The 53,065-nt window shown below is 62.5% G+C and carries 57 protein-coding genes, 1 tRNA gene and 1 pseudogene (2 of these 59 only partly in view); 29 read left to right on the top strand and 30 right to left on the bottom strand.

What is annotated here, in order from left to right; translation table 11 throughout:
- Both rfbD and rfbA read left to right on the top strand, forming a co-directional pair.
- A protein-coding gene (rfbD, locus tag ACTORR_RS06845; RefSeq protein WP_054886621.1) for a dTDP-4-dehydrorhamnose reductase crosses the window boundary here: on the top strand, nt 1–50 show its end. 847 nt of this gene lie to the left of the window's left edge; only the last 50 of its 897 coding nucleotides appear in the window; its start codon lies beyond the left edge, outside the window; it ends in the stop codon at nt 48–50.
- Nucleotides 51–55: 5 nt separating this feature from the next.
- Nucleotides 56–937 carry a glucose-1-phosphate thymidylyltransferase RfbA gene (gene rfbA / locus ACTORR_RS06840; RefSeq protein ID WP_313364215.1) on the top strand — a complete coding sequence of 294 codons (882 nt, stop codon included), beginning with the start codon at nt 56–58 and terminating at the stop codon, nt 935–937.
- Nucleotides 938–1,026: 89 nt separating this feature from the next.
- Here the strand turns inward: rfbA and ACTORR_RS06835 are convergent, their stop codons facing one another.
- Nucleotides 1,027–3,108 carry an acyltransferase family protein gene (locus tag ACTORR_RS06835; RefSeq protein WP_082433655.1) on the bottom strand — a complete coding sequence of 694 codons (2,082 nt, stop codon included), beginning with the start codon at nt 3,106–3,108 and terminating at the stop codon, nt 1,027–1,029.
- 850 nt (nt 3,109–3,958) lie between these two features.
- Between ACTORR_RS06835 and ACTORR_RS06830 the strand changes: the two genes are divergently transcribed.
- The gene (locus ACTORR_RS06830) at nt 3,959–4,300 is read left to right on the top strand and encodes a ComEA family DNA-binding protein (RefSeq protein ID WP_054886623.1); all 342 of its coding nucleotides are present in this window, start codon (nt 3,959–3,961) and stop codon (nt 4,298–4,300) included.
- A 61-nt stretch (nt 4,301–4,361) separates the two neighbouring features.
- Here the strand turns inward: ACTORR_RS06830 and ACTORR_RS06825 are convergent, their stop codons facing one another.
- The gene (locus ACTORR_RS06825; protein ID WP_003252762.1) at nt 4,362–4,529 is read right to left on the bottom strand and encodes a DUF2897 family protein; all 168 of its coding nucleotides are present in this window, start codon (nt 4,527–4,529) and stop codon (nt 4,362–4,364) included.
- Between the two features lie 182 nt (nt 4,530–4,711).
- On the opposite strand from ACTORR_RS06825, the gene pyrF reads away from it, so the two are divergent.
- Nucleotides 4,712–5,413, top strand: coding sequence for an orotidine-5'-phosphate decarboxylase (gene pyrF / locus ACTORR_RS06820; protein ID WP_054886624.1), 702 nt, complete (start codon nt 4,712–4,714; stop codon nt 5,411–5,413).
- Between the two features lie 54 nt (nt 5,414–5,467).
- Here the strand turns inward: pyrF and kdsA are convergent, their stop codons facing one another.
- On the bottom strand, nt 5,468–6,310 hold the full coding sequence (gene kdsA / locus ACTORR_RS06815) for a 3-deoxy-8-phosphooctulonate synthase (RefSeq protein WP_054886636.1): 843 nt from the start codon (nt 6,308–6,310) through the stop codon (nt 5,468–5,470).
- Nucleotides 6,311–6,493: 183 nt separating this feature from the next.
- Entirely contained in the window at nt 6,494–7,495 is a 1,002-nt protein-coding gene (locus ACTORR_RS06810) for an NADP-dependent oxidoreductase (protein WP_054886625.1), read from the bottom strand.
- 172 nt (nt 7,496–7,667) lie between these two features.
- Here ACTORR_RS06810 and ACTORR_RS06805 point away from each other — a divergent pair, with 172 nt between their 5' ends.
- Complete coding sequence (locus ACTORR_RS06805; RefSeq protein WP_313364208.1) at nt 7,668–8,435, top strand: SDR family oxidoreductase; 768 nt, start codon at nt 7,668–7,670, stop codon at nt 8,433–8,435.
- A 90-nt stretch (nt 8,436–8,525) separates the two neighbouring features.
- Nucleotides 8,526–9,353 (top strand): hypothetical protein, encoded by an 828-nt coding sequence (locus ACTORR_RS06800; RefSeq protein ID WP_054886627.1) that lies wholly within the window; start codon nt 8,526–8,528, stop codon nt 9,351–9,353.
- Between the two features lie 9 nt (nt 9,354–9,362).
- On the opposite strand, the gene ACTORR_RS06795 is transcribed toward ACTORR_RS06800, so the two are convergent.
- Nucleotides 9,363–10,523 (bottom strand): MFS transporter, encoded by a 1,161-nt coding sequence (locus tag ACTORR_RS06795; protein WP_054886628.1) that lies wholly within the window; start codon nt 10,521–10,523, stop codon nt 9,363–9,365.
- Nucleotides 10,524–10,640: 117 nt separating this feature from the next.
- Between ACTORR_RS06795 and ACTORR_RS06790 the strand changes: the two genes are divergently transcribed.
- The 3 genes and pseudogenes from ACTORR_RS06790 to ACTORR_RS06780 all read left to right on the top strand — a co-directional run bounded on the left by ACTORR_RS06790 (nt 10,641) and on the right by ACTORR_RS06780 (nt 14,093).
- Nucleotides 10,641–12,038 (top strand): aminotransferase-like domain-containing protein, encoded by a 1,398-nt coding sequence (locus tag ACTORR_RS06790; RefSeq protein WP_054886629.1) that lies wholly within the window; start codon nt 10,641–10,643, stop codon nt 12,036–12,038.
- 117 nt (nt 12,039–12,155) lie between these two features.
- Nucleotides 12,156–13,232 (top strand): annotated as a pseudogene (locus tag ACTORR_RS06785) (HAMP domain-containing protein); the annotation flags it as partial.
- Nucleotides 13,212–14,093 (top strand): methyl-accepting chemotaxis protein, encoded by an 882-nt coding sequence (locus ACTORR_RS06780; protein WP_371858380.1) that lies wholly within the window; start codon nt 13,212–13,214, stop codon nt 14,091–14,093. The pseudogene ACTORR_RS06785 and the gene ACTORR_RS06780, both read left to right, overlap by 21 nt.
- Nucleotides 14,094–14,218: 125 nt before the next feature.
- Here ACTORR_RS06780 and ACTORR_RS06775 read toward each other — a convergent pair whose 3' ends face one another.
- Nucleotides 14,219–15,409 (bottom strand): benzoate/H(+) symporter BenE family transporter, encoded by a 1,191-nt coding sequence (locus ACTORR_RS06775; RefSeq protein WP_054883668.1) that lies wholly within the window; start codon nt 15,407–15,409, stop codon nt 14,219–14,221.
- Nucleotides 15,410–15,556: 147 nt separating this feature from the next.
- On the opposite strand from ACTORR_RS06775, the gene ACTORR_RS06770 reads away from it, so the two are divergent.
- Nucleotides 15,557–16,159, top strand: coding sequence for a glutathione S-transferase family protein (locus tag ACTORR_RS06770; RefSeq protein ID WP_313364210.1), 603 nt, complete (start codon nt 15,557–15,559; stop codon nt 16,157–16,159).
- Nucleotides 16,160–16,309: 150 nt separating this feature from the next.
- On the opposite strand, the gene ACTORR_RS06765 is transcribed toward ACTORR_RS06770, so the two are convergent.
- The 5 genes from ACTORR_RS06765 to ACTORR_RS06745 form a co-directional block, all read right to left on the bottom strand.
- Nucleotides 16,310–16,675, bottom strand: a complete 366-nt coding sequence (locus ACTORR_RS06765) for a glutaredoxin (RefSeq protein WP_060508883.1) — start codon at nt 16,673–16,675, stop codon at nt 16,310–16,312.
- 59 nt (nt 16,676–16,734) lie between these two features.
- The gene (folE, locus tag ACTORR_RS06760) at nt 16,735–17,280 is read right to left on the bottom strand and encodes a GTP cyclohydrolase I FolE (protein WP_054883671.1); all 546 of its coding nucleotides are present in this window, start codon (nt 17,278–17,280) and stop codon (nt 16,735–16,737) included.
- A gap of 70 nt (nt 17,281–17,350) precedes the next feature.
- Nucleotides 17,351–17,911 (bottom strand): Smr/MutS family protein, encoded by a 561-nt coding sequence (locus ACTORR_RS06755; protein WP_027919524.1) that lies wholly within the window; start codon nt 17,909–17,911, stop codon nt 17,351–17,353.
- A gap of 162 nt (nt 17,912–18,073) precedes the next feature.
- A complete protein-coding gene (locus tag ACTORR_RS06750) occupies nt 18,074–18,394 on the bottom strand; it encodes a hypothetical protein (protein WP_313364211.1) in 321 nt (106 codons plus the stop codon).
- Between the two features lie 88 nt (nt 18,395–18,482).
- On the bottom strand, nt 18,483–19,073 hold the full coding sequence (locus ACTORR_RS06745; protein WP_054883673.1) for a cysteine hydrolase family protein: 591 nt from the start codon (nt 19,071–19,073) through the stop codon (nt 18,483–18,485).
- A 181-nt stretch (nt 19,074–19,254) separates the two neighbouring features.
- Between ACTORR_RS06745 and prmB the strand changes: the two genes are divergently transcribed.
- On the top strand, nt 19,255–20,163 hold the full coding sequence (gene prmB, locus ACTORR_RS06740; protein ID WP_054883674.1) for a 50S ribosomal protein L3 N(5)-glutamine methyltransferase: 909 nt from the start codon (nt 19,255–19,257) through the stop codon (nt 20,161–20,163).
- Nucleotides 20,164–20,285: 122 nt separating this feature from the next.
- On the opposite strand, the gene ACTORR_RS06735 is transcribed toward prmB, so the two are convergent.
- The gene (locus tag ACTORR_RS06735; protein ID WP_313364212.1) at nt 20,286–21,074 is read right to left on the bottom strand and encodes a hypothetical protein; all 789 of its coding nucleotides are present in this window, start codon (nt 21,072–21,074) and stop codon (nt 20,286–20,288) included.
- Nucleotides 21,075–21,176: 102 nt separating this feature from the next.
- Nucleotides 21,177–22,139 (bottom strand): alpha/beta hydrolase, encoded by a 963-nt coding sequence (locus tag ACTORR_RS06730; RefSeq protein ID WP_054883676.1) that lies wholly within the window; start codon nt 22,137–22,139, stop codon nt 21,177–21,179.
- A gap of 236 nt (nt 22,140–22,375) precedes the next feature.
- Between ACTORR_RS06730 and aroC the strand changes: the two genes are divergently transcribed.
- From aroC to ACTORR_RS06715, 3 genes are all read left to right on the top strand, one after another.
- The gene (gene aroC / locus ACTORR_RS06725; protein WP_054883677.1) at nt 22,376–23,467 is read left to right on the top strand and encodes a chorismate synthase; all 1,092 of its coding nucleotides are present in this window, start codon (nt 22,376–22,378) and stop codon (nt 23,465–23,467) included.
- Between the two features lie 133 nt (nt 23,468–23,600).
- Nucleotides 23,601–24,758, top strand: coding sequence for an MFS transporter (locus tag ACTORR_RS06720; RefSeq protein WP_054883678.1), 1,158 nt, complete (start codon nt 23,601–23,603; stop codon nt 24,756–24,758).
- The gene (locus ACTORR_RS06715; protein ID WP_054883679.1) at nt 24,755–25,291 is read left to right on the top strand and encodes an oxidase; all 537 of its coding nucleotides are present in this window, start codon (nt 24,755–24,757) and stop codon (nt 25,289–25,291) included. Before ACTORR_RS06720 ends, ACTORR_RS06715 begins: the two co-directional genes overlap by 4 nt.
- A 119-nt stretch (nt 25,292–25,410) precedes the next feature.
- Here ACTORR_RS06715 and ACTORR_RS06710 read toward each other — a convergent pair whose 3' ends face one another.
- Complete coding sequence (locus ACTORR_RS06710; RefSeq protein WP_054883680.1) at nt 25,411–25,683, bottom strand: DUF3509 domain-containing protein; 273 nt, start codon at nt 25,681–25,683, stop codon at nt 25,411–25,413.
- Between the two features lie 268 nt (nt 25,684–25,951).
- Here ACTORR_RS06710 and ACTORR_RS06705 point away from each other — a divergent pair, with 268 nt between their 5' ends.
- Nucleotides 25,952–26,476 carry an ankyrin repeat domain-containing protein gene (locus tag ACTORR_RS06705; protein ID WP_054883681.1) on the top strand — a complete coding sequence of 175 codons (525 nt, stop codon included), beginning with the start codon at nt 25,952–25,954 and terminating at the stop codon, nt 26,474–26,476.
- Between the two features lie 60 nt (nt 26,477–26,536).
- Complete coding sequence (locus ACTORR_RS06700; RefSeq protein ID WP_054883682.1) at nt 26,537–27,067, top strand: hypothetical protein; 531 nt, start codon at nt 26,537–26,539, stop codon at nt 27,065–27,067.
- Nucleotides 27,068–27,190: 123 nt separating this feature from the next.
- Here the strand turns inward: ACTORR_RS06700 and ACTORR_RS06695 are convergent, their stop codons facing one another.
- Nucleotides 27,191–28,129, bottom strand: coding sequence for a ZIP family metal transporter (locus ACTORR_RS06695; RefSeq protein ID WP_054883683.1), 939 nt, complete (start codon nt 28,127–28,129; stop codon nt 27,191–27,193).
- A gap of 123 nt (nt 28,130–28,252) precedes the next feature.
- Between ACTORR_RS06695 and ACTORR_RS06690 the strand changes: the two genes are divergently transcribed.
- From ACTORR_RS06690 to ACTORR_RS06675, 4 genes are all read left to right on the top strand, one after another.
- Nucleotides 28,253–28,444, top strand: coding sequence for a PLDc N-terminal domain-containing protein (locus ACTORR_RS06690; RefSeq protein WP_054883684.1), 192 nt, complete (start codon nt 28,253–28,255; stop codon nt 28,442–28,444).
- A gap of 144 nt (nt 28,445–28,588) precedes the next feature.
- Nucleotides 28,589–30,646 carry an LTA synthase family protein gene (locus tag ACTORR_RS06685; protein ID WP_054883685.1) on the top strand — a complete coding sequence of 686 codons (2,058 nt, stop codon included), beginning with the start codon at nt 28,589–28,591 and terminating at the stop codon, nt 30,644–30,646.
- Between the two features lie 134 nt (nt 30,647–30,780).
- Entirely contained in the window at nt 30,781–31,017 is a 237-nt protein-coding gene (locus ACTORR_RS06680; RefSeq protein WP_054883686.1) for a hypothetical protein, read from the top strand.
- Nucleotides 31,018–31,191: 174 nt separating this feature from the next.
- Complete coding sequence (locus tag ACTORR_RS06675; protein WP_054883687.1) at nt 31,192–31,524, top strand: ribonuclease E inhibitor RraB; 333 nt, start codon at nt 31,192–31,194, stop codon at nt 31,522–31,524.
- Between the two features lie 53 nt (nt 31,525–31,577).
- Here ACTORR_RS06675 and ACTORR_RS06670 read toward each other — a convergent pair whose 3' ends face one another.
- Nucleotides 31,578–32,378: a c-type cytochrome gene (locus ACTORR_RS06670; RefSeq protein ID WP_054883688.1), complete on the bottom strand. Its 801-nt coding sequence runs from the start codon at nt 32,376–32,378 to the stop codon at nt 31,578–31,580.
- 479 nt (nt 32,379–32,857) lie between these two features.
- Here ACTORR_RS06670 and ACTORR_RS06665 point away from each other — a divergent pair, with 479 nt between their 5' ends.
- Complete coding sequence (locus ACTORR_RS06665) at nt 32,858–33,592, top strand: amidotransferase (protein ID WP_054883689.1); 735 nt, start codon at nt 32,858–32,860, stop codon at nt 33,590–33,592.
- Between the two features lie 33 nt (nt 33,593–33,625).
- Here ACTORR_RS06665 and ACTORR_RS06660 read toward each other — a convergent pair whose 3' ends face one another.
- From ACTORR_RS06660 to ACTORR_RS06650, 3 genes are all read right to left on the bottom strand, one after another.
- Complete coding sequence (locus ACTORR_RS06660) at nt 33,626–34,597, bottom strand: magnesium and cobalt transport protein CorA (protein WP_054883690.1); 972 nt, start codon at nt 34,595–34,597, stop codon at nt 33,626–33,628.
- A gap of 96 nt (nt 34,598–34,693) precedes the next feature.
- Entirely contained in the window at nt 34,694–35,413 is a 720-nt protein-coding gene (locus ACTORR_RS06655; protein ID WP_313365445.1) for a lysophospholipid acyltransferase family protein, read from the bottom strand.
- Between the two features lie 178 nt (nt 35,414–35,591).
- The gene (locus ACTORR_RS06650; RefSeq protein WP_441343596.1) at nt 35,592–36,281 is read right to left on the bottom strand and encodes a crotonase/enoyl-CoA hydratase family protein; all 690 of its coding nucleotides are present in this window, start codon (nt 36,279–36,281) and stop codon (nt 35,592–35,594) included.
- A gap of 290 nt (nt 36,282–36,571) precedes the next feature.
- Here ACTORR_RS06650 and ACTORR_RS06645 point away from each other — a divergent pair.
- Nucleotides 36,572–36,661 (top strand) — tRNA-Ser (locus ACTORR_RS06645).
- Between the two features lie 197 nt (nt 36,662–36,858).
- Here the strand turns inward: ACTORR_RS06645 and ACTORR_RS06640 are convergent.
- The 3 genes from ACTORR_RS06640 to ACTORR_RS06630 form a co-directional block, all read right to left on the bottom strand.
- A complete protein-coding gene (locus tag ACTORR_RS06640) occupies nt 36,859–38,997 on the bottom strand; it encodes a TonB-dependent siderophore receptor (RefSeq protein ID WP_441343595.1) in 2,139 nt (712 codons plus the stop codon).
- Nucleotides 38,998–39,177: 180 nt separating this feature from the next.
- Nucleotides 39,178–39,558 carry a hypothetical protein gene (locus ACTORR_RS06635; protein ID WP_054883694.1) on the bottom strand — a complete coding sequence of 127 codons (381 nt, stop codon included), beginning with the start codon at nt 39,556–39,558 and terminating at the stop codon, nt 39,178–39,180.
- 119 nt (nt 39,559–39,677) lie between these two features.
- Nucleotides 39,678–40,859 carry an MFS transporter gene (locus ACTORR_RS06630; RefSeq protein ID WP_313365555.1) on the bottom strand — a complete coding sequence of 394 codons (1,182 nt, stop codon included), beginning with the start codon at nt 40,857–40,859 and terminating at the stop codon, nt 39,678–39,680.
- Between the two features lie 105 nt (nt 40,860–40,964).
- On the opposite strand from ACTORR_RS06630, the gene ACTORR_RS06625 reads away from it, so the two are divergent.
- A complete protein-coding gene (locus ACTORR_RS06625) occupies nt 40,965–41,846 on the top strand; it encodes a LysR family transcriptional regulator (protein ID WP_054883696.1) in 882 nt (293 codons plus the stop codon).
- 55 nt (nt 41,847–41,901) lie between these two features.
- Here the strand turns inward: ACTORR_RS06625 and ACTORR_RS06620 are convergent, their stop codons facing one another.
- Nucleotides 41,902–42,651 carry a 3-oxoacyl-ACP reductase family protein gene (locus ACTORR_RS06620; protein ID WP_054883697.1) on the bottom strand — a complete coding sequence of 250 codons (750 nt, stop codon included), beginning with the start codon at nt 42,649–42,651 and terminating at the stop codon, nt 41,902–41,904.
- A gap of 118 nt (nt 42,652–42,769) precedes the next feature.
- Between ACTORR_RS06620 and ACTORR_RS06615 the strand changes: the two genes are divergently transcribed.
- Nucleotides 42,770–43,702, top strand: a complete 933-nt coding sequence (locus tag ACTORR_RS06615; RefSeq protein WP_262109831.1) for a LysR family transcriptional regulator — start codon at nt 42,770–42,772, stop codon at nt 43,700–43,702.
- A 114-nt stretch (nt 43,703–43,816) separates the two neighbouring features.
- Here the strand turns inward: ACTORR_RS06615 and ACTORR_RS06610 are convergent, their stop codons facing one another.
- Together ACTORR_RS06610 and ACTORR_RS06605 are read right to left on the bottom strand one after the other, a co-directional pair.
- The gene (locus ACTORR_RS06610) at nt 43,817–44,287 is read right to left on the bottom strand and encodes a GreA/GreB family elongation factor (RefSeq protein ID WP_313365556.1); all 471 of its coding nucleotides are present in this window, start codon (nt 44,285–44,287) and stop codon (nt 43,817–43,819) included.
- Nucleotides 44,288–44,289: 2 nt separating this feature from the next.
- Nucleotides 44,290–44,688: a hypothetical protein gene (locus ACTORR_RS06605; RefSeq protein WP_054883700.1), complete on the bottom strand. Its 399-nt coding sequence runs from the start codon at nt 44,686–44,688 to the stop codon at nt 44,290–44,292.
- Nucleotides 44,689–44,817: 129 nt separating this feature from the next.
- Here ACTORR_RS06605 and earP point away from each other — a divergent pair, with 129 nt between their 5' ends.
- Complete coding sequence (earP, locus tag ACTORR_RS06600) at nt 44,818–45,951, top strand: elongation factor P maturation arginine rhamnosyltransferase EarP (protein WP_313365557.1); 1,134 nt, start codon at nt 44,818–44,820, stop codon at nt 45,949–45,951.
- Between the two features lie 48 nt (nt 45,952–45,999).
- Nucleotides 46,000–46,569 (top strand): elongation factor P, encoded by a 570-nt coding sequence (efp, locus tag ACTORR_RS06595; RefSeq protein WP_054883702.1) that lies wholly within the window; start codon nt 46,000–46,002, stop codon nt 46,567–46,569.
- A gap of 58 nt (nt 46,570–46,627) precedes the next feature.
- On the opposite strand, the gene ACTORR_RS06590 is transcribed toward efp, so the two are convergent.
- The 3 genes from ACTORR_RS06590 to ACTORR_RS06580 form a co-directional block, all read right to left on the bottom strand.
- Nucleotides 46,628–47,056 (bottom strand): organic hydroperoxide resistance protein, encoded by a 429-nt coding sequence (locus ACTORR_RS06590; protein WP_054883703.1) that lies wholly within the window; start codon nt 47,054–47,056, stop codon nt 46,628–46,630.
- Between the two features lie 141 nt (nt 47,057–47,197).
- Nucleotides 47,198–47,653, bottom strand: coding sequence for a MarR family winged helix-turn-helix transcriptional regulator (locus tag ACTORR_RS06585; protein ID WP_054883704.1), 456 nt, complete (start codon nt 47,651–47,653; stop codon nt 47,198–47,200).
- 55 nt (nt 47,654–47,708) lie between these two features.
- On the bottom strand, nt 47,709–48,665 hold the full coding sequence (locus tag ACTORR_RS06580) for a LysR family transcriptional regulator (RefSeq protein ID WP_054883705.1): 957 nt from the start codon (nt 48,663–48,665) through the stop codon (nt 47,709–47,711).
- A gap of 112 nt (nt 48,666–48,777) precedes the next feature.
- On the opposite strand from ACTORR_RS06580, the gene ACTORR_RS06575 reads away from it, so the two are divergent.
- On the top strand, nt 48,778–49,527 hold the full coding sequence (locus tag ACTORR_RS06575) for a sulfite exporter TauE/SafE family protein (RefSeq protein ID WP_054883706.1): 750 nt from the start codon (nt 48,778–48,780) through the stop codon (nt 49,525–49,527).
- 114 nt (nt 49,528–49,641) lie between these two features.
- On the opposite strand, the gene ACTORR_RS06570 is transcribed toward ACTORR_RS06575, so the two are convergent.
- Nucleotides 49,642–50,493 carry a LysR substrate-binding domain-containing protein gene (locus tag ACTORR_RS06570; protein ID WP_441343594.1) on the bottom strand — a complete coding sequence of 284 codons (852 nt, stop codon included), beginning with the start codon at nt 50,491–50,493 and terminating at the stop codon, nt 49,642–49,644.
- Nucleotides 50,494–50,589: 96 nt separating this feature from the next.
- On the opposite strand from ACTORR_RS06570, the gene ACTORR_RS06565 reads away from it, so the two are divergent.
- On the top strand, nt 50,590–50,808 hold the full coding sequence (locus ACTORR_RS06565) for a DUF1127 domain-containing protein (RefSeq protein ID WP_027919490.1): 219 nt from the start codon (nt 50,590–50,592) through the stop codon (nt 50,806–50,808).
- 80 nt (nt 50,809–50,888) lie between these two features.
- On the opposite strand, the gene ACTORR_RS06560 is transcribed toward ACTORR_RS06565, so the two are convergent.
- The gene (locus ACTORR_RS06560) at nt 50,889–51,842 is read right to left on the bottom strand and encodes an IS110 family transposase (protein ID WP_212632438.1); all 954 of its coding nucleotides are present in this window, start codon (nt 51,840–51,842) and stop codon (nt 50,889–50,891) included.
- A gap of 255 nt (nt 51,843–52,097) precedes the next feature.
- Here ACTORR_RS06560 and ACTORR_RS06555 point away from each other — a divergent pair, with 255 nt between their 5' ends.
- Nucleotides 52,098–53,065 carry the 5' portion of a winged helix-turn-helix domain-containing protein gene (locus tag ACTORR_RS06555; RefSeq protein WP_313366020.1) on the top strand. The gene runs 253 nt beyond the window's last position, so only the first 968 of its 1,221 coding nucleotides appear in the window; the start codon lies at nt 52,098–52,100; the stop codon falls past the right edge of the window.

Below are 53,065 nucleotides of genomic sequence, written 5' to 3'. Positions count from 1 at the left end.
ACTGGCGCGTCGGCGTAGCTCGCATGCTGATAGAGATACATGAGAAATGATCAAAATGAATCGTAAAGGCATCATCCTGGCTGGCGGGTCGGGTACCCGTCTGCACCCGGCGACTTTGGCAATTTCCAAGCAGCTTTTGCCGGTTTACGACAAGCCGATGATCTACTACCCGCTTACCACACTCATGCTGGCCGGCATTCGTGACATCCTGATCATCTCCACGCCACAGGACACGCCACGGTTTGAGCAATTGCTCGGCGACGGACACCAGTGGGGCATCAATATCACCTACGCAGTGCAGGCATCGCCTGATGGCCTGGCACAAGCCTTCCTGATCGGTGAGCAGTTCATTGGTAATGACCTGTCGGCTTTGGTGTTGGGCGACAACATCTACTACGGCCATGATTTCCAGGGGCTGCTCGTCAACGCCATGGACCGTACCGATGGCGCGAGCGTATTCGCTTACCACGTGCACGACCCTGAGCGTTATGGTGTGGTTGAATTCGACCAGCGCGGAAAGGCCATCAGTCTGGAAGAGAAACCGACCAAGCCGAAATCGAGTTATGCGGTTACCGGGCTCTACTTCTACGACAACGAGGTGGTTGAGATCGCCAAGGGGATCAAGCCGTCTCCGCGAGGTGAGCTGGAAATTACCGACCTTAACCGAGTTTACCTGGAGCAGGGCAAGCTATCGGTTGAAATCATGGGGCGGGGCTACGCATGGCTTGATACCGGTACACATGACTCACTCCTGGAGGCCAGCGGTTACATCGCTACCATTGAGCGCCGGCAAGGATTGAAAGTAGCTTGTCCGGAGGAGGTCGCTTACCGTCAGAAGTGGATTGACGCACAACAGCTTGAAAAGTTGGCGGCACCATTGGCCAAGAATGGTTATGGGCAGTACCTGAATCGGTTGCTGGAAAAGACGGTTTACTGATAGCTGCTGATGCTGCTTTAAGTTATAAGTCAGCGCGCGCGGCTGTTGTAAAAGGAATAGGGCCCCCGAAAGGGGCCCTATTTTATTGCTTATTGGTTTTTCATGAACTCAATCAGTGCTGAAGCCACTTTCTCACTGCCAGCCTCGCTGAGGTGATGCCCATCTCGGAAGTACTCATGTACCGAATCACTTTGAGTGCAATTACTCTTGTTGCAGAATAGGCTTGACGGGTCAAATATCTTGACGTATGGGCTCATGGCCTTGATCTCTGCAAGCATGGCGTTGTATTCGGTGCTGCGTTCTTCAAATTGGCTGGTTTGAATGTCGCAATTTTGTGTGCTGATTTTAAATGGCCGTGCGAGGCAAGCTCTCGGGTCAACGAGAAACTCCGGGGTATCTTTCACAATGATGACATTTTTGCCGGCGTCCAGTAGCGTGCTTATCGAACGCTTCATTGCTGCGGCGAAAAGCTCACGCTTGTGCGTGACGTCATTGTCCTCGCCTATGATGTAGCGGTTATTTGGGTTGTTGTCATTGATGAGTGCGTGCTCTGGTGCAATACCTTTGCTGCCGATATACAAGCTACCGAGAGATGCCAGAACGACGGTTTTTACATCGCTCTGAAGAATCATCTCCATCGCCTTGCTATTGGCACGCTCGCAACTTTCTTTAGATGTGTTGGTCAGCCATGCCTTTGCGCCTAGGATCGGAGGGCAGCTATGTCTACCGATCAGCAGCCAATTTTGTGCCGACACGCGCTTGATGCCTGGAAAAAGATGTTCGGCATGACTATCCCCCCAAAGAATCACATCTGCTGGTTGGGAATCATTGACCTTGTTGCACCACGACATATCCTGGCCCAGCAGCTCATCGTTCTTGCAGCCTGTGAGTTGGTAAGTATTCAGCTCGTTTGATTTCTGCACTAGGCTCGTCATGATAGAGCGGCTGGGTACGCCATCGTCCTTAAATATACTGAAGCCGGCGACTCCAATCAGGGCCATGATCAAGAACAGTGTCAAAGTCTTCCATCTACCGGTAATTTTGAAGCGCACTGGTTTTTCAATGAGCTGGTAGGTGAGCCAGGAAAGTATCACTGCAGCGAGAATGGCAATAACTCTTACTGCAATTGCAGGGGTGTCACCTTCAATTATCCTTGCAAAGGATAAGAGAGGCCAGTGCCAGAGATAGAGAGGGAAACTAATTAAGCCAATGAGAATCATTGTTCTATTGGATAGGATGTGCTTGTTAAACCATGCCTGTGGGCCAGCGTTGATGACCAGGGCGCTGCCGACGGTGGGTAAGATAGCCCAAAACCCTGGAAACATATTTTCTTTTGTGATGACCATGAAGCCAGTGCCAATCATCACAATACCTAAGAGGGCTTGAGTGTTGTCAAATGATGTGGTGGCATGAGTCTTTGGATTGTGGTAGTACACCTTGGAGAGTATACGGTTTGCAAGGCTTTTGAAAAGGAACATGCGCTCCCTGCCGTACATTGAGTTGTAGGCAAGGAGTGAGCCAATTAGCAGTTCCCAGAAGCGCGTCAGAGGTGAGTAAAAGGCGGTAGCTGAGTCTGTAATTCTCAAGCTGATGTTAAGGTAGAATGAAACTGCGGTAATGAGCAGTATTGTCGTCATCCTGTTGAAGTTGCTTTTCCACATCCCCCAAAGCAATAGAGGCCATACAATATAAAATTGCTCCTCTACCCCGAGAGACCACAGGTGAAGCAATGGTTTGCTTTCTGAAGTGTTGTCAAAATAACCGCTTTCACTCCAGGATATTAGATTTGCAACGAACCCGGCTCCACCAGCCGTGTGTTTGCCTAGCTGTTTAAATTCCTCGGATAGAAGTGAGAACCAGCCGAATGCCAGGCAGCTTACCAAGACTATTATCAATGCAGGGTAGATGCGATTGATGCGTCGGCTGTAAAAGTCGACCAGACTGAATCTATTGTTGTCAAGGTTGGTGAATAATATTTGCGAGATCAGGAAGCCTGAAATAACGAAAAAAATATCTACGCCAATGAATCCGCCCTTCATGGTTGACGGGAAGGCGTGAAATATGATAACGGATCCTGCGGCTATGGCTCTCAGGCCATCAATATCCGGTCTGTATTTGGGATGGGCACTTGGGGTGTCTAATGCAGTAGCGGCAGCTTTCAATGATGTCATCAGGGCTCCACAATTCCTTTGGCGGGCAGGCTAAAAAGTACGCATCATTTTCCTAAGCAGGTTGATAAGAAAGCCCAGGGCCTTTCTCGGCTGCTTCTGTTGGATCGAAACGGTGATCAGGTGGCAGCTAAGGGCCGAGGGCCCTGGTTGCGGCGCTTGAATTGCTTGCTCTAACGAGGGAGCAGGCCTTAAAAGGGCTTGGTGCAGGGAGGAAATCGACGCGGACACCGGGGTGCCATGATGCCTTATGATGGCTAAGGCATCACCCAAGTCTAGTAGTTCCCGTAGCGGATTACGAATTTCCAGACCGAAGGCTGTTCGAGAGAATTTTCAATGCCACAAGCGTGAAGAAATCGGAGGCGTATTTTAATTAGTATTATGTGGTTTGTTCAGCTGTGAGTTCGGTGGTGAGTTCGATATCCTGCTCTTTAAAACGAGTAATGGTGATTATTTTTGCGTTAACTTTTTGGTTGGCTGGTTATGCTGCATATAAATTTTAGTGCGATGCAAGTTAATGCATTGATATGCGCATGAAGGTACGCGCTGGTGCTGTCTAAGGAATACCTTAAGAGGCCGAAAGGGCCACTTTATGAGTAGGAAAATTAGTAGTGCGTTGTATGAATGCGTTTTTGTCCACGCTGAATCTAAATGGAGCGGGTGTGGCCAGTCTGGGGGCGCTGCAGTTCGCTTCATGCAAAGCTTCGAAAAATGCAATCAGGGGTAGGGGATGCAGCCGTTTAGCTGTTTAACTCGGTAACATTTCAGGCACCTTGAACTGAAGCCACAGCGCTAGAGTTCACAGGGCAGCCAACGGAACGCTGCCTTCATTTCCATACAAGGAGTGCCCAATATGCGCAATACAGTCCTGTCCTACCTGCTGCTTCCACTTTTCACGGCTTTACCGTTCACCCTGCATGCGGCACCCGCCACGGTGTCGCAGCCAGTGGCCGTAACCGCCACGCAGGCAACGCAAGGGCCGGCCACCACCGAGTTGGCCAAAATCGACCTGAACGATGCCGACGCGCTGACGCTACAGCAAAACCTCAACGGTATCGGCAAAGCCAAAGCCGAAGCTATCGTGGCTTACAGGGAGGCAAACGGTCCATTCGACTCAGTGGATGAATTGCTGGAGATCAAGGGTATTGGCAAGGCCCTATTGGATCGAAACAAGGACAAGCTGATCGTGAAGTAGGAATAAGTAATGCCGGTTGGCATTGTGCCAACCGGCTCTCTGTTTGGATGCACTCTTCGTGTCAACGATCCTGCGCATCCTTGGCATCCGCCTCGGCATTGCGTTCATGCACCTTGCGCAGCTGTTCTTCCGTCAGCGGCAGCTTCTTCGCCGTATCGCGCAACATCATCAATCCCCCCACGATCGAGCCGAGGGCTATGATGAGTATCAGCCAGGCATACCAGGGCATTGTCGTTCTCCTATGCGCTTTGAAGGCTTCGCTTGTACAAAATATGAGCGATGGCCATATCCGTTGGTTCAATTATAGGAGCCGTACCTGTCTAGGCCAATTCTGACGGCGCCCTGGCCCCCAAGGCACGCTGACTTCGTTTACAATGCGCGCCGTTTACGACTTGCCAAGAGAACCCGACCATGTCCGCCTGCCAGACGCCCCTGATCGTCGCCCTGGATTTCCCCACCCGTGACGCCGCCCTGAAGCTGGCTGACCAACTCGACCCCGCCCTGTGCCGGGTAAAGGTTGGCAAGGAGCTGTTCACCAGCAGCGCTTCGGGCATTGTCGAAACCCTGTGCGCGAAGGGCTTCGAGGTGTTCCTCGACCTCAAGTTCCATGACATCCCCAACACCACGGCCATGGCGGTCAAGGCCGCTGCCGAGATGGGTGTGTGGATGGTCAACGTGCATTGCTCCGGTGGCCTGCGCATGATGGCCGCCTGCCGTGAAGAGCTGGCCAAGCGCAGCGGCCCGCAGCCGTTGCTGATCGGTGTGACCGTGCTCACCAGCATGGAGCGTGAAGACCTGGCCGGCATCGGCCTGGACGTGGACCCGCAAGAGCAAGTACTGCGCCTGGCGGCGCTGGCCGAAAAGGCTGGCATGGACGGCCTGGTGTGCTCGGCATTGGAAGCCCCGGCGCTGAAGGCTGCGCACCCGGCGCTGCAACTGGTCACCCCGGGCATTCGCCCTGCTGGTAGTGCCCAGGATGACCAGCGCCGTATCCTCACCCCGCGCCAGGCGCTGGATGCAGGTTCCGACTACTTGGTGATCGGCCGCCCGATCAGCCAGGCGGCAGACCCTGCTCAGGCATTGGCAGCTGTGGTAGCGGAAATCCGCGGCTGAATCCAAGGCAAAGAAAAAGGGCTGCGTTGCAGCCCTTTTTCATGCTTCGCCGAATCAGGCAATAACCAACGGCTGGAAGCCCTTGATCAGGTCATCCAGCGCCTTGATCTGCATCAGAAACGGCTCCAGCTTGTCCAGCGGCAGCGCACTCGGCCCATCGCACTTGGCCTGGTCCGGGTTCGGGTGAGCCTCCAGGAACAAGCCGGCCAGGCCAACCGCCATGCCGGCACGCGCCAGGTCGACCACCTGCTCGCGACGGCCACCGGAAGCAGCACCGGACGGGTCGCGGTTCTGCAGGGCGTGGGTTACGTCGAAGATGATCGGCAAGTCGTCACAGGTACGCTTCATCACGCCAAAGCCGAGCATGTCCACTACCAGGTTGTCGTAGCCCATGCAGGTACCACGGTCGCACAGGATCAGCTGGTCGTTACCGGCTTCCTTGAACTTGTGCACGATGTTCTGCATCTGCGACGGGCTGAGGAACTGTGGCTTCTTGATGTTGACCGGCTTGCCGGTCTTGGCCAGGGCCACCACCAGGTCGGTCTGGCGGGCCAGGAACGCGGGAAGCTGCAGCACATCGACCACTTCGGCCACCGGCGCGCACTGGTAGATCTCGTGTACGTCGGTAATGATCGGCACGCCGAACTCGGCCTTGACCTTCTCGAAGATGCGCAGGCCTTCTTCCATGCCGGGGCCACGGTAGGAGTGGATCGAGGAGCGGTTGGCCTTGTCGAAGCTGGCCTTGAACACGTAAGGGATGCCCAGTTTCTCGGTAACCCGAACGTACTCGGCGCAGGCGGTCAGGGCCAGGTCCTCGGACTCGAGCACGTTGATGCCGCCGAAGAGGACGAACGGGGCGGTGTTGGAGCACTCGATGGTGGGGGTGATCTTGATCATGGTCATCTCTGCAAATCCCTTGTCACTGGTTTCAGTGGCGAGGGGGAATCTTACAAGATCTGCTTTGCCTGTGCCGGCCCTTTCGCGGGTAAACCCGCTCCCACAGGTACTGCACAGCATCTGAAATCTGTGCGATCCCTGTGGGTTTACCCGCGAAAGGGCCGGCACAGGCTTACCCCAAGCTCAGACCTTCAACACCAACTTGCCGAAGTTCTCACCGCTGAACAGCTTGAGCAGCGTCTCGGGGAACGTCTCCAGCCCGTCCACCACATCCTCCTTGCTCTTGACCTTGCCCGTGGCCAGCCAGCCGGCCATCTCCTGGGCGGCCTTGCCGTACTCCTTGGCGTGGTCCATCACCACGAAGCCTTCCATGCGTGCACGGTTCACCAGCAGCGCCAGGTAGTTGGCCGGGCCTTTGACGGCTTCCTTGTTGTTGTACTGGCTGATGGCGCCGCAGATGACGATGCGTGCCTTGAAGTTGATGCGGGTGAGCACGGCATCAAGGATTTCGCCGCCGACGTTATCGAAGTACACGTCGACGCCTTTGGGGCATTCGCGTTTCAGGCCGGCCAGTACGTCTTCGGCCTTGTAGTCGATCACGCCGTCAAAGCCCAGTTCGTCCTTGAGGTACTGGCACTTCTGCGCGCCACCGGCGATGCCGACCACATGGCAGCCCTTGAGCTTGGCGATCTGGCCGACGATGCTGCCCACCGCGCCGGCCGCGCCGGAGATCACCACGGTGTCGCCGGCCTTGGGCTGGCCGACCTCGAGCAGGGCGAAGTAGGCGGTCATGCCGGTCATGCCCAGGGCCGACAGGTAGCGGGGCAGTGGGGCGAGGTTGGGGTCGATCTTGTGCAGGCCCTGGGGCTCGCCGGTGAAGTAGTCCTGTACGCCGAGGGCGCCGCTGACATGGTCACCGGGCTTGTAGTCCGGGTGGTTGGAGGCGACCACTTCACCGACGCCGAGGGCGCGCATCACTTGGCCGAGCGCCACGGGTGGGATGTATGACTTGCCTTCGTTCATCCAGCCGCGCATGGCCGGGTCCAGCGACAGGTACAGGTTGCGCACCTGGATTTGCCCGGCAGCAGGGGCTTCGGCAGGCACGGTCTCGAAAGTGAAGTCGTCACGGCGCACGGCGCCGACCGGGCGTTTGGCTAGCAGGAAGCGGCGGTTGGTCTGGGTCATGGCAGGTCCTTGTGGGCGATGAGGTGCAGCAGTCAATTTAACCCGCTGATGCAGGTTGGTCCGCAAAATCACTGGTAAGCATGGTAGCCCAACTGCTGCCTTGATGATGCTGCCCAGTCGGGTGGCCGGCTGACTAGACTCAGGGCCAATTCATCACTCTCAGGAGCAGACGATGAGCATGACCTTTTCCGGCCAGGTAGCCCTGGTCACTGGCGGTGCGGCAGGTATCGGCCGGGCGACGGCACTGGCTTTTGCCCGCGAGGGCCTGAAGGTGGTGGTGGCCGATCTCGACCCGGCCGGTGGCGAGGCCACGGTGGCCTTGATTCGCCAGGCGGGTGGCGAGGCGCTGTTCGTGGCCTGTGATGTGACCCAGGATGCGCAGGTGCGCGAGCTGCATGAGCGGGCCATCGAGGCCTATGGTCGGCTGGACTACGCCTACAACAATGCCGGCATCGAAATCGAACAGGGGCGCCTGGCCGAGGGCAGCGAGGCCGAGTTCGACGCGATCATGGGCGTCAACGTCAACGTCAAAGGCGTGTGGCTGTGCATGAAGTACCAGCTGCCGCTGCTGCTGGCCCAGGGCGGCGGTGCGATCGTCAACACCGCCTCGGTGGCGGGCCTGGGGGCGGCGCCCAAGATGAGTATCTACGCCGCCTCCAAGCATGCAGTGATCGGCCTGACCAAGTCGGCGGCCATCGAGTACGCCAAGAAGGGCATCCGGGTGAATGCCGTGTGCCCGGCGGTGATCGACACCGACATGTTCCGCCGCGCCTACGAGGCAGACCCGCGCAAGGCCGAATTTGCCGCAGCGATGCACCCGGTGGGGCGTATCGGCAAGGTCGAGGAAATTGCCAGCGCGGTGCTGTACCTGTGCAGTGACGGGGCGGCTTTCACCACCGGGCACAGCCTGACGGTAGATGGCGGGGCCACCGCGATCTGAACATCGACGGGTGCAGGTGCTACGCACCGTGTATAGCCGGCTTACTGATTCGCTGTATATACTCTGGCTCTTCTGGTTTTGGAAAGCGACATGGAGACCGTCAGCGCCCAAAAGCCCGGCTGCCATGCCTCGATATCGGATTTTGCGGCGTGCCGGGGTATCGCCGAGGGGCCCGTGTTCATCGTGGCCTCGGGAGCCTCTGCCAAGGGCTTCCCAGTGCAGCGTTTCGCCGGCGTGCCGATGATCACCGTCAATGGCGCGATTTCGATGTTCGCGGAGCATGGCGTGCGCCCGTATTTCTATGTGTGCACCGACACTGGGTTTGCGCAGCAGCAACCTGATCTTTACGCCAAGGCGCTACGGCTCAGCCAGCGCCTGGCGATCTGGCCGGATGAAATCGGTCTGTTGCCGGTGCCGACCAAGGCGCAGGTTTTCCCGTTGGCCAAGGCAGCCCGCGCCAGCCTGCAAGAATCTCTGTTCAATACCGAGCCAATGTTGGTGCGCAGCCGTACCTTATGGGGTAGCCGCTCGCGCTCGGTAGGCTTCAGCAAGGATCTCTCCCTGGGGTTTTTCGATGCACGTACGGTCGCTTATGCGGCGTTGCAGCTTGCCTGTCACCTGGGCTTCAATCAGGTTTTCCTGGTGGGTGTCGACCTCGACCAGTCGGTCGGGCGCTTCTATGAAGAACCCGGCCAGGCGGTTTCGCGCTGTCACCTGGACGAGTCATTTGAACGGCGTATCCTGCCCTCGCTGAAGCTGATGGCCGATCGGGTTGTTAACGAGCACTTCGCCGTCTACAACCTGTCTGCCACATCGAAGATCCCCGCATCGGTCATCCCCAAGATCAGCCTCGATCAGGCCGAGACGCTTATCCACGGCCGCGCGCCGCAGGCGTTCTTGTGCAGCCACCCCGCGTGACTCGAAACGTTACGGGTTGCTCGGCTGATGTACGCCTTGCCTTGCACCTGGTAACGCCGCGGCAACGGCCATGCACCCCGCCAGCAGCACCCCACCAAACCCCAGCAAGGCCACGCCCGAGCCAAGGTGGTCGCTCAGCACCCCGGTCAGGATCACCGGCACGCTGAAGCCCAGGTAGGCCAGCAGGAAGAACCCTGCACTGGCGCGGGTCTTTTCGACGCCGGCCATTTCATTCACTGCCGCCAGCCCGCCGAGGTAGATAAACCCATAGCAGGCGCTGCTGGCCGCCACCGCGCCGGCCAGCACCGCCCAGAGGCGGCCGCTGTCGGCGCCCCAGGCCAGCAAGGCATAGCTGCACGGCAAAATTGCCATGCCCAGCAAGGTGGCCGCGCGGCTGGACATGCGCCGGGCCAGCGGCTGGAACAGCAGGCCGCAGCTGATCACGCAGAACGTCGAAAACCCCGACCAGTCGCTCAGGCCATGCTGGCGCAGGATCCCGGGCAGCAGGGCGATCACCAGCCCGACGCAGGCCCAGGCCAGCAGAATGGCCAGGCCATACACCACGCTGCCGCGCGGGTAGCAGGGCAGGCGTAGCATGGCACTGCGCTGTGCCGGTCGCGGGTCGGGCAAGCGCCACACCAGCAGCAGCGCCACTGCGCCTAGCAGCAATTGCAAGTGGAAGCTGCCGGGTGTCAGGCTCGGGCCGCGCAGCAGGAACAGGCTGGTCAGTGCAGCGCCGAGGCCAAAGCCCAGTGAGGTGCTGGCGGTGACCCAGTTGGCGGCACGGGCGCTGCTGCTGGCGCCCATCAGTTCCGCCATGTAGGCGGTTGCCGTGGCCGAGGCCAGGCCGGTGCCCAGGCCCAGGAAGAAGCGAGCCACGCCCAGCGTCTGCAGGCTCGGTGCGAACAGCATGAGCAAGGTGGCAACCATCGACAGCACGAGCGCGGCGAGGATCAGTGGCCGTCGCCCGACCCGGTCGGCCAGTCCGCCCAGGGCCAGCAACACCGGCAGCACGCCCAGTACGTAGCCGGAGAAGGCCACTGCTGTGGCGGCGGCGCCTTGGCCGGAGAGATCGGCGTAGGTGATGTAGAGCGGAGCCTGCAGGTTGACTGCCAGGGTGATCAGGCACAGGGCGAAGGCCAGCAGGGCGGGGGAGTGGCGCGGGGGCATGGGATGGTCCTGGTTCTCGGTGCGGCAGACATTGCCCTGGGCCCAAGCATCCAACAAGGCACACCCAAGCCGCATTTATGCTTAACTGTTCGCTCAAAACAACCAAACACTTAGCCCATGCACTTCACCCTCGACCGCCAAAGCCCCACTGCGCTGGTGCAGCAACTCACCGACCACCTGCAAGCCTGGATCGAACAGCAGCGCCTGCGCCCCGGTGCCCGCCTGCCGTCGATCCGTACCCTGGCCCGCAGCCAGTCGGTCAGTGCTTCCTGCGTGATCGAGGCCTACGATCGCCTGGTCGCCAGCGGCTGGCTGGAGGCGCGCCACGGCACTGGCTTCTTCGTTGCCGAGCGCAAAGTCACCCTGGAAAGCGACAATCCGCCGGTCTGGGGCGAGGCAGGCGACGGCAGCTGGCGCCAGTTCCGCGAAGGCCACGACGAACTGCTCAAGCTCGGCTGCGGCTGGCTGCCGAACAGTTGGCGCGCAGACGTCGAGCTGGCCCAGGCAATCCGCCAGGTCAGCCGCGGCAACCCACAAGACCTGTTCGACTATTGCCCACCGCTGGGCCTGGCCAGTCTGCGCCAGCACTTGCACAAGCGCCTGGTACGGGTGGACATCGCTGCCGGGCCCGAGCGCATCCTCACCACCCAAGGTGCCAGCCATGGCCTCGACCTGCTGGTGCGGACCTTGTTGCGGCCCGGCGACACTGTGCTGGTGGAAAACCCTGGCTATTACAACCTCTACAACCTGTTACGCCAGCATCAGGTGCACATGCTGCCGGTACCGCGCACGGCGGCCGGCCCTGACCTGGCGGTGCTCGAACGTCTGCTGGCCGAGCACCGCCCACGCTGCCTGTTCACCAATAGCCTGTACCACAACCCCACCGGCACCAGCCTCGCACCCAAGGTTGCCTATCGTCTGCTGGAGCTGGCCCGCGAGCACGACCTGCGCATCATCGAGGACGATATCTACGCCGACTTCCAGGAAGGCCCGGCCACCCGCCTGGCCACCCTCGACAGCGAACAGCGGGTGATCTACCTGGCCAGCTTTTCCAAGACCCTGAGCAGTTCGCTGCGGGTCGGCTACCTGGTGGCCGATGCGCCGCTGCTGGCGCGTCTGGCCGAACTGAAGATGGTCAGTGGCATCGGCACCTCGCGCTTTGCCGAGCAGGTGGTCGGGCAGATGCTGGCCAACGGCAGCTACCGCAAGAGCGTGCAGCGTCTGCGGGTGCGGCTGGGCCAGCACATGGCCAAATTGCTCGGGCAGCTGGAGCAGTACGGCTGGCAGGTGTTCTGCGAGCCATATGGCGGCATGTTCGTCTGGGCGCGGGTGCCGGGGCGTGACTTCGCCAGCCTCGAACGCCTGGCGCTGGAGCATGCGGTGTTGCTCACCCCGGGCAGCGCCTTCGACTACCAGGGCGCCAGCAGCGACTGGCTGCGCATCAATGTCGCCTACGGGCAGGACACCCGCGCCCAAGGCTTCCTTCAGCACGCAGGGCGACCTTCAGCTAGCTGATCGCGACACGCTCATAGCGATTTGACACCATTTTGGCGCCAGCCTCTTGTTAGCAGGGCGACAAGATTGCCACGCTTGACCCTTGGCAAAACCTTGCACGGTGAAGGGGGATCGGCGATGGCGACGAGCAGGCACGGTGTTCTGGCCAACCTGGGCATGGCCCGCAAACTGGGCCTGGGTTTTGCCCTGGTGTTGCTGCTGACCGTCGCGGTGGCGGCCATCGGCATCGCGGCGCTGCACAGCGTTGGCCAGCGCTTCGACGGCTTGCGCCAGCTGGGCCAGATCAATACCGACCTGCTGCGGCTGCGCCAGCACGAGCAGGCCTTTGCCCTGCGCTCCGACATCAAGGAGGCCGAGGCCTTGCGCAGCGGCCTGCAAAACCTTGCCGAGCGCGCCCGCAGCCTGCCAGCACTGGCGGCGGCCGAGGCTGACCTGGCGGCTTACGGTCAGGCCTTCGAAGCCTTCGTCGAAGCAGTACAGGCCAAGGAGCTGGCGCTGGACATGGCCAGTTGGTCGGTGTCCAGCGTGGCCAACAACCTCGATGTGTTGCAGGCCGGCCTGGCCGACGATGGCACCTACACCCTCAAGCAGTCCCAGGGCCAGCAAGGTGGCGAGTTCCTCGAGCAGGCAGGGCAGGTGGCGCAGGTGTCGCGGCTGATGTTGCAGGCCATGGACGAAGCGCGGGTGCGCCTGGACAAGAGCCGCAAGGGCGAGGAGGGGGACCAAGGCCGTATCGCCCAGACGGTCGAGGCGGCGCAGCTGGTCGATCAGCTCAAGGCCTCCGTCAGTGACGCGGGCTACCAGAGTGTGCTTGGTGAGGTGGCTGGGCACATTGCCAGCTTCTCCGACAAGCTCAACGAATACACCGACCTGCTGGGCAAGGAGCAAGGCATCAAGGCGCAGTTGCAGGCGCGTGCCGAGCAGGTCACGGGGCGGGTCGACCAGGCCTATGCCGCCGATCAGCAAGCCATGCAGGCTGAACTGGCGCGCAACAGCCTGGCCATTGCCCTGGCCACCGGGCTGGCGTTATTGGTGGGTGTGCTCGCCGCCTGGCTGATCACCCGCGCCGTGGTCGGCCCGCTCAAGCGCGTGATCGGCCGAGCCCAGCGTATTGCCGCCGGCGAGTTGAGCCTGGACAGCGAGGCGCCGCGCAGCGATGAAGTCGGCCAGTTGATGCAGGCCATGCAGCAGATGGCCGCTGGGCTGTCTGGCGTGGTCAGCGGGCTGCAGCAGGGCATCGAGCAACTGGCCGGCAGCGCCCAGGCGTTGTCGGCAGTGACCGAGCAGACCAACCGCGAAGTCGGCAGCCAGAAGGAGGAGACCGAACAGGTGGCCACCGCCATGCAGCAGATGACCGCCACCGTGCATGACGTGGCGCGCAATGCCGAAGAAGCCGCACAGGCGGCGCAGGCCGCCGATGACAAGGTTGACGCCGGCCAGCGCGTGGTGCGCGAGAGCATGCAGCGCATCGAGCAGCTGGCGACGGCTGCGGACACGGCTAGCGCCGGCATCGACAGCCTAAGTGCCGAGATTCACACCATTGGCGATGTGCTGGAGGTGATCAAGAGCGTCGCCGAACAGACCAACCTGCTGGCGCTCAACGCAGCCATAGAGGCGGCCCGGGCGGGTGAGCAGGGGCGTGGTTTTGCGGTGGTGGCCGACGAAGTACGGGCACTGGCCCGGCGTACCCGGCAGTCGACCGAGGAAATCGAGCGGCTGGTGGCCAGCCTGCGCGGCAATGCCCAGCAGTCGGTGGCGCAGATCCGCGGCAGTACCGAGCTGGTGCGCCTGGCCGTGGCCGATGCGCTGCAGACCGAAAGCGCGCTGGGCAGCATCGCGGTGGCGGTGTCGTTGATCCAGCAGATGAACCAGCAGATTGCGGCGGCGGCGGAGCAGCAGAGTTCGGTGGCCGAGGAAATCAGCCGTAGCGTGACGCAGATCCGTGGCAGTGCCGACCAGGCGGCGCTGGCGATGCAGGACAATGCCCGGTCCAGCATCGAGTTGGCGCAGCTGGGCAATGACCTCAAAGGCATGGTCGGCCATTTCAGGCTGTGATTACCTGTGCCGGCCTCTTCGCGGGCGCGCCCGCTCCCACAGAGATATCACAAGGCCCGAGAGCGGTGATATCCCTGTGGGAGCGGGCGTGCCCGCGAAGAGGCTGGCACAGGCAATGAATTTCTTCAGGCCTTGCGCGGGTTGAGTATCAGCAAGGTCAACACCCCCGCCACGATCCCCCAGAACGCCGAGCCGATCGAGAACAGGGTCAACCCCGAAGCCGTCACCATGAAAGTAATCAGCGCCGCCTCGCGCTCCCTGGCCTCGCTCATGGCCACGGTCAGCCCGTTCATGATCGAACCGAACAGCGCCAGCGCCGCAATCGACAGCACCAGCTCCTTCGGCAGCGCCGCGAACAAGGCCGCCAGGGTGGCGCCGAACGTGCCGGCAATGCCATAGAAAATCCCGCACCACACCGCTGCGGTATAGCGCTTGCCCGGGTCTTCATGGGCGTGCGGCCCGGTGCAGATCGCCGCACTGATCGCCGCCAGGTTGACCCCGTGCGAGCCGAACGGTGCCAGCAGCAGCGACGCCAGACCCGTCGTTGAAATCAGCGGCGAGGCGGGCACCTGGTAGCCGTCGGCGCGCAACACGGCCACGCCAGGCATGTTTTGCGAGGTCATGGCCACCACGAACAGCGGAATGCCGATGCTGATGGTCGCAGCCAGCGAGAAGCTTGGCGTGGTCCACACCGGGGTAGCCACCTCCAGCTTGAAGCCGCTGAAGTCGAGCAGGCCGAGGGCGCCGGACAATGCCGTGCCCACCAGCAAGGCGGCCAGTACGCAGTAGCGCGGCGACAGGCGCTTGACCAGCAGGTAGCTGAAGAACATGCCGAGCACCAGCAACGTGCGGTGCTGGGCGGCCACGAAGATTTCGCTGCCGATCTTGAACAGGATGCCGGCCAGCAAGGCCGAGGCCAGCGACGCCGGGATGCGCTTGACCAGGCGCTCGAAGCTGCCGGTCAGGCCGCAGATCACCACCAGCAGCGCACAGGTGATGTAGGCACCGATGGCCTCGCCGTAGCTGACCCCACCCAGGCTGGTGATCAGCAGCGCCGCACCGGGGGTCGACCAGGCCACGGTGATCGGTGTGCGGTAGCGCAGCGACAAGCCGATACTGCACACCGCCATGCCGATCGACAGCGCCCAGATCCACGAAGAAATCTGCGCATTGGTCAGGCCTGCTGCCTGGCCGGCCTGGAACATCAGCACCAGCGAACTGGTGTAGCCAGTCAGCATGGCGATGAAGCCGGCGACCACCGCCGACGGGGAGGTGTCTGCCAGGGGCCGCAGGCGTGCGGAGGTGGCATCGGTCATTGGGTTGGGTCCTTGTCCATGTGTAAGCAGTTTTTTCAGACTAACGCGAGCCGAATTGATCCTTGCCATACAGCAGGCATTGCTTTTAGCCGTACAGTCGCCAACTATTGGGCAAGTTTTCGCAACTGCATGGGGAGGGGACGGGCGATGTTCAAGGTGTATGGTGATTACCAGTCAGGCAACTGCTACAAGGTCAAGCTGATGCTCAGCCTGCTTGACCGCCCGTATGAATGGCAGTCGGTGGATATCCTCAAGGGCGAGACCGAAACGCCAGAGTTCCTGGCCATGAACCCCAATGGCAAGGTGCCGGTGCTCAAGCTTGAGGACGGTACCTGCCTGTGGGAATCGAATGCGATCCTCAACTACCTGGCCGACGGCAGCGAGTTCCTGCCCAGCGAGCCGCGCCTGCGGACCCAGGTGTTGCAGTGGCAGTTCTTCGAGCAGTACAGCCATGAGCCATACATTGCCGTGGCGCGGTTCATCCAGTTCTACCTGGGGCTGCCGGACGAGCGCGTGGAGGAATACCGCAAGCTGCACAAGGGCGGGTACAAGGCGTTGAAGGTGATGGAGCGGCAGTTGCAGATGACGCCGTATCTGGTCGGGGACCATTACTCGATTGCCGATGTGGCGCTGTATGCCTACACCCATGTGGCGCATCAGGGCGGGTTCGACCTGGCCGGTTACCCGGCGGTGCGCGCCTGGCTTGAGCGGGTGGCCAGCCATCCGCGGCATGTGCCGATGGTGGATTGAACACTGGGACTGCTTTTTTGTGGGAGCGGCCTTGTGTCGCGAAAGGGCCGCAAAGCGGCCCCAGTAATATCAGCGTAAGTGCAAATACCCTGGGGCTGCTGCGCAGCCCTTTCGCGACACAAGGCCGCTCCCACAAGAGCCGCGCAGGGCTTACGCGAAGCGCTTGTCCAGATAGGCAATGATGGCCTTGGATTCATACATCCAGGTCACTTTGCCCGCTTCCTCGATGCGCAGGCACGGCACTTTCACCCGGCCGCCACCTTCGAGCAGCGCCTGGCGATGCACGTCGTCGTTCTTGGCGTCACGCAGCGCCACCGGCACATTCAGGCGGTGCAGGGTACGGCGGGTCTTCACGCAGAACGGGCAGGCATGGAACTGGTACAGCGCGAGGCCCTTGGCCTCCTGCTCGACACGCGCCTGGGCCGCTGCATCACGCTTCTGCTTGGCCGGGCGGCTGATCCAGTCGCCGAACACGATGAGCTGGCCGAGGCCGACCCGCAGGGCTTTGACGATCATGGGCTACTCCTGAAATGAAAAAGCCGACCCCTGGGGGGCCGGCTCGGGTCATGCGCCGATCACTTGATCAGGCTGAGGAACTCGCTGCGCGTCGCGGCGTTTTCACGGAACTCACCCAGCATTACCGAGGTGAGCATGGTCGAATTCTGCTTCTCCACGCCACGCATCATCATGCACATGTGCTTGGCTTCGATGACCACCGCCACGCCAGCGGCACCCGTCACCTGCTGCACGGCCTCGGCGATCTGGCGGCTGAGGTTTTCCTGGATCTGCAGGCGGCGGGCGAACATGTCGACGATGCGCGCCACCTTCGACAGGCCCAGCACCTTGCCCTTGGGCAGGTAGGCCACGTGGGCCTTGCCGATGAAAGGCAGCATGTGGTGTTCGCACATCGAATACAGCTCGATGTCCCGGACCAGCACCATCTCGCTGTTGTCGGAGGTGAACAGCGCGCCGTTGGTGACTTCTTCCAGCGTCTGCTCGTAACCGCGGCAAAGGTACTTCATGGCCTTTGCAGCCCGCTTGGGCGTGTCGAGCAGGCCCTCACGGGAGACGTCCTCGCCAAGTTGGCTGAGGATCTCGGTGTAGTTCTGTTCCAGGGACATGTATCTACCTGTGGGTAAAAATCGCAAAAAGGAAGGGTACGGCGCCGCGCGCGGCGCTGCAAGCACGGCGTTACTCGTCGCGGCCTTCCATCATGGTCCGCTTGAGCATCACATACACCGCGCCAGTACCGCCATGGCGGGCCTGGCACGAGGTGAAACCGAGCACTTGCGGGTGCTGGCGCAGCCAGGTGTTGACGTGGCTCTTGATCATCGGACGCTTGCCGTCCAGGCGTGCGGCCTTGCCGTGGGTCACCCGTACGCAGCGGACTTCGAGCTTGGTGGCTTCGGCGATGAAGGCCCACAGGGTTTCACGGGCCTTCTCCACGCTCATGCCATGCAGGTCGAGGCTGCCCTCGAAGGCGATCTGGCCCAGCTTGAGCTTGCGGATCTGGCTTTCCTGCACGCCGTCGCGGCGCCACATCAACTCGTCCTCGGCGCCGACGTCGATGACGAACTGGTCGGACAGGCCGTCGATCACCAGGGCCTGGTCGCTGCGGATGGTTGCCGCCTGGCGCAGGCCCGCCAGCTGCTTGCGGTCGGTTTTCGGCTTGCCCACATCAGCGCGGTCGTGCTTGATCGGCTTGACGCCGCGCACTTCAGCGCTGAACAGGGAAAAATCGTCGTCTTGCATGGTGCCTCCACGTGGGCGGCGTAGTTTACGCGATCAACCCAGTGTCGTCAGTACCGGCCTCTTCGCGGGCTCGCCCGCTCCCACAGGATTGCATCGAGGTTGAGTGTTGCGCGGCCCCTGTGGGAGCGGGCGCGCCCGCGAAGAGGCCGGCAGCACAAACGACTAATCATGCTTTTTCATCAGGTGTGGCGACAGGTTCAGCTCGCGCCCGCGGCGCAGGCGGATGCGGCTGCGTCGCCAGAAGCGCACGCCAAGGTACAGCAGCAACAGCCCGACCATGGCCACGATGCTGGCCAGCGGGCGGTTGGCATTGAGTTCGGCCAGGGCGGGGTAGTTGCCGAGCAGCCCGGCGATGCCGGCCATGGCCAGCAGCACGCCGAGCGTGGCGATCAGGGCCGACAGGCCGGCGGCAATACGCGCACCCCAGTTACGCGGTTCACGCGGGCGCAGACGCTTGGCGTCGAAACTGCCTTTGAGCTTCATTCCAGTTTCCTCTGTGGACATCCGGAATTCGACCTGGGCCCGGCCCTTGGGTTCCGCCCGGCTGCCGGGCGGTCATCGCAACGTCAGCTCAGATCAGGCTGGCGGTAGGGGCGACACAGGCGAAGTTGTCGGCCATCACGGCCATTTCGCACGCGTGGATCTGCGCGGCGGGGATCACCTGGTCCTTGAGCGCCAGGTCGCGAGTTGCCGAGGCGTCTTCCACCAAGGTGCAACGATAACCATAGTCCTTGGCGCGGCGCACGGTGGTGCTGACGCTGGAGTGGCTCATGAAGCCGCACACGATCAGGTCCAGGTGCCCCAGCTCCTGCAGGGTGTCGTGCAGCTTGGTGTTCTTGAAGGCGTTGGGCATGCGCTTTTCGATGACGATTTCACCTTCGCGTGGCTCCAGGCCGGGGATGAACTGGCCGGCCGGCCCCTGCGGGTCGAAGCGCCCGCCAACGGTACCGAGGTGGCGAACGTGGATGATCGGACGGCCGGCCTTGCGGGCGGCGTCGAGCAACCGGGCGATGTTGGCCACGGCCTCGTCCATGCCCGACAGTTGCAGAGGACCGCTCAGGTATTCCTTCTGCGCATCGATGATGATCAGGCTGGCTTGGCTCAGCTTGGCCGGCGGGTAATCGCGGCCAGTGAGGCGGAACATCGTGGTTGGAACGGACATCAAGGGCTCCTTGGGTCAGGGCTTTTGTATACCTATTCTCCCTTGCCTTGGCGCCAATGGGAATGGTTGACATCGCAAGCGGCATGTTTACTGGCCTGTGGCTTGCCGTCGAGGCATAGCGGGGAACAAATATGCGGGTGGGGCTGTTAGACTTTTGTACGGTCTGAATTAGGAGTACCCCGTGATCACATCTCGTCTGCGCACGTTGCGCGACCATATCCGCTGGGCGGTCAGCCGCTTCCATGAGCACGAGCTGTTCTTCGGCCATGGCGCCGACAATGCCTGGGACGAAGCCCGCCTGCTGGTGCTGGGCGCCGTGCACCTGCCGTGGGAAATCGCCGATAGCTACCTGGACTGCCAGCTGGAGGATGACGAGCGGGTACGCCTGCAGCACCTGCTCAAGCGCCGCATCGAAGACCGCGTGCCGACCGCCTACCTGCTGGGCGAAGCCTGGTTCTGTGGCATGTCGTTCATCGTCGACGAGCGTGTGCTGGTGCCCCGTTCGCCGATCGGTGAGCTCATCGAAAAGCGCTTCGAACCCTGGTTGGCGCAGGAGCCGGCGCGCATCCTCGACCTCTGCACCGGCTCCGGCTGCATCGGTATCGTGGCTGCCGAAGTGTTCCCCGAGGCCGAAGTGGTGCTGGCCGACCTGTCGTTCGACGCGCTGGAAGTGGCCAACCAGAACATCGAGCGCCATGGCCTCGATGAGCGTGTGTTCACCGTGCAGGGTGATGGTTTCGCCGGCCTGCCGGGGCAGCGTTTCGACCTGATCCTGTCCAACCCGCCGTATGTCGATGCCGAGGACTTCGGCGACATGCCGGCCGAATATCACCACGAACCGGAAATGGGCCTGGCCTGCGGCAACGACGGCCTGGACCTGGTACGGCGGATGCTGGCCGAGGCAGGCGACCACCTGACCGACAAAGGTTTGCTGATCGTCGAGGTCGGCAACAGCCAGGTGCATGTCGAGGCGCTGTACCCGGAAGTGGACTTCGCCTGGCTGGAGTTCGAGCGTGGCGGGCATGGTGTGTTCATGCTCACCGCCGAGCAGTGCCGTCAGCACCAGGAGCTGTTCAAGGCTCGCGTCTGACGCTGGATTGCCGGTGCTGCTGTGCAGCCCTTTCGCGACACAAGGCCGCTCCTACAGGAGTACGCGTTTTTCTGTAGGAGCGGCCTTGTGTCGCGAAAGGGCCGCAACGCGGCCCCAGCTGTTTACCGGGTAGCGATCCAGATCAGCAACCCCGCCTGGAACACGGCAAACGCCACCAGGCAGGTGATGGTGAAGCGCAACCCGCTGTCCTCACGCCGGTACTTGGCTACCCGTTCATCCCGTTCGCGCAGTTGCCCCTCTTTCTCCAGCAACTGTTGCTCGGCCTGCTGTAACATGCCCGCCGCATCCAGCATGCTCAACTGCTGCACCTTCTCGGTATTCCAGCCGCCCTTGAGCTGGCTCACCGTGGTGTCGAGGGTGCGACCCTTGAGGTGCTGCGGATCGGCGTATTCCACTTCCAGGCCGCTGGCGGTAATGAAACGGTCGCGGCGCAGGCGAGTGTCTTCGTTCAGCGCATCCTTGTTCGGCAACGCCATGCCTTCGACCCGGTAGTTCGACCAGCGGCGCTGCAGCCACTGCACGGCCTGGCCAAGCATGAAACGGCCGAGGCCACGGTTCAGCGGCTCCAGTTGCAGGCCGCTGTCGCTGCCGAGGGTCACCAGGCGCTCGGCGTGGTCTACCCGCACATCCAGTTGGTTCTGTTCCTTGCGTACCTTTTGCCCCGGAAGGCGGATTTCCATGCGTAGCAGGCTGTGGGCCTGGTCATGGCGCTCGGCGTAGGCGAACTCGACGAAGCGCAATGGCCGCGCACCGCTGTTGCGGTCGGTGGGCAAAGGCGCCAGGCGCAGCAGCTGGAAATGTTCGACGGCAAGGTCGGCCCAAGTCAGGGCAGCAGGTTCCGGAGCGTGCGGCTCTTCGGCCGGTTCGACGGCGGCGGGGGCATCGGTCATCTAGGCGTTTCCTCAGATACGGGCGGGTGCTGAAAGGACCGAAAAACGCTCCCATTCAGCACCAATACCGCGTTATCGGCAGGTTTAGCCGATGTTTGAGGGTCAGGCCGAAGGCAACTGGTGAATGAAGCTGACCACCCGCTCGCCAAGCTCCCGGGCCAACGGCAATTCCGGGTTGAGGTAGCTGTCACGCTGCTGGTGCATGTCCTTGGGGCTGATGCGCAGCATGTGGTTCATGCCGTCGATCAGCACCAGCTGGGCGTCTGGCTTGGCCGCCTTGAGGCGTTCGGCGTCAGCCACGTCGACTTGCACGTCATTGCGGCCCTGGACGATCAGCGCCGGCATCGGCAGGCGGGCGAAGGCCTGCGCCGGGTCCTGCTGGAGCAGGGTGATCAGGTAGGGCTGCACGCTGGGGCGGAACACCTGGCGCAGCGGTGCTGGCACGTCCAGGCTGGTCTGCCCAGCCTGCAGGCGGTCGAGCAGGGCGCTGCCACCGGCCAGTAAAGCAGGCGACATGCGTTGGGCCAGTTGTTCGCGCAGCACGTCCGCCAGTGGCCGGCCCATGCCGGCCAGGGTGATCACCGCGCTGGCGCCGGCACGTTCGGCGGCCAGGCTGGCGATGAGCGCCCCTTCACTGTGGCCGACCAGGATCAGCGGGCCGAAGCGTGGGTCAGCCTTGAGCTTGCGGCTCCAGGCCACCACGTCGTCGACGTAGCGCTGCACGCTGAGGTCGCGCTCATCGGGCGTAGCCGGCTGGCTGGCGGCCACCCCGCGCTTGTCGTAGCGCACGCTGGCGATGTGCTCGTTGGCCAGCACCAGGGCCAGGCGCTTGAGGTTGTCGACGCGCCCCGAGGCCGGGTTGTTGCCGTCGCGGTCGGTGGGGCCGGAGCCGGCGATGATCAGCACCACCGGCGGTGGCGTGGCCTGTTGCGGCAGCAGCAGGCTGCCGTGCAGCACGCCTTGACCGGTATCGAGGTCGATGGGGCGTTGCAGCACGGTGGGGGCAGCGGCCTGGGCCAGGCCCGTGCACAGCAGGAGGAACAAGGCGACGAGGCGCGACATCATGCGGTACTACAGTGGGGAGATGACGGTTCGACCCAATGTTTGCGGGAAGGTTCGCCAGTTGTATGTGGCAGGTCTGGCCTCTTCACGGTTAAACCCGCCCCTACAGGCTTTGTGCAGTCCCTGTGGCAGCGGGTTCATCGAGGCGTCGAACCGCCGCGAAGAGGCCCGCACAGGCAAGCAATCCATCTGTATACTGCCAGCTTTCGTTCATCTCAGGCAGATTTCGCGGAGCGTCCATGTCCGGCAATACCTACGGCAAGCTGTTCACTGTCACCACCGCTGGCGAAAGCCATGGCCCGGCGTTGGTCGCCATTGTCGATGGTTGCCCTCCTGGCCTGGAAATCTCCCTCGCCGACCTGCAGCATGACCTCGACCGGCGCAAGCCCGGCACCAGCCGGCACACTACCCAGCGCCAGGAAGCCGATGAAGTGGAGATTCTCTCCGGCGTATTCGAAGGCCGTACCACTGGCTGCTCGATCGGCCTGCTGATACGCAACACCGACCAGAAGTCCAAGGACTACTCGGCGATCAAGGACCTGTTCCGCCCGGCCCACGCCGACTACACCTACCACCACAAGTACGGTATCCGCGACTACCGCGGCGGTGGTCGCAGCTCGGCGCGGGAAACCGCCATGCGCGTGGCCGCCGGTGCCATCGCCAAGAAATACCTGGCCACCCAGGGCATCCAGGTGCGTGGCTACATGAGCCAGCTGGGCCCGATCGAAATCCCGTTCAAGAGCTGGGATTCGGTGGAGGACAACGCCTTCTTCAGCCCTGACCCGAGCAAAGTGCCGGAGCTCGAGGCCTACATGGACCAGCTGCGTCGCGACCAGGATTCGGTCGGGGCCAAGATCACCGTGGTGGCCGAAGGCGTGATGCCGGGCCTGGGCGAGCCGATCTTCGACCGCCTCGACGCCGAACTGGCCCACGCGCTGATGAGCATCAACGCGGTGAAGGGCGTGGAAATCGGCGCCGGTTTCGCCAGCGTTGCCCAGCGCGGCACCGAACACCGTGACGAACTGACCCCGGAAGGTTTCCTCAGCAACAACGCCGGCGGCATCCTCGGTGGTATCAGCTCGGGCCAGCCTATTGTCGCCCATCTGGCGCTGAAGCCGACCTCCAGCATCACCGTGCCTGGCCGTTCGATCGACGTCGACGGCAACCCGGTGGACGTGATCACCAAGGGCCGTCATGACCCGTGCGTCGGCATCCGCGCCACCCCGATCGCCGAAGCGATGATGGCCATCGTGCTGATGGATCACCTGCTGCGCCACCGTGCGCAGAACGCTGACGTGAAGGTCAACACCCCGGTGCTGGGCCAGCTCTGATCTAGCCAGGCCCGGCCTCTTCGCGGGCGCGCCCGCTCCCACAGGATCACCACAACCTTCGATATTGTGCGGTCCCTGTGGGAGCGGGCGAGCCCGCGAATAGGCCGCAACAGGCTCACACAAGGCCCACTCCATGTTCCCGATCCCCTACTGGCGCCTGTCCAGCTTCTACCTGTTCTACTTCGCCCTGCTGGGCTCCACCGCCCCGTTCCTGGCCCTGTACTTCGACCACCTGGGTTTTTCCCCGGCCCGCATCGGCGAGCTGGTGGCCATCCCCATGCTGATGCGCTGCGTTGCTCCCAACCTGTGGGGCTGGCTCGGTGACCGTAGCGGCCAGCGCCTGCTGATCGTGCGCTTGGGCGCCTTGTCGACCCTGGCCACCTTCTCGCTGATCTTCTTCGGCAAGAGCTACGCCTGGCTGGCGCTGGTCATGGCGCTGCATGCGTTCTTCTGGCACGCGGTGCTGCCGCAGTTCGAAGTCATCACCCTGGCCCACCTGCACGGGCAGACCTCGCGCTACAGCCAGGTGCGCCTGTGGGGTTCGATCGGCTTCATCCTCACCGTGGTCGGCCTGGGGCGGCTGTTCGAATGGCTGAGCCTGGATATCTACCCGGTGGCCTTGGTGACCATCATGGCCGGCATCGTCGCCGCCAGCTTGTGGGTGCCCAACGCGCAGCCGGTGGAGCAGGGCGAGCGACGGGAGGCGGGCGGTTTCCTGCGCCAATTGACCGCGCCGGGGGTGATCGCCTTCTATATCTGTGTGGCGCTGATGCAGCTCAGCCACGGCCCGTACTACACCTTCCTTACCCTGCACCTCGAACACCTGGGCTATAGCCGCGGTGCCATCGGCTTGCTGTGGGCCCTGGGGGTGGTGGCCGAAGTGCTGATGTTCATGGTGATGAGCCGCCTGTTCGCCCGCATCAGCGTGCAGCGGGTGTTGCTGGTCAGCTTCCTGCTGGCGGCGCTGCGCTGGCTGCTGCTGGGCAACCTGGCAAGTGAGCCCGCGGTGCTGGTGTTCGCCCAGTTGCTGCACGCGGCCACCTTTGGTTGCTTTCACGCTGCGTCCATCGCCTTCGTGCAGGCCAGTTTCGGTGCCCGCCAGCAAGGCCAGGGCCAGGCACTGTACGCGGCGCTGTCGGGTACCGGTGGTGCGCTGGGCGCCTTGTATTCAGGCTACAGCTGGAAACTGCTGGGGCCGTCCTTCACCTTTGGTATGGCCAGCGCCGCAGCGTTGGCGGCAGCCGTTATCATTGCCACTCGTTCGAAATCGACCAGGACCAGCAGCCGATGAGCATCCTCTGTGTTTTCCACCCGTCCAGCCCAGGCTTGCCGAACAAGGTGCTGACCCACCACGACGACATTACCGCGACCCTGGCCGAGCAGGGCGTGTGCTTCAGCCACAGCCCGCTGGCGCTGCGCGTGCGCCCCGGCAGTAGCGAGGCTGAAGTGCTCGAGGCCTGCCGTGAACACCTTGACCAATTGATGACGGCCCACGGCAGTGCGGCGTTCACGCTGCTCAACCGTGATGGCCTCGACGCGGCCCAGGTGGATGTACGTGACGAGCATGTGCACGCCAGCGACGAAGTGTTCAATGTGGTAAGCGGCCGCGCGCAGGTTGGCCTGCGCCTGGGCGAGTTTGTATATGCGGTGCTGTGTGAAAAGGGAGACCAGCTTGTGGTGCCGGCAGGGACGCGGCGCTGGGTGGAGCTGGGCGACAATCCGTTCTGCCTGGCGTTGCGCCTGTTTGGCAGTGAGCAGGGCGTGGAGCCGCGGTTTACCGGCGATGCGACTGCTCGGGCGTTTCTCGGGATCGACGAGCTGTAATGCCTGTCCCGGCCTCTTCGCGGCTAAAGCCGCTCCCACATGAACCCCGCCATCCCTAAGGGCAATGCAGTACCTGTGGGAGCGGCTTTAGCCGCGAAAGGGCCGGTGCAGACAAACGCTTAACGGTAGGTCGGCAGCGCAAACCGCTGCTGACTTTGCAGCATGGAAATCACAGGCAGTTCACTGGCCTGCTCGGCCAGGTCACGGCGGATGGCACTGATGGCCCAAGAGAGCTGCTCGGCACTGTGCAGTTGGCCGTAGGTCAGCACGCGGCGGGTCACTTTGCCATCGGCGGCGCGCAGGGTCAGCAGCACGCCACCGTCAGGGCGGGGCTGGGTAGCGACCTGGTAGGCCGGGAATACCGAGACGAATTTTTCCTGAATGAGGTCCATATCAACTCCTGACTGTTTGGGGGTGCAGACGTGAGTTGATTGTTGCAGTGACCGTGCCAGAAATTGAGAGTGGGAAAAATCTAGTAAATACAGTGAGTTAGGTAATTTTTCCACCAGCGATATCGTGCAGGCTGCATGGTCGTGCATTTTGCATAGTGCATTTTGCACGGCGCGGGTTGTTCCTATTGGCCCGATAGAATCTGAACCTTTGACCGCAATGGCATGCCTGACAAAGACTTGGGCAATCATTTATGCCAGGAGGTTCCCGATGTCCGCTCAACCCACCGCCACCGCCATGACCGAGGACGAGACCGCCGCGTTTGCCGAGCAGGTCTTCGAGCGTGCCCGCCAGGGCGACGCCGAGATGCTTGGCCGCCTGTTGGCCAGCGGCCTGCCGGCGAACCTGCGCAATCACAAGGGCGATACCTTGCTGATGCTGGCCAGCTACCACGGCCATCATGAAGCGGTGCGGGTGCTGTTGGCCCAGGGGGCCGACCCGTTGATCGCCAACGACAATGGCCAGTTGCCCATCGCCGGTGCGGCATTCAAGGGTGATCTGGCGATGATTCGCCTGTTACTGGAAAGCGGCGTCCCTGTGGATGCTGCTGCGCAGGATGGGCGCACCGCACTGATGCTGGCGGCGATGTTCAACCGCACAGAGATTGTCGACTATCTGCTGGCCCAGGGCGCCGACCCGGCGCACCAGGACGCCCGTGGCGCCACGGCGCTGATGGCGGCGCAGACCATGGGCGCGGTTGACGCTGCCGCACGCCTGCAAGCGCTGGCCGGCTAACCGCCCGGGGGCATTTGCGGCTATCCTTGGCGACTTTTCACCCGTCGCAGGCCCCCTTTCATGAAAAACCAGTTGCTCGAATTCATCAGCCTCGTCGGCGCCGGCTGCATGCGCGATGAGGATATCGAGCGCATCGCCGACGAGGCCGCCCAGGCCTACGCCGACCCCGCTGCCTTTCTCGCCGCCAACCCGGACATCAACTACGACGACAGCTTCCCGATCCCGCTGGGTGAGTGGGTCGTGCTCGGCAGCCTGCCAGACACCGTGGTATTCCAGGCCGACAGCTACCAGGAGCTGTTCCAGCGCATCAGCGATTCGTTCGACCAGAGCGTGCCGTTCACCCTCAAGCCCAAGCAGCTGGCGCGCACCGAGCCGCTGACCGCACTCAACCGCATCCAGGTGCAGATGGGCGCGTTGAACAAGGAAGCGGGCGGTTATGTACTGCTTAACTTCAGCCAGCTGCTCGATGACGAGTTGCAGATGGTGATGGTTGGCCAGCAGGACCTGGCGCGGGCGCTGGAGCTGGGGGCAGAGGTGGGGATCAAGGTGGAGCCGGCGCTGGAGGCTTTGAAGGTCGCGGTTCACGTCTGATTACACCGTTTGCTTCTTCGCGGGCTTGCCCGCTCCCACAGGGTCCGCACAATCTCGAAGCGTATGCCACCCTGTGGGAGCGGGCGAGCCCGCGAAGAGGCCAGCACAGGTAACCAATAAAATTCACCCCAGCGCGGTATCCAGAAACATCATCACCGCAAACCCACCCATCAACCCCAGGGTCGCCGACGTCTGATGCCCGTTACGGTGAGTCTCGGGAATCACCTCGTGGGACACCACGAAGATCATCGCCCCCGCCGCCAGCCCCATGCTGATCGGGTAGGCCAGGGCAAAGCCGGTGGAGATGCCCAGGCCGATCACCGCGCCCAAGGGCTCCATCAGCCCCGAACCAATCGCCACCAGCGCAGCCTTGAGGTTCGATAGCCCGGTTGCCCGCAGGGCCAGGGCCACGGCCAGGCCTTCGGGGATGTCCTGGATGGCGATCGCGCTGGTCAGCGGCAGGCCGATGTTCATGTCGCCATTGGCGAAGCTCACCCCGATCGCCATGCCTTCGGGCAGGTTGTGCAAGGTGATCGCCAGCACGAACAGCCAGACCCTGCTGATGCGCTCGGCCTCCGGCCCGCAAGGGCCGGTGCTCTCATGTTCGTGCGGGGTGAAGCGGTCGAGGCCGAGCATCAGCAGCACGCCCAGGCCCATGCCCAGCACCACGGTGAACGCCGCTGCCGGGCCATTGCCGGTGATTGCGCGGGCGGCATCCAGGCCTGGCAGGATCAGCGAGAACGAACTGGCAGCGAGCATCATGCCGGCGGCAAAGCCGAGCATCACATCCTGGCTGCGTGCGCTGACATCGCGCAGTACTACCGCCAGCACCGCACCCAAGGCGGTAGCGGCAAAACCGGAAAGCCCGCCGAGCGCAGCCAGGTGCAGGTTGTCGGCGTGGTCGCCGTTGATGGCGTTCCAGAAGCTGGCCACCAGCAGCACGACGACTGCCAGCAGGCTCACGCCCAGGCCCGCGCTGAGCCATGGGCTGCCGAGCAATTGCTCGCGCCAGGCGTTCAGCAGGGAGGGCGGGGTGGCGCTTTGGCTGTGAGCAGGGGGCATAAGAACCTCGAATGCAGGAATGCTTGCAGTGTAGGTAGTGACCTGCCCGGCAGGCCAAGGATTCACTTCTATCGCTCCAATAGAGGACTATGCTGAGCAACAGCCTTTCAAGGAGAACGTGGCATGGGCTCTACCTTCAATGGCCTGGTCGGCCTGATTATCCTCGCCCTCGACATCTGGGCAATTCTCAACGTGATCAAGAGCGGCAGCGAGGTAGGTATCAAGGTGTTGTGGATCCTGCTGATAGCCCTGCTGCCAGTGATCGGCCTGGTGATCTGGGCGATTGCCGGGCCGCGGGGCAATGTCCGTCCATGAAAGCTGCGTCCCAGACAAAATCAGCAATAGTGACGTGACAAAATTTTCACATTGGATTAAACAGAATCCGCTCCCGCATAATGCTTGCGTTGGGCCAGCCCCAACGCCACCTCCGCAAACCGCAATCCTAGGACCTTCCCATTCATGGCTAACACGGATGCCTTGAGGCAACAGGGCGCGCGAGCGTTCACGCCGACCTTGAAATCGCACCTGGCCTATACGCTGCTCAGCGGCCTGGTGATCATGTTGATGCTCAGCCTGGTGCGCCTGGCGCTACTGGTCTACAACAGCGACATGATCGGCGACACCCCTTACTCGACCGTCGCCGAAGGCTTTTTCAACGGATTGCGCTTCGACCTGCGGGTGGTGGTGTACCTGAGCATTCCTCTGCTGCTGGCGATGCTGAGCCCCTGGCTCATGGCCCGGCGCGGGCTGTTCCGCTTCTGGCTGACCCTCGCCTCGAGCGTGGTGATGTTCCTCGGCCTGATGGAGATGGACTTCTACCGTGAGTTCCACCAGCGCCTCAACGGCCTGGTTTTCCAGTACATCAAGGAAGACCCGAAAACCGTTCTGAGCATGCTCTGGTACGGCTTCCCGGTGGTCCGCTACCTGTTGGCCTGGGCCTTCGGCACCTGGCTGCTGAGCCTGCTGTTCAAGGGCATCGACCGCCTGACCCGGGGTACCGGCGAACAGCGCGTGGCGCCGTGGTACAACCGCCTGGCGGTGTTCATGGTGATCCTGCTGGTGGCGGTGGTCGCCGCCCGTGGCACCCTGCGCCAGGGCCCGCCGATGCGTTGGGGTGATGCCTTCACCACCGACTCCAACTTCGTCAACCAGTTGGGCCTGAACGGCACCCTGACCTTGATCGACGCTGCCAAGAGCCGCTTCGGCGAAGACCGCGCCAACATCTGGAAGCCGGTGCTGAAGCAAGAGCTGGCCACCGAGACCGTGCGCAAGCAGCTGCTGACCGCCAACGACACCCTGGTCGACGCCGACGAGGCCGCCGTACGCCGCGACTTCGTGCCGCCGGCCGACCGTACCCTGCCGATCAAGAACGTCGTGGTGATCCTCATGGAAAGCTTCGCCGGCCACTCGGTCGGTGCGCTGGGCAGCCCGAACAACATCACCCCGTACTTCGACAAGCTGGCCAAAGAAGGCCTGCTGTTCGACCGCTTCTTCTCCAACGGCACCCATACCCACCAGGGCATGTTCGCCACCATGGCCTGCTTCCCCAACCTGCCAGGCTTCGAATACCTGATGCAGACCCCTGAGGGTGGCCATAAGCTGTCGGGCCTGCCGGCACTGCTCAGCGCCCGCGACTACGACGACGTCTATGTCTACAACGGCGACTTCGCCTGGGACAACCAGTCCGGGTTCTTCGGCAACCAGGGCATGACCACCTTCATCGGCCGTAACGACTTCGTCAATCCGGTGTTCTCCGACCCGACCTGGGGCGTGTCCGACCAGGACATGTTCGACCGCGGTAACGAGGAACTGGCCAAGCACGACCAGAAGAAGCCGATCTACGCGCTGCTGCAGACCCTGTCCAACCACACGCCGTACGCGTTGCCAAGCAACCTGCCGGTGGAAAAGGTCACAGGGCTTGGTCGCCTGGACGAGCATCTGACCGCCATGCGCTACTCCGACTGGGCGTTGGGCCAGTTCTTCGAGAAGGCGCGTAAAGAGCCGTACTTCAAGGACACCCTGTTCGTGATCGTCGGCGACCACGGCTTCGGCAACCAGCAGCAGGTCACCGAGCTTGACCTGGGCCGCTTCAACGTGCCGCTGCTGCTGATCGCGCCGGGCATCCAGGAGAAGTTCGGTGCGGTCAACCACACTGTTGGTACCCAAGTCGACATCGTGCCGACCATCATGGGCCGCCTGGGTGGCGAAACGCGTCATCAGTGCTGGGGCCGCGACCTGCTCAACCTGCCTGAGGGTGACCCGGGCATCGGCATGATCAAGCCATCGGGCAGCGAGCAGATCGTCGGCCTGGTCAAGGGCGATCACCTGCTCATCGAGTCCAAGGACATGAGCCCGCGCATGTACCGCTACCAGCTGGGCAGCGAGTTCAAGGCCGAACTGATCGAAAGCCCGGAGCAGCCGCAGATGCTGCAGCAGCTCGAAGCCTTCATCCAGACGGCGACCAAGAGCTTGCTGGACAACACCGCCGGTGTCGTCCACGGTACGCCGAAGAAATAAGCATCAGGCAGCAATCAGTGAGTACAAAGGGGCCGCAATGCGGCCCTTTTTGTTGCCGGAACGAATGTCTGGGGCCAAGGTCTGCATCTACAGGCGTCACTCACCGGGTGTTCTTTGATCCAGAGGGCTAGTCAATGAAAGAGTGGGAAGTCATCTTTGCCGATCAGAAAGGCGAGCCAACCACCTTGCTGCTGCACGGTGAACAGTGCCCCAGCGAAGAGGAGGCGGCTCGCGCCATCCGTTCGCATCTGTTTCCGGTCATGGATGAGCTGGACCTCAACGACTTTCAGGACCGCGCCCCGTCACCCACTGCACGCTGGCTCAAGGAGCAGACCGGCGTGATTATCACCAGCATCCACGAAGCGCCCTGAACCACCGGTTGGCGTGGTGCCGGTGCAGGCACTACGCTGGTGGAAGGTGCCGGCCTTTTCTGCGGGCCTGCACCCATTCAATTCGCGTCTTGCATCAGCTCGATCTGTCGGCATTGCCGGCAGGTGCGTAGTGCACGGAAAGTCTATCCATCGCATTATTCGGGAGGACGATTCATGAGCAGCCTGAACGACGATATCAGCAGCAATGTCCTGCGCCAGATGAAAGCTGGCGGTTTCGACTTTACCCGCATCCACCCCATCGAGTTCTACGCGGTATTTCCAGATGAAGCCGGCGCGCGGCGGGCAGCCGGGCAGTTTCGTGGCGAATCGTTGAATGCTCAGGTGCGTGAACTGGACGATGGCGCGTGGCACCTGGAACTGAGCAAGGTCATGTATGCCACCTATGGCGGGATTGGTGATTTCGAGGAGGCCTTCGAGCAGGTCGTTTCACCTTGTGGCGGCGAAGTCGAAGGGTGGGGCGTCAAGCAGGAAAGGCTGACTGCCTGAAAACAATATGTGGCCTTCCTCGCGGGCCCGCCCGCGATGAAGGTCCCTCGATTTCAAGGCCTGCGCCCGGCCATATGCCCCAAATAAGCCAGCAATGCATCCAGCTCCTGCTCACTCAGCACACTCTCGGCAAACCCAGGCATTCGTGCCTGCGGCCATTGCCGCAAGCTCTGCGGATCACGAATGTACCTGCGCAGATACTCAGGCCGGAAATACTCGGTCGGGTTGTGCGGCACATTCAGGTCCGGCCCGAACTGGGCATCCCCCGCGCCATTGAGCCGATGGCAGGCCAGGCAGTTCTGCTGGAACAGGGCGAAGCCCTGGCGTACCGGGTCATTGGCTCCCAGCCTGGGGTCGGGCAGCAGTGCCGGGAAACGTTGTTCGACCGGCGCCAGGCGGCGGATCGTGGCGACCTGGAATGGCCATTGTTCGGGGCGAATGCCGCTGGCCTGCGGGTTGGTCCATACCAGGTAGAACGGCCCGGCACTCGGCTTGCCGTCACCCAGCGCAGGCCACGGTTTGGCCGGGTCCTCGACTGCCAGCCAGGCACGTGCCGGCGCCTGCTGCAGTAGCGGCCCGGCTGGCATTTCCGCGGCAAAACCGTCCAGCGCCACCGCCTGCAGATGGTCTTCGGGCTTGACCCCTTGCAGCAGCGCTGCCAGTGGCACGGCGCGAAAATGCATGGGCCGCTTGTACGAAACGTCCTGATCGATGTCGATATCGCGGGCCTGAGGGTGCCTCAACAGCGCTTCGCTGGACCATTGCCGGGCACTGTCACCCAGCTCCAGGTGCAACTGCGCCGCCGACAGCGGCAGGCTCAACAACAGGGCTAGCAGGGCCAGGCAATGACGCATGGGTAATCTCCGACCAGAAAACCGGAAGATTAACCCAAGCGAAGCATTGGCGCTGTCAGCCGAACAACCGCGTGAGGTTGGGAAGAATCAGCAGCAAAGTCGTGGCGAAGAGAATGAGCCCGGCTTGGCGAAGTTTCGATTGTCTGAACATGGCGGACCGCCTTCTTGTTGTTATTCCTGAATACCCGGTGGCTTCCTTGTCGGGTCTGCTTGCCTCATGTATGTGGATATAAACCACCCACAGGGCGAACGTCATGCATTGTCGAGAACGCTTTGTTCTAAAGGGGTTATGTACGATGCTGTTTGGCTATGAGGCCTTTAGCCATTGCGCTGGCAAGCTCTGCCTAGACAGCCGCAGATCCCTCCCTGGATATTCGACAAAATGTGACCGTTCGTCAGTGCAGCCTACTTGCTTGTACGTGGCTTTCGCGTCAGTCTCTACAGCAGATTCCCACCCATGTCGTTCAGGACTATCCCTAATGTCGTTACGCATCTGCATCCTTGAAACCGACGTCCTGCGACCGGAGTTGACCGCGCAGTATCAGGGCTACGGAAGGATGTTCGAGCAGCTCTTCTCGCGTCAGCCGATCGCAGCCGAGTTTCGTGTGTACAACGTGATGAACGGCGTGTACCCGCCCGACGGCGAACGCTTCGATGCGTACCTGGTGACGGGCAGCAAGGCCGACTCGTTCGGCAGCGACCCCTGGATCCAGACGCTCAAGGCCTACCTGCTCAAACTCTACGAGCGTGGCGAGAAGCTGCTGGGTGTGTGCTTCGGCCATCAGCTGCTGGCATTGACCCTGGGTGGCAAGGCCGAGCGCGCCGACCAGGGCTGGGGCGTGGGCGTGCACCGCTACTCGCTGGCGGCGCATGCACCGTGGATGGACCCGGAGGTTTCCGAGCTGACCTTGCTGATCAGCCATCAAGACCAGGTCACCGAGCTGCCGGAAGGCGCCACGGTAATTGCCTCCAGCGACTTCTGCCCGAATGCGGCGTATCACATCCGCGACCAGGTGCTTTGTTTCCAGGGCCACCCGGAGTTCGTCCACGACTACTCGCGGGCGCTGCTCGATGCGCGTCAGGAGTACCTCGGGGACGAGGTGTACCAAAAGGCGATTGCCAGCCTGGCCACCGAGCACCAGGGCGACCTGGTGGGCGAATGGATGCTGCGCTTCATCCAGCAGCCGGCCAAGGCCAGCGACAGCGCCGCCTGATCAAATGCCGGGGCGCAAAGCGCCCCCGGCAATCTAAAGCCAGCCGGCTTTCTTGAAGCTGGCAAACAACCCCGTACACCCCAGCGCGATCACACCCAGCACTGCGAAGTAGCCATAGTGCCACCCCAACTCTGGCATGTTCTGGAAGTTCATCCCGTAGATCCCGGCAATCGCCGTGGGGAAGGCCAGGATCGCCGCCCACGCGGCGAACTTGCGCTGCACGATGCTCTGCCGTGACGATTCCAGCAGCATGCCGATTTCGATGGTCTGGCTGGCGATGTCGCGAATCCCGGCCAGGTCCTCCATCTGCCGCGTCACGTGGATCTGCACATCACGAAAGTACGGGCGCATGTTCTTGTCGATGAACGGGAAGCTCAGGCGCTGCAGTTCCTCGCTGATTTCCACCATCGGCGCCACATAGCGGCGCAGGCGCAGGATGTCGCGGCGCAGGCCGTGCAGGCGCTGGATATCTTCCTCCTGCAGCGTGGTGCTCAGCACGCTCTGTTCCAGCTCCTCGATCTCGCCATGAATGGCCTCGCTGACCGGCTGGTAGTTCTCGGTGACGAAGTCGAGCAGGGCATACAGCACGAAGTCTTCGCCATGTTCCAGCAGCAGCGGGCGCGCCTCGCAGCGCTGGCGCACCAGCGCGTAGGATTTCGAGTGGCCATTGCGGCAGGTGATGATGTAGCCGTTGCCGGCGAAGATGTGAGTTTCGATGAACTCCAGCTTGCCCTGATGGCGGACTGGCGAATAGGTGACGATGAACAGCGCGTCACCGAACGTTTCCAGCTTGGGCCGGCTGTGTTTTTCCAGCGCATCCTCGATGGCCAGTTCGTGGAGGTTGAACTGGCACTGCAAGTTGGCCAGTTCCTCGGCGTTGGGTTCTTCCAGGCCGATCCACACGAAGTGCCCCGGCTTGCGCGCCCACTCGCTGCCTTCGTCGATATTGATGTTGGTGACCTTTCTGCCGGCGGCATACACCGCCGATGCCACGACTCGACCCATGGTTATCCACTTGTTCGGTTGTACACGGGTTACAGCTTGGGCTGTAGTTGGCTGTAGAGCAACTGGCGGCGCAAGCTTGCTGGCGACGAAAGCAACCTAGGCCTTTGCCAGTTCGTTTTCCATGCTATCGATGCACAGCTGCATCTGTGTGCGGCACTGTTCGATCAGCGCGGGCAGGTCCTGCTGGCTGAGGCCGCGGGTGGCGATAGGCGGCAACGAGCGCACGATCACGGTCCGCCGCCGCCAGCTGTTCAGGCTCAGGCGCCGGGCATAGCGGCTGACGCACACCGGGACGATCGGCACGCCGGCCTCCACGGCCATGTGAAAGGCGCCTTTCTTGAACGCCAGCAACTGTTCGTCGGGGTTGCGCGTGCCTTCCGGGAAGATCCAGATCGAGGTGTCGTCTTGCAGGATGCGCGTGGTGGTCTGCATGGCCTTGCGCGCCTGGTAGGCGTTTTTACGGTCGATCAGCACATTGCCACCGAGCCAGAACAGCTGCCCGAACAGCGGGATCCAGCCGAGGCTCTTTTTGCCAATGGCAACGGTGCGTTGCGGTACCACATGGCCGAGGATGAACAGGTCGAAGTTGGACTGGTGATTGGCGACGATCACGCAGCCGGGCGGCTGGTCCCACAGCGGGCCGACTTCGGCCTTGACCTTGATGCGCATCAGCCAGGTGGCTGGCACGCTGTAGAGGCGCGCGAAGACACGGCTGTTGTCGCGGTTGAAGGGGCGCAGCAGGCCGATCAGCAGGCCGATGAAGCCCACCAGCAGAAAATGCAGCCCCAGCAGGAACATGCGAAGCGAGTAAAGCATGGTACGACTCACACCAGACAGTCGCGACGCAGTGTACGGCTGTGCACTGGCCGGGGCAAACCCTGGTGTGAGCTGGTGCGGCCTCTTCGCAGGTAATCCGCCCCCACAGCGACAGCGCTGTACCCATGGGCAGTGATACCTGTGGGAGCGGGTTTACCCGCGAAAGGGCCAGTACCGGTCAGCCCATGTGGCCCTGGTCGAGCAGGATCGCCTCGTCAAGGCTATCCAGCAGCGCCTTGCGCACCTTCAGCTTGGTGTTCTTGTGCGCCAGCATGTTCAGCTTCTTCAGCTCGCGCGCCACGCCCAGGGCGACCTCAAGCAGCTGCTCGGCTGGTACTACCTTGTCGAGGAAACCGGCATCCAGGGCATCCTTGGGCTCGAACATTTCGGCATTGATCACCGAGCGGTGGAAGGCCGAGCGACGCAGGCGGTCGCGGGCCAGTTCGATGCCGGCGTGGTGCATGGTCATGCCGATCTGCACTTCGTTCAGGCCGATCTTGTACGGCCCTTCGATACCGATGCGGTAGTCGGCCGACAGCAGCAGGAAAGCGCCCTTGGCCACGGCATGGCCGGGGCAGGCGACGATCACCGGGAACGGGTGCGAGAGCAGGCGGCGGGCCAGGGTGGAACCGGCGGTGACCAGGGCGACGGCTTCTTTAGGGCCCGAGGTCATCACCTTGAGGTCGTAGCCACCCGAGAGGATGCCTGGCTGGCCGGTGATGATCACCACGGCGCGTTCCTGCGTAGCGCGGTCGAGGGCGGCATTGAAGGCCGCGATGACATCCGGCGAGATGGCGTTGACCTTGCCGTTGTTCAGGGTCAGGGTGGCGATGCCGTCTTCGGCGTGGTAGGTAATCAGCTCGCTCATGGCGCAATCCTTAGGGTGACGTGGCGAAGACGTTACCCAGCACCGCGAGCCAGGTAAAGCAGCAAGGCTGACCGGCCAGTCAGCGTCGGGCTGCAATGCCTTGTGCGGCGAGGGTGCAGTGTTTGTGACGAGAAAAAGCGCTGGCCAGATTGGCCGCTTTGCCCTGGCAACCTCGGGTTTTCAGTGGGTTGGCTTAAATGCATGAAAAATTTGAAAAAAATGCTTGCCAAAGAAAAGCTCTTCTACTAAATTAGCGCGCCTCGACGGGGTGAAAGCCTTGAAGGGAAAACGGTGAAGTGTCCGAGTGGTCGAAGGAGCACGCCTGGAAAGTGTGTATACGAGAAATCGTATCAAGGGTTCAAATCCCTTCTTCACCGCCACATTCTGCGAAAGCCCCCGAGCTGCAAAGTTCGGGGGCTTTTTGCATTCTGGGGCCTTGTAGGAGCGGCCTTGTGTCGCGAAAGGGCTGCGAAGCAGCCCCAGGGTTTCAGCGCAGACGCACAAATTGCTGGGGCTGCTTCGCAGCCCTTTCGCGACACAAGGCCGCTCCTACAAGGCCGTCACTCGCTCCAGAGACTCAAAAGTTCACTGAAGCCGACAGCCGCGCCGTTCGCGGTGCCCCCTGGAACAGGTAGTTGTCGCCCAGGTAATCCCCCACATCGCGCCAGTAGCGCTTGTCGAAGACGTTATCCACCGTCAGCCGCAGCACGGTGTCATACCCACCGATCTGCGTGCGGTAGCGGCTACCGATGTCGAGCACAGTGTACCCACCCACCTCGACGTTACCGGCCTGGCTCGCATACTTGCTGGCGCTGTAGCGTGCTCCACCGAGCAATGCCAGGCCCGGAACCGGCAGATTGTACTCGGCATGCAGGGCGGCGCGCAGTCGCGGCACGTTGATCGCCTGGTGGCCTTCATAGGCATCGGTGCCGCTGTTCTGCACCCGGGCGCGAATCGCCGCTGCGCTGGCCTGAAGTTGCAGGTTGGAGGTTGCCCAGCCGCTGGCACCCAGTTCAAGGCCGATGTTCTTCTGCTGGCCCTGTTGCACATAGGTGAAGCTGCCGTCGCCTTCCGGGCGTGCGTATTGGTACGCCTGGCGAATCTGGAACAGTGCGGCGCTGAAGCTCATGCCTTGCCAGTCGCGCTTGATGCCTAGCTCCAGCTGGTGCGAGAGGGTGGGGGCGAGGATCTCGGCCGCGTTGCTGGTATACCACGGGGCAGTGCCACCCGCCGACAAGCCCTTGGCATAGCTGGCATACACCGTGGTGTCCGGGCGTGGTTTGTAGATCAGGGCAGCATTGGGCAGCAACTGGTATTGCCGGGTATGGCGCCCGGCTACGCCGTCCTCGTCCCAGGTCTTTTCGTCCAGGCGCACTTCGCGGGCGCCAACAACGGTTTGCCATTGCTCGCTGAAGCTGATGCGATCGCTGACGAACAGGCCGTACTGGCGGCTGTCAAGGCGCCTTTCGCTGGTACCGACCTGTTGACCCGACGGCGCCACGGGCGGTGCGCCGGTGTAGATGTTGCCGCTGCCAACCCACTCGTTGTAATACGGGCGCTGATCGAGCGTGCGACGTTGGGCACTGCTGCCCACGGTCAGGTCGTGCTGCATGCCCAGCGCGTCGAAATGGCCATTGAGCATGGCCTGGGCCTCGTCGGTGCGGCGGGTATCGTCGGGGCTGCGGAAGTCATAGATGTCGTAGTCGCCTTCAGGGCTGAAGTGCGCTTGCCAGCCACCTTCGCTGCCCCAGGCGAAGGCACTGTAGTCGTCGATCACCACCTTGCTGCGCGACGCACTCAGGGTACCGGTCCAGGCCTCGTTGAAGCGGTATTCGAAGCGTCCACCCAGATTCAACGCGTCGTTCTGCACGGGCTTCGCCCAGTGCTGGTAGGCCAGGCGGTCACTCGGGTCGATGGCGTGGGGCAGTGCGCTGCCCCCCAGCAGCTGGTAGCCCGGCACAGAACGTTGCTCGCGGTGCTGGTATTCGGCATCGAGCTGCAAGGTGGCATCAGGGTTGATCTGCCAGTCGAAGGCCAGCGAGGCGAAGTCGCGCTGGCCGTCGGCATGGTCGACGTAGGAGCGGATGTCCTCGTGCGCCAGGTTGGCACGCAGGCCGAACTGCCGCTCGCTGCCGAACCAGCCACCGAGGTCGGTGGCCAGGTAGCGCTCGCCTTGAGCGTTGGTCGAAATCGTCACGCTGCGCACGTCGGCAGCGCGCTTGGTCACGTAGTTGATCAGCCCGCCGGGCTCCGATACGCCGCTCTGCAACCCGGACAGGCCCTTGAGCAACTCGACCTGCTGCTTGTTTTCCAGCGCCACGTTCTGCTCGCCAGCGATGGTCTGGCCATTGATGCGGTAGCTGCTGGCGGCGTTGAGCTCGAAGCCGCGCACGTTGAAGTTTTCGTAGTAACCGATCGGGGCATAGCTGTCGCCCACCGAGGCGTCACTTTGCAGCACTTCGCTGAGCAGGCGGACCTGGCGGTCTTCCAGCAGTGGCTGGCTGAACACGCTGACCGAGGCCGGGGTGTCGAGCAGGGGGGCGGGCTGAAAGCCGCCGACTGACGCTTCGTGCACCTGATAGCCCTCATCCCCGTAGCTGTCGGAGACCTGCACCGGGGCCAGTTCGACACTGTCCTGTGCCATGCCGTGGGGGGTGTGCAGGGCCAGGCCCAGGCTGAGCAGGCTCAGGGGCAGGTGAGGGCGAAGCAAGGGCATGCAGGGAGCGTCCTTGGGGCGAAAGACCGCGCAGGCCTGTTCGCGGGTAAACCCGCTGCCACAGGTATTGCACTGCCAGTGAGAGCAATGCAGTACCTGTGGGAGCGGGTTCACCCGCGAAAGGGCCGGAACAGGCAGAAAAAGGGGCGCTATCTTATCAGGCCCCAGTCCTGCAGGTCTTCAATCGGCAGGTGGCGGGCGGCGATGCTGGCGCCAGGTGTCGTCGATCTTCGACCAGGTCTTGCCGTCGGTGATGGCCATCAGTTTGCGCCCATCCTTGAAGGTGGCCAGGAAGGTGGCTTCTTCCTCTTTGCCGCCCAGCCAGAGCCCGGCAAGCAACCCCACCGGGCCGGCCACCAGCGCCCCGGCCACGCCCCAGCCGAGGGCGGTGCCCAGGCTGCGGCTGGACTCCAGGCTGGCCAGGCGCAGGTCAGCGATGCGGGCCAGTGAGATGCGCTCGCCGGGTGAAGGGCTACGCGGGGTCTTGAGTGTGAGCGATCCATTGCGAAACTCGCCTTCACCTTGCAAGAAATCGCCGGATTGCACCGTGAGTCTTGTCATTGAGTCGTCCTGTCAGCGAAAGGTCTGTGACCAGCGCTTACTGAGCGCCGCTAGGGCAGGCAAGTCAACGGCCAGGCGACGGAGGGTAATGCGGCGGGTTGTCACGTCCGCTGATGGCTTCAAGCCAGTTGCGCGGCGGCCTTGCGCTGCGAAACGCCCCATACCACCAAGGCCAGCGTGCCGATCACCAGGCCTGCCACCACGATGCCCATCCACCCTTGGCGCTGGAACAGTTGCGTGCCCAGCAACGAGCCTAGCGCACCGCCGATGAAGTAACAGGTGATGTAGCCGGCATTCAGCCGCGTGCGTGCTTCAGGGCGCAAGGCGATCACGGCATTCTGGTTGCTCACGTGTACCAGCTGCACGGCCAGGTCCAGGGCCAGCACGCCGACCAGCAACGCCAGCAGCGAGCTTTCGGCAAAACCCAGCGGGACCCACGACAGCAGCAGCGCCGCCAGGCCAACAGTGGTGCCCAGCGAGCCCTTGCCACCGTCGGCCAGGCGCCCGGCCCAGTTGGCCGCCAGTGCACCTGCGGCGCCGGCCAGGCCGAACAGCCCGATGGCCGCGTCGGAGTAGTGATAGGGCTCGCGTGCCAGCAGGAACGCCAGCGGTGTCCAGAACAGCGCGAACAGGCTGAACGCCAGCAGGCCGAGCAGCGAGCGCAGGCGCAGCACCGGCTCTTCGATGAACAGGCGAAACACCGAGCCGATCAGCGCCGGGTATTTCAAGCCTGCATGGCTACTGTGTTCGGGCAGGTTGCGGTACAGCGCCAGCGCAGTGAGTGCCATCAGCACGGCGGCCAGCACATAGATACTGCGCCAGCCGCCCAGCTCGGCCATGAAACCGGCGGCTGTACGCGCCAGCAGGATGCCGAGCAGCAACCCACTCATCAAGGTGCCCACTGCGCGGCCGCGCTGATGCGGCTCGCTCAGGGTCGCCGCCATCGGCACGAGGATCTGCGCTACCACCGAGAACAGGCCGGTAAGCGCGGTACCGAGCAGCAACCAGGGCAGGCTTGGGGCACACGCGCTGATGACCAGGCCCAAGGTGGAGATCGCGGTCATCACCACGATCAGCCGGCGCTGCTCGAACAGGTCACCCAGCGGTGCCAGCAGCAGCAGGCCGGCGCCGTAGCTCAGTTGTGCGGCGATGACGATGCTGCCGGCGCTGGCGGTACTCAGGCCGAACTGTTGCGCGATGCTGTGCAGCAGCGGTTGGGCGTAGTAATTGCTGGCCACGGCCAGGCCGGTGGCGGTGGCCATCAGCAGGATCAGGGCGCGGCTCAGGGAGGGGGATTTCATGGGCAATCTCGTCGCGGGCAGTAAGTGGTAACAAGTATCTGCAAGTGTCTTGAATGACGCCAATGTATAGTTTTCAGCTTATCAATCTTGAAAGCAGATAGATCGATGAACCTCAAGCAACTCGAATACGCTCTGGCCGTGGCCGACACCTGCAGTTTCACCCGTGCCGCCGAGCGTTGCCATGTGGTGCAGTCGGCCCTCAGCCACCAGGTGGCAAGGTTGGAAGCGCAGCTGGGTGTCAGCCTGTTCGAGCGTAGTTCGCGGCGAGTTCGCCTGACGCCTGCCGGTGAGGCGTTCGTGCTCAGTGCCCGGCCTGCCCTGGAGGCGGCCAGGCGCATTGCCGATGACGTGGCGGCGGCGTGCGGCCAGGTTCGGGGGCGATTGTCGATTGGCGAAATCAGCTCGCTGACAGCGTTGGACCTGGTCGATGTGCTGGCAGTGTTTCATGGCCGTTTCCCGGATGTGGACGTGCGTTGGCTTACCGCAAAAAGCGAACTGTTGATTGCCGATGTCTGCGAGCGCCGGCTGGATATCGGTTTCATTGGCTTGTGGCATGGCGAGGTGCTGCAAGGGGTGCAGCATCGCTTGCTGGCGCGGGAGGAACTGGTGGCCGTGTTGCCGCCGGGGCATGCGCAGGCGGGCAGGGCGCAGCTGGCTTTGGCAGACCTGGCGGATCAGGTGCTGGTGGATTTTCCTGAGGGTACCGGGGCGCGGCGCCAGACGGACGAGGCGTTTCAGGCGGCGGGGCTGGTAAGGCGCGTGCAGTTCGAGATCGGGCATATTCGCCTGGTGGAAAAGTTCGTGCAGCGGGGTATGGCGCTCGGGCTGGTGCCGGAGCGCGTGGCCCAAGGCTTCGAGGGAGTGGCTGTAGCGCGGCTGGTGGATGCGCCGGTGCGCCATCTGTATGCCGTCTGGGCGCAGAGCCCGACACCGGCGGCGCGGGCGTTTCTCGAGGTCATGGAGCAGAGCCTGGGGGTCAGTGGTTGATCTGTACCGGCCTCTTCGCGGGCTTGCCCCGCGAAGAGGCCGGTACAGGCTGAAATCAGGCCGCAAACCCACCATCGGCCAACAAGCTGGCCCCGGTGATGTAACCCGCCTCGGGCCCCGCGAGGTAGGCCACAAAGCTGGCAATTTCGTCCGCCTGCCCATACCGCCCGATCGCCATCAGCGGAATCAGGCTTTCGGCGAACTCGCCACTGGCCGGGTTCATGTCGGTGTCCACCGGCCCTGGCTGCACGTTGTTCACGGTAATTCCCTGCGGCCCGAGGTCGCGGGCCATGCCCTTGGTCAGGCCGACCAGCGCCGACTTGCTCATGGCATACGGGGCGCCACCGGCAAACGGCATGCGTTCGGCGTTGGTGCTGCCGATGTTGATGATGCGCCCGCCCTGGCCCATGTAGCGGGCTGCGGCCTGGCTGGCGACGAACACGCTGCGCACGTTGACCGCGAGGGTGCGGTCGAAGTCCGCCAGGTCGAACTCGGCCAGCGGTGCAACCGCCAGCACGCCGGCATTGTTGACCAGGATGTCGAGGCGGCCGAAAGCCTTCACCGCGTCGTCGATCGCCAGTTGCAGCGCGGCGGCGTCGGCGCTGTCGGCGCGCAAGGCCAGGGCCTGACCGCCAGCCGCCTTGACCTCATCGGCCAGCGCTTCGGCCGGGCCGGCAGAACTGACGTAGGTGAAGGCCACTTGTGCACCTTCTCGAGCCAGGCGCCGTACGATGGCCGCGCCGATACCGCGCGAACCGCCTTGGACGAAGGCGACTTTGCCTTCGAGGGTAAGTTGCTTGGACATGCTGATCTCCTGCTGGAAGCAAGGCCGGATGCCTTGGATGGACGCAGTATCGACTGCTGATTACCTGCTGATAAGATGGCAATCACTATTAGCAGAGTAAACCTTTGGTTGGTAATCAATGGCCATGGAATCCTTCAACGCCCTCGAGTGCTTCATCCGTAGTGCCGAGGTGGGCAGTTTCGCCGAGGCAGCCCGGCGCCTGAGCATCACCCCGGCGGCGGTGGGCAAGCACGTTGCCCAGTTGGAGGCGCGCCTCGGGGTGCGGCTGTTCCAGCGTAGTACGCGCAAGCTGACCCTGACCGAAGCCGGGCAGCGATTTCTGGGCGAGGTGAGCGACAGCTTCCGCACCATCCAGTACGCCGTGGCCAACCTGGCCAGCGCCGAGGGCCAGCCGGCCGGGCTGCTGCGGGTTAGCATGGGAACCGTGTTCGGCCGCTTGTACGTGCTGCCGCTGCTGGGTGAATTTCTGCGCCGCTACCCGGCAATCATCCCGGACTGGCATTTCGACAACCGCCAGGTCGACTTGATCGGCCAGGGCTTCGATGCGGCCATTGGCGGTGGGTTCGAGCTGCCGCTGGGCGTCGTGGCGCGCAAGCTGACCCCGGCCCATCGGGTGCTGGTGGCGGCGCCTGCGTACTTGAACCGGCATGCCGCTATCAACAGCCCTGAGGTGCTGCAGCGCCACGACGGAATTCTGATCCGTTCCCCACAGACCGGGCGGGTACGTTCCTGGCCCTTGACCAGTCGATGGCAGGAACAACAGCCATTGCTGTTGCGTCAGGCGATGACCATGAGCGATTCGGATGCGGCGTGTGCGGTGGCGCAGCAAGGGTTGGGCATCGCCCTGGTCAGCTTGCCGTTCGCCGTGCCGTACCTGGAGGCCCGGCAGCTACAGCGGGTGTTGCCAGACTGGTATGTGGATGATGGGCATATCAGCCTGTATTACGCCGAGCACAAGCTGTTGCCGGGCAAGACCCGGGCGTTTATCGATTTTGTGGTGGAGCAGTTTGCCGAGCGGGGGTTGGCGGGGAGGTTCGACGCTTTGGCCTAAAGGGGTGTCGCTTGTACCGGCCTCTTCGCGGGCACGCCCGCTCCCACAGGTACTGCACAGCCTTCAGATCTTGTGCTTATCTGTGGGAGCGGGCGTGCCCGCGAAGAGGCCAGGTCAGGCAGCATCAATGATGTAGAAAAGCTGATCCCCAAGCTTCACCTCGTCGTCGATCTTCTTGCCCACCAGCTGCTGTCCCAATGGCGAACGGGGGGTAATCACGGTCACCAACTCGTCCCCCTTGCCAATCTTCAAACCCGCGGCCTCAGGCCCGAGGAAAAGCAAGCGCCGCCCGCCATCGTCATCCTCCAGAGTCACCAGGTTGCTCACCTGCACCCCTCGCGCCGGGTCATACTCGCGCAACCGCAACTGCTGGTAAGTCAGCAGCGCCTGGCGAATCTCGGCCGTGCGCCGCGCCTGCCCGGTGGCCAGGTACGACGCCTCCAGCCCAAGGGTGTCGTACTTGTTCTCGGCGATGTTCTCTTCGGCGGTAGCGGCCTCGTAGGCGGTCTGCGCCGCACGGCGCAGCACCTCCATGTCGGTTTCCAGAGCAGTGACGATGCGGCTGAGCAGGGTGGCCTTGTCCATGGTCAGTAACAGAACTCCAGCACGTTGGCCTGGCTCTTCTCGGTCGGCGCGGTACGGTTCTGCGCAAGCCAGAACTGGCACTTGGGGCTATTGAGGTTGCGCGGGTTGCCTTGGGCAGCCTCAGCGGCCTGCTGGATTTCCTGCTTGTGCAGGATGTCCTTGTAGCGCTCGAACATCTCGCTTTGCGCGTCCACCGGCTGAGCGGGCGCAGTCGCCGGTGCAGGCTTGCTGTAGGCCGGCGCCACCGCCTGGGCCACGGGGGCCACCTGTTCGGGCCACAGCTGCAGCGCCAGCCACAGGCTCAGGCCAATCGCCACGGCGCCGAGCCACAGGCCCAAGGCCACGCAGAAAATCAGTTGCAGCGGTTTGAGGGTGATCTTCAATTCACGTTGGCGGGGCATGGCAGCTTCCTGGCAGAGCGGGCGAAGGGGGCATTGTCGCATGCTGCCGGAGAATTTTTGTGCGGCGCTTTTGTCGACGACAAATTATCCGCAGAATTCGCCCTTTTCGCGCAAGGCAAGGCAGGGCATATGAAAACCACCTGGGACATTTTCTGCAGTGTCGTCGACAACTATGGCGATATTGGCGTGACTTGGCGCCTGGCCCGGCAGCTGGTGGCCGAGCACGACCTGGCGGTGCGCCTGTGGGTGGACGACCTGAATGCCTTCGTGCCGCTGTGCCCGGGCGCCGATCCCGGTGCCGCGCAGCAATGGCAGCAGGGTGTCGAGGTGCGTGCCTGGCCTGCCGACTGGCAGCCCGCAGAGCCGGCCGACGTGGTGATCGGTGCCTTTGCCTGCCAGTTGCCGGCGGCCTACATCGAGGCGATGCGCGCTCGCCCGGCGCCGGTGCTGTGGCTGAACCTTGAATACCTCAGTGCCGAGGACTGGGTCGAAGGCTGCCATGGCTTGCCATCGCCCCAGCCCAATGGCCTGCGCAAGGTGTTCTTCTTTCCCGGCTTCACCGACAAGACCGGTGGGCTGTTGCGCGAGGCCAGCCTGCTATCGCGCCGGCAAGCCTTTGAGCAGTCGGCCGAGGCGCGTGCGGCATTTCTCCAGAGCCTGGGCGTGCAGGCGCAGCCTGGCGCGCTGCTGATATCGCTGTTCGCCTACGAAAACGGGCAACTGGGGCGCTGGCTCGATGCGCTGGCCGAGGATGCCCGACCGGTTCACCTGCTGGTCCCGCAAGGGCGCATCCTCGGCGACCTTGGGGCCTGGCTGGGTGAGCAGCAGCTGCAAGCCGGCGCTGTGCACCAGCGCGGCACCTTGACCGTGCAAATCCTGCCGTTCGTCAGTCAGGATGACTATGACCGCCTGCTGTGGAGCTGCGATTTCAACGCGGTGCGCGGGGAAGATTCGTTCGTCCGCGCCCAGTGGGCCGGCCGGCCGATGCTCTGGCACATCTATGTGCAGGAGGAAAATGCCCACTGGGAAAAGCTCGAAGCCTTCCTCAGCCATTATCGACAGGGCTTGTCGGACGCCGCCGACGAGGCGCTGATGGCATTGTGGCGTGCCTGGAACATGGACGGCGACATGCACGCGGCCTGGCAAGGCGCCCGCAAACACTGGGCGGAACTGCAGCAACACGCCCGTGATTGGGCCACTTGCCAGGCCGCTCGGCCGGACCTTGCCAAGGCGCTGGTACAGTTTTACCGAAATTGGCTATGATATGCGGCCTCGATTTTTATAAATCCATCCAGATTCGGATACTTCGTAATGAAAACTGGTAAAGAACTGAAACCCGGTACCGTACTGCGGATCGACAACGACCCGTGGCTGGTTCAGAAAGCCGAGTTCACCAAGTCGGGTCGCAACAGCGCGATCATGAAGACCAAGCTGAAGAACCTGCTGACCGGCTACAAGACTGAAACCGTCTACGGTGCAGACGACAAGCTGGACGACGTGATCCTGGATCGCAAAGAAGCGACCCTGTCGTTCATCAACGGTGACGAATACACCTTCATGGACACCACCGACTACACCATGTACGAGCTGAACGCCGAGGACATCGAAGCCGTTCTGCCGTACATCGAAGAAGGCATGGAAGACGTCTGCGAAGCCGTGTTCTTCGAAGGCCGCCTGGTATCGGTTGAACTGCCGACCACCATCAGCCGTCAGGTCGAGTACACCGAGAACGCTGCTCGCGGCGACACCTCGGGCAAGGTCATGAAGCCTGCCAAGCTGAAGAACGGTACCGAGATCTCGGTTGCCGACTTCATCGAAATCGGTGAGTTCATCGACATCGACACGCGCGACAACAGCTTCAAAGGCCGCTCCAAGAAGTAATCCTTCTTGCGAAACGCAAAAAAACCCGGCCTTGGCCGGGTTTTTTTGTGCCTGTGATTTACACGGTCACATGCAGGCGCACGTCCACATTGCCGCGGGTGGCGTTGGAGTAAGGGCAGACCTTATGAGCCTTTTCCACCAACGCTTCGGCGTCAGCCTGGGCCAGGCCCGGCAGGTTGATGTTCAGGTCGATGTCCAGGCCGAAACCACCGGGGATCTGGCCGATGCCGACCTTGGCGGTGATCGAGGCATCCGCGGGCAGGGCTTTCTTCTCCTGGCTGGCAACGAACTTCAGTGCGCCGATGAAGCAGGCCGAGTAGCCGGCGGCGAACATCTGCTCAGGGTTGGTGCCGTCACCACCGGCGCCGCCGAGTTCCTTGGGGGTGCTCAGCTTGACTTCCAGCTTGCCGTCGCTGGAGCGGGATTTGCCGTCGCGACCGCCGGTGGAAGTGGCTTCTGCGATGTACAGCGGAGTGACCTTTTGCATCTTGAGCCTCGCTAGTGTGCTGTGCGCCCCTGGTGATCAGGTGGCGTCGAGTGGGTACGGGATTTAATTTAGCGCGCAATTAGTTGGCGCGCAAGATAAATATTCACCGTTTATCGGAACGGGCAGCACACAGCGTAGCCGTCAGAGGTTTTTTTGCAGGCTGTCGCGCAGTTCCAGCAGGTCAGTCTGCAGCTGCTGCAGGCGTTCGAGGCTGCGGCCGCTGGCCTTGAGAATGCATTGCGGCACTTCCCGAGCCTGCTGCTGCAGGGCGCGGCCCTTGTCGGTCAGTTGCACCAGCACCACCCGCTCATCCTCGCGGCTGCGGTTGCGCTGCAGCAGGCCTTCGCTTTCCAGGCGCTTGAGCAGGGGCGTGAGCGAACCGGGGTCGGTCAGCAGGTGCTGGCTGATTTCGCCTACGGTAAGACCGTCCTGCTCCCACAGTACGAGCATGGCCAGATACTGCGGGTAGGTCAGGCCCAGTGCTTGCAGCAGAGGCTTGTAGACCTTGGTCATCAGCAAGGAGGTGGAGTGCAGAGCAAAGCAGACCTGGTTGTCCAGCAGCAGCTCGTCACAAGAGGCTTGAGTGTTGGCGTTCATGCAGGTCCTTGAATGTCATCAATGGAGAAATCTAGCACGCTGAAGGTTGGGGCGCTTACTGCCAGCGCAGTTCACTGCGCAGCGCCAGGTCCCAAGGTGGAACCGGGCTGAAGCGGCTCTTGAGAAATTCGAGCAGCAAACGGCTGCGAGAGTTCGTTTCATGTTCAAGGCGCAGTGCATAAATGCCGCTGGTTTCGGCTTCGGGCAGGCCGCTATCGCAGAACAGCGGCAGCAGTTCGCCGCGCAGCAGGTAGTCGCTGATCAGCCAGGTAGGCAGGTGGGCGATGCCGAGGCCGGCGAGCGCGCCGAACAACAGGGTCTCGGCGTTGTTGGCAGCCATGCGCATGCGCGCCGGGCGGTACAGGCGCATCTGCCCGTCGACCGCAAAGCGCCAGGCGAACGGTGGTGCCAGGCCGTCCCAGTCGAGGCCGTCATGACCGGGCAGCTCGCTGGGGCAGCTGGGCATGCCGCGGCTGGCCAGGTAGGCCGGGCTGGCGCAGGCGATGCGTACCATGTGCGCCAGCTTGGTTGCCACCAGCCGGGTATCGGCCAAGGGGCCGGCGCGCAGCACCAGGTCGACCTCGCCCAAGTGGCTGCCATGCAGGTCGACGAAACTGTCGATCAGGCGCAATTGCACGTCCAGGCCCGGATAGGCCACCAGGAAATCGGCGATTGCCGGCGCCAGGTGACGGCGACCGAAGGCGGCCGGGGCATCGATGCGGATCAAGCCTTCCGGGGCACTGCTCAGCGATACGGCCTCGGCGCGGGCCAGGCGCAGCTCTTCGAGAATGCGCCGGGCGCGTTCGGCGAAGGCATTGCCCGCCGGGGTGGCGCGTACGGCATGGGTGCTGCGAGTGAACAGGCGGCTACCGACTGCGCTCTCCAGGTTGTCGATGCGCCGAGCCACGGCGGACGGGGTCAGTGGATGGCGGCGAGCGGCAGCAGAGAAGCTTCCGCTCTCCAGCACATCCAGAAACAGGCTCAACTGGTCGGTCAGGGTATCGGGGTTCATGATCATCCGCTTTTGCAAGAAACGCATAGCCATTGTGCGTTGCTGTGCGTTTCCCCGCCAGAGCGCAATCGTTAGCATGCCCGCATTACCAACGCAGGCGGATGAGGCCCTGATGATCGAGTGGTTGTTGTATATCGTACTGGGCGCAGGCCTTGGCACCATGGGTGGGTTGTTCGGTATTGGCGGCGGGCTGATCGCCATCCCGGCACTGGGCGTGCTGTTTGGCCTCGACCAGCAGTTGGCGCAAGGCACGGCGCTGGTCATGGTGGTGCCGAACGTGCTGCTGGCGCTGTGGCGTTATCACCAGCGCAACCGCATCGAGCTGCGCCATGCCGTGCCGCTTTCGCTGTGCAGCTTCCTGTTCGCCTGGCTCGGCTCGGTCTGGGCGGTGGGTATCGATGCCCACTCGATGCGCCTGGGCTTTGTCGGCTTCCTGGTAGCGCTGGCCATCTGGAACGTGGCGCGTATGTTCCTCAAGGTCTCGCCGCCCAGCGCCGAGCTGCGTTACGCCTGGCCCTGGCTGGGCGTGCTGGGCAGCTTTGCCGGCACCATGGGCGGCCTGTTCGGCGTGGGTGGGGCGGTAGTGGCCACGCCTATTCTGACCAGTGTGTTCGGTACCACCCAGGTGGTGGCGCAGGGGTTGTCACTGGCGTTGGCGGCGCCGAGTACCTTGGTGACCTTGGTGACCTACGGGGTGCACCACAGCGTGGACTGGACCGTGGGCATTCCATTGGCGGTCGGTGGGCTGCTGAGCATCAGCTGGGGGGTGAAACTGGCCCATGCACTGCCAGAGAAAGTATTGCGGGCGATGTTCTGTGTGTTTCTGGTGGCGTGTGCGGTGATGCTGGGGTTCGAGCTGTGAGATCGCCGGGGCCGCTTTGCGGCCCTTTCGCGACACAAGGCCGCTCCTACAGAAGCGCGCGATCCTCTGTAGGAGCGGCCTTGTGTCGCGAAAGGGCTGCACAGCAGCCCCAGATCAAAGGAACCCTTCAACGATGTAATCGGCCATGCAGTCGGTGATCGGCGACTGGCCCTGGCTGTTGCGCAGCAGCATCACGTTTGCCAGTGGTAACTGCGGCAACCCGTCGTTCTCGCCGAGAATGCGGATGTTGCCACCAACCAGGCTCTGCAATTGCGCCGTCACTGCAAGCCCTGCGGTGACGATGGCAAAGATCGCCGCCAGGCTGGGGCTGGTATAGGCAATGCGGTAGTCGATGCCCTGGGCCTCCAGAGCGTTGCAGGCCCAGGCGCGGCAGAAGCAGTCGGTGTTGAACAGCGCCAGCGGCATTGGCCGTTGTTCCTGCGGGCAGAAGCCTTCGGCGGCTGCCCATACCAGGCGTTCCTGGCGCAGCAACTGGCCAACCTCGTTGCCCGGTTCGCGGGTGACGATGGTCAGGTCCAGGTCCTGGCGCAGCATCAGCTGTTTGGACGAGTCGCAATGCACCTCCACCTGCACCAGCGGGTAAGCCTGGGCGAAGCTGGAGAGGATGGTCGGCAGGAAGCGCATGGCGTAGTCATCCGGCGTGCCGATGCGCACCAGCCCGACCATGTGTGGCATGCGCAGGGTGTTGAACACTTCGCCATGCAGCTTGAGGATGCGCCGGGCGTAGCCGAGCAGCACCTGGCCCTCGGCGGTAAGCCGGACCTGACGGCCGTCACGCTCGAACAACTGGCGCTGCAGGATGTCTTCTTCCAGGCGTTTCATCTGCATGCTCACCGCCGACTGGGTGCGGTTGACCACTTCACCGGCGCGGGTGAAGCCACCTTGCTCGGCGATGGCGACAAAGGTGCGCAGCACGTCGGCATCAAGGCTCTGATACTGGGACATTGCATCAATCTCCGAGATGCATGACATCAGAAACATTCGTTGGATTGATCTTAAGCCTGGGCGGAGACTGAAGCCATCAACACGGAGGGCTTCACGATGAAAGGTCATGTCAGCAGCATCCAGCAACCTGCCTTTTCCTTGAACCACCTGTGGCATGTGGCCCTGGACCGCCCGGCCCGGTGGCTGCAGCTGTACCGCCAGCGCCAGGAACTGGCCAGCCTGAGTGATGCGACCCTGCATGACCTGGGCTTGAGCCGGGCGGACATCCAGCAAGAGGCTGAGCGGCATTTCTGGGATGATCCGTTGCGCAAATAGGCTAAACCTGTAAAGGCCTCTTCGCGGGCACGCCCGCTCCCACAGGTTATGTGCGATCCCTGTGGGAGATTCTATGGTTTTCAGCAAGCCAGTTTCCCACCTTTGGTGACGTATTCGTCCTGATTTTTCATCAGGGCGAATGCCACCCGCGCGAGCTTTCTAGCCAGGATTACCAGAGCTTGAGTTGTTGCTTTACCAGATTTCCGGTGCTGTTCATAAAGCCCTTTCCAAGCGGCCGATCTGCTGGCTGCCATCGCAGCGTTATGCAATAGGCGACGAATTTCTGAGCAACCTCGCTTGGTGAGACGACGCCGTCCATTTTTCTGTCCAGAATCACTAACCCGTAAATCCATTCCCAAAAAGGCGATGTACGAGTCGCTACTTTTGAATTCGCCCCTCATAAAAGCCATCACCAATGCTGCGGCGGTGAGAAAACCAATGCCCTCTACTGCCTGACAGCGAGCGACTTGCTCCTGCAGCCCAGCTTCTCGCAACACTTCCTTGATCTTCTGTTGGATCAACTTGTCCAGCCGATCTATTGATTTCACAAAGGTTTCGAAGGCGGCTTGCAAGAGGCTTTCGTTAGCCCAGCTCTGGGTCATCGCAGTGCGAGCAGTCACCAGGGCGGCTCTGCGTCGCAGAAGGCTTTGAAGCTTGCCGTAGACCGCTGGAGGGGGGCTCCAAGGGCGAAGGTCCTCGCCTTCATTTTTCAGAAAACGGGACAGCAATCGAGCATCGGAAGGGTCAGTTTTAACCCGGCCTCCAACGCTTTTTCGGTAGTTGCTCAGTTGAAAGCCATCAATGACATAAACCTCGAAACCCAGGCTATGGGCCTGCTCAACCAAGTCCAGGTGGTAGACATTGGTCGCCTCAACAGCAATTGCAGTATTGAGGGGCTGCTGTTTCAGCCAGCGTTTGATTTCGGGTTTGGAGTTTTTCAGTCTGATAATTTCATCGCGATCATCGTGGTGGATAACCAGCTCAGCTTTCGCGACATCCGCACCCACGATTAACTTACCTGCCTGCATTGCCATGGGCGGCTCCTCACGTTATGGTTTTTCGGCTTGAAGGGGTTTCACCAAGAGGCGCTGGCTTGCTTCTATCGTCGCTTGCAAACGATGCATTCTTTATCGGCGCTTTGGTGGAAGGGGTGGGGCGATGTCTCCCACGGTCTGTACTGCTGCTAACAGTCAGAATCGGGCATTTAGTCCCACCACCCCTTCAAGTCTAACCATACAAGCGGGCGTGCCCGCGAAGAGGCCGGAACAGACAATAAAAGGAGATCAGGCTTGCCGCTCAAGTTGTCCATAAGCCAGGCCCGCCGTCTGGCCCTGTCAGCCCAGGGATTCGGCAAACAGCCTGAAGCCCCACCGACCCTTCCCGCACTGAAACGCATGCTGCAACGCCTGGGTGTGGTGCAGATCGACTCGGTCAACGCCGTGGTCCGCTCCCATTACCTGCCGCTGTTCTCCCGCCTTGGCGACTATCCAACAGCCATGCTCGACCAACTCGCCTGGGGCCGTGGCCGCCAGCGCCAGCTGTTCGAATACTGGGGCCACGAAGCTTCGCTGCTACCCCTGAACCTCTACCCATTGCTGCGCTGGCGCATGGCCCATGCCGCTGATGGCCGCGGCATCTACCGTCAACTCGCGCAGTTCGGCCGCGAACGCCAGGACGTGATTGCCCGCGTGCTGGCCGCCGTTCGCGAACAGGGCGCCCTGGGCGCAGGCAGCCTGTCCACCCGTCAGGAGCGGGCCGGCCCATGGTGGGACTGGAGCGAAGAAAAACGCGCACTGGAATGGCTATTCGCCGCCGGTGAAGTCACGGTCGCGGGGCGTCGCGGCTTCGAGCGGCTCTACGACGTACCGGAAAAGGTCTTGCCCAAGGCGATCCTCGATCAGGCGCTGCCAAGCGAAGCCGAAGCCCATCAAGGCCTGATGCTGCATGCCGCCACGGCCTTGGGCGTGGCTACCGAGCGTGACCTGCGCGACTACTTCCGCCTTGAGCCCGGCCAGGGCAGGGCGGCGCTCGATGAACTGGTCGCCGATGGCCGATTGCAGCCGGTCGAAGTGCAGGGCTGGAAGCAGCTGGCCTACTGTGCCGGCACACCGCGCATTTCGCGGCGCATCGACGCCAGCGCGTTGCTGTCGCCGTTCGATTCGCTGGTCTGGGAGCGCAACCGCACCGAGCGGCTGTTCGATTTCCACTACCGCCTGGAGATCTACACCCCGGCGCACAAGCGGGTGTACGGCTACTA

Origin of the sequence: Pseudomonas sp. SAR267 (assembly GCF_052077595.1) — a bacterium.
In the GTDB taxonomy this organism is placed as follows: Bacteria; Pseudomonadota; Gammaproteobacteria; order Pseudomonadales; family Pseudomonadaceae; genus Aquipseudomonas; species Aquipseudomonas vlassakiae.
This window is presented reverse-complemented; position numbering and strand designations above follow the sequence as displayed.

Coding starts and splice junctions, on each gene's coding strand:
- ACTORR_RS06735 (WP_313364212.1), bottom strand. CDS start 21,074: ATGACCGATGCCCCCGCCGCCGTCGAACCGGCCGAAGAGCCGCACGCT.
- rfbA (WP_313364215.1), top strand. CDS start 56: ATGAATCGTAAAGGCATCATCCTGGCTGGCGGGTCGGGTACCCGTCTG.
- ACTORR_RS06830 (WP_054886623.1), top strand. CDS start 3,959: ATGCGCAATACAGTCCTGTCCTACCTGCTGCTTCCACTTTTCACGGCT.
- ACTORR_RS06810 (WP_054886625.1), bottom strand. CDS start 7,495: ATGACCCAGACCAACCGCCGCTTCCTGCTAGCCAAACGCCCGGTCGGC.
- ACTORR_RS06640 (WP_441343595.1), bottom strand. CDS start 38,997: ATGCCCTTGCTTCGCCCTCACCTGCCCCTGAGCCTGCTCAGCCTGGGC.
- earP (WP_313365557.1), top strand. CDS start 44,818: ATGAAAACCACCTGGGACATTTTCTGCAGTGTCGTCGACAACTATGGC.
- ACTORR_RS06775 (WP_054883668.1), bottom strand. CDS start 15,409: ATGACCGATGCCACCTCCGCACGCCTGCGGCCCCTGGCAGACACCTCC.
- efp (WP_054883702.1), top strand. CDS start 46,000: ATGAAAACTGGTAAAGAACTGAAACCCGGTACCGTACTGCGGATCGAC.
- kdsA (WP_054886636.1), bottom strand. CDS start 6,310: ATGATCAAGATCACCCCCACCATCGAGTGCTCCAACACCGCCCCGTTC.
- ACTORR_RS06745 (WP_054883673.1), bottom strand. CDS start 19,073: ATGTCCGTTCCAACCACGATGTTCCGCCTCACTGGCCGCGATTACCCG.
- ACTORR_RS06720 (WP_054883678.1), top strand. CDS start 23,601: ATGTTCCCGATCCCCTACTGGCGCCTGTCCAGCTTCTACCTGTTCTAC.
- ACTORR_RS06615 (WP_262109831.1), top strand. CDS start 42,770: ATGGCCATGGAATCCTTCAACGCCCTCGAGTGCTTCATCCGTAGTGCC.
- ACTORR_RS06635 (WP_054883694.1), bottom strand. CDS start 39,558: ATGACAAGACTCACGGTGCAATCCGGCGATTTCTTGCAAGGTGAAGGC.
- ACTORR_RS06590 (WP_054883703.1), bottom strand. CDS start 47,056: ATGCAAAAGGTCACTCCGCTGTACATCGCAGAAGCCACTTCCACCGGC.
- ACTORR_RS06770 (WP_313364210.1), top strand. CDS start 15,557: ATGTTCAAGGTGTATGGTGATTACCAGTCAGGCAACTGCTACAAGGTC.
- ACTORR_RS06625 (WP_054883696.1), top strand. CDS start 40,965: ATGAACCTCAAGCAACTCGAATACGCTCTGGCCGTGGCCGACACCTGC.
- pyrF (WP_054886624.1), top strand. CDS start 4,712: ATGTCCGCCTGCCAGACGCCCCTGATCGTCGCCCTGGATTTCCCCACC.
- ACTORR_RS06585 (WP_054883704.1), bottom strand. CDS start 47,653: ATGAACGCCAACACTCAAGCCTCTTGTGACGAGCTGCTGCTGGACAAC.
- ACTORR_RS06700 (WP_054883682.1), top strand. CDS start 26,537: ATGAAAAACCAGTTGCTCGAATTCATCAGCCTCGTCGGCGCCGGCTGC.
- ACTORR_RS06655 (WP_313365445.1), bottom strand. CDS start 35,413: ATGCTTTACTCGCTTCGCATGTTCCTGCTGGGGCTGCATTTTCTGCTG.
- aroC (WP_054883677.1), top strand. CDS start 22,376: ATGTCCGGCAATACCTACGGCAAGCTGTTCACTGTCACCACCGCTGGC.
- ACTORR_RS06670 (WP_054883688.1), bottom strand. CDS start 32,378: ATGCGTCATTGCCTGGCCCTGCTAGCCCTGTTGTTGAGCCTGCCGCTG.
- ACTORR_RS06730 (WP_054883676.1), bottom strand. CDS start 22,139: ATGATGTCGCGCCTCGTCGCCTTGTTCCTCCTGCTGTGCACGGGCCTG.
- ACTORR_RS06575 (WP_054883706.1), top strand. CDS start 48,778: ATGATCGAGTGGTTGTTGTATATCGTACTGGGCGCAGGCCTTGGCACC.
- ACTORR_RS06620 (WP_054883697.1), bottom strand. CDS start 42,651: ATGTCCAAGCAACTTACCCTCGAAGGCAAAGTCGCCTTCGTCCAAGGC.
- ACTORR_RS06780 (WP_371858380.1), top strand. CDS start 13,212: ATGCAGGCCATGCAGCAGATGGCCGCTGGGCTGTCTGGCGTGGTCAGC.
- ACTORR_RS06605 (WP_054883700.1), bottom strand. CDS start 44,688: ATGCCCCGCCAACGTGAATTGAAGATCACCCTCAAACCGCTGCAACTG.
- ACTORR_RS06805 (WP_313364208.1), top strand. CDS start 7,668: ATGAGCATGACCTTTTCCGGCCAGGTAGCCCTGGTCACTGGCGGTGCG.
- ACTORR_RS06710 (WP_054883680.1), bottom strand. CDS start 25,683: ATGGACCTCATTCAGGAAAAATTCGTCTCGGTATTCCCGGCCTACCAG.
- ACTORR_RS06560 (WP_212632438.1), bottom strand. CDS start 51,842: ATGGCAATGCAGGCAGGTAAGTTAATCGTGGGTGCGGATGTCGCGAAA.
- ACTORR_RS06695 (WP_054883683.1), bottom strand. CDS start 28,129: ATGCCCCCTGCTCACAGCCAAAGCGCCACCCCGCCCTCCCTGCTGAAC.
- ACTORR_RS06765 (WP_060508883.1), bottom strand. CDS start 16,675: ATGATCGTCAAAGCCCTGCGGGTCGGCCTCGGCCAGCTCATCGTGTTC.
- ACTORR_RS06690 (WP_054883684.1), top strand. CDS start 28,253: ATGGGCTCTACCTTCAATGGCCTGGTCGGCCTGATTATCCTCGCCCTC.
- ACTORR_RS06570 (WP_441343594.1), bottom strand. CDS start 50,493: ATGTCCCAGTATCAGAGCCTTGATGCCGACGTGCTGCGCACCTTTGTC.
- ACTORR_RS06630 (WP_313365555.1), bottom strand. CDS start 40,859: ATGAAATCCCCCTCCCTGAGCCGCGCCCTGATCCTGCTGATGGCCACC.
- ACTORR_RS06715 (WP_054883679.1), top strand. CDS start 24,755: ATGAGCATCCTCTGTGTTTTCCACCCGTCCAGCCCAGGCTTGCCGAAC.
- ACTORR_RS06795 (WP_054886628.1), bottom strand. CDS start 10,523: ATGCCCCCGCGCCACTCCCCCGCCCTGCTGGCCTTCGCCCTGTGCCTG.
- ACTORR_RS06790 (WP_054886629.1), top strand. CDS start 10,641: ATGCACTTCACCCTCGACCGCCAAAGCCCCACTGCGCTGGTGCAGCAA.
- ACTORR_RS06705 (WP_054883681.1), top strand. CDS start 25,952: ATGTCCGCTCAACCCACCGCCACCGCCATGACCGAGGACGAGACCGCC.
- ACTORR_RS06665 (WP_054883689.1), top strand. CDS start 32,858: ATGTCGTTACGCATCTGCATCCTTGAAACCGACGTCCTGCGACCGGAG.
- ACTORR_RS06800 (WP_054886627.1), top strand. CDS start 8,526: ATGGAGACCGTCAGCGCCCAAAAGCCCGGCTGCCATGCCTCGATATCG.
- ACTORR_RS06835 (WP_082433655.1), bottom strand. CDS start 3,108: ATGACATCATTGAAAGCTGCCGCTACTGCATTAGACACCCCAAGTGCC.
- ACTORR_RS06610 (WP_313365556.1), bottom strand. CDS start 44,287: ATGGACAAGGCCACCCTGCTCAGCCGCATCGTCACTGCTCTGGAAACC.
- ACTORR_RS06660 (WP_054883690.1), bottom strand. CDS start 34,597: ATGGGTCGAGTCGTGGCATCGGCGGTGTATGCCGCCGGCAGAAAGGTC.
- ACTORR_RS06685 (WP_054883685.1), top strand. CDS start 28,589: ATGGCTAACACGGATGCCTTGAGGCAACAGGGCGCGCGAGCGTTCACG.
- ACTORR_RS06755 (WP_027919524.1), bottom strand. CDS start 17,911: ATGCAAGACGACGATTTTTCCCTGTTCAGCGCTGAAGTGCGCGGCGTC.
- ACTORR_RS06580 (WP_054883705.1), bottom strand. CDS start 48,665: ATGAACCCCGATACCCTGACCGACCAGTTGAGCCTGTTTCTGGATGTG.
- ACTORR_RS06650 (WP_441343596.1), bottom strand. CDS start 36,281: ATGAGCGAGCTGATTACCTACCACGCCGAAGACGGCATCGCCACCCTG.
- ACTORR_RS06825 (WP_003252762.1), bottom strand. CDS start 4,529: ATGCCCTGGTATGCCTGGCTGATACTCATCATAGCCCTCGGCTCGATC.
- ACTORR_RS06565 (WP_027919490.1), top strand. CDS start 50,590: ATGAAAGGTCATGTCAGCAGCATCCAGCAACCTGCCTTTTCCTTGAAC.
- folE (WP_054883671.1), bottom strand. CDS start 17,280: ATGTCCCTGGAACAGAACTACACCGAGATCCTCAGCCAACTTGGCGAG.
- ACTORR_RS06750 (WP_313364211.1), bottom strand. CDS start 18,394: ATGAAGCTCAAAGGCAGTTTCGACGCCAAGCGTCTGCGCCCGCGTGAA.
- ACTORR_RS06675 (WP_054883687.1), top strand. CDS start 31,192: ATGAGCAGCCTGAACGACGATATCAGCAGCAATGTCCTGCGCCAGATG.
- ACTORR_RS06680 (WP_054883686.1), top strand. CDS start 30,781: ATGAAAGAGTGGGAAGTCATCTTTGCCGATCAGAAAGGCGAGCCAACC.